Origin of the sequence: Virgibacillus tibetensis, assembly GCF_036026595.1 — a bacterium.
Classification (GTDB): domain Bacteria; phylum Bacillota; class Bacilli; order Bacillales; family Amphibacillaceae; genus Virgibacillus_P; species Virgibacillus_P tibetensis.
Genome location: NZ_JARZFX010000001.1, coordinates 57,672 through 115,342, shown reverse-complemented (window position 1 = coordinate 115,342; position 57,671 = coordinate 57,672). Strand labels below are relative to the sequence as shown.

The 57,671-nt window shown below is 36.7% G+C and carries 59 protein-coding genes, 1 riboswitch and 2 other annotated features (2 of these 62 cut by a window edge); of the genes, 12 read left to right on the top strand and 47 right to left on the bottom strand.

The annotated features are described in order from the left end of the window. A protein-coding gene (locus QGM71_RS00575; RefSeq protein ID WP_327605561.1) for a TrmH family RNA methyltransferase crosses the window boundary here: on the bottom strand, window positions 1-103 show its 5' portion. It extends 635 nt beyond the left edge of the window; the window shows 103 of its 738 coding nt (coding positions 1-103); its start codon is at window positions 101-103; its stop codon lies off the left edge, out of view. 102 nt (window positions 104-205) lie between these two features. On the opposite strand from QGM71_RS00575, the gene sspI reads away from it, so the two are divergent. The 6 genes from sspI to QGM71_RS00545 all read left to right on the top strand — a co-directional run bounded on the left by sspI (window position 206) and on the right by QGM71_RS00545 (window position 6,349). Further along, window positions 206-430: a small acid-soluble spore protein SspI gene (sspI, locus tag QGM71_RS00570; RefSeq protein ID WP_327605560.1), complete on the top strand. Its 225-nt coding sequence runs from the start codon at window positions 206-208 to the stop codon at window positions 428-430. A gap of 577 nt (window positions 431-1,007) precedes the next feature. Continuing rightward, entirely contained in the window at window positions 1,008-2,591 is a 1,584-nt protein-coding gene (locus QGM71_RS00565) for a DUF6583 family protein (RefSeq protein ID WP_327605559.1), read from the top strand. A gap of 48 nt (window positions 2,592-2,639) precedes the next feature. Beyond that, entirely contained in the window at window positions 2,640-3,863 is a 1,224-nt protein-coding gene (locus QGM71_RS00560; RefSeq protein WP_327605558.1) for an ABC transporter permease, read from the top strand. After that, window positions 3,860-4,990, top strand: a complete 1,131-nt coding sequence (locus QGM71_RS00555; protein ID WP_327605557.1) for an ABC transporter permease — start codon at window positions 3,860-3,862, stop codon at window positions 4,988-4,990. Before QGM71_RS00560 ends, QGM71_RS00555 begins: the two co-directional genes overlap by 4 nt. Further along, complete coding sequence (locus QGM71_RS00550) at window positions 4,983-5,654, top strand: ABC transporter ATP-binding protein (protein ID WP_327605556.1); 672 nt, start codon at window positions 4,983-4,985, stop codon at window positions 5,652-5,654. The genes QGM71_RS00555 and QGM71_RS00550 overlap by 8 nt, the downstream gene beginning before the upstream one ends. 65 nt (window positions 5,655-5,719) lie before the next feature. Further along, window positions 5,720-6,349, top strand: coding sequence for a lytic transglycosylase domain-containing protein (locus tag QGM71_RS00545; protein ID WP_327605555.1), 630 nt, complete (start codon window positions 5,720-5,722; stop codon window positions 6,347-6,349). Window positions 6,350-6,437: 88 nt separating this feature from the next. On the opposite strand, the gene QGM71_RS00540 is transcribed toward QGM71_RS00545, so the two are convergent. Further along, complete coding sequence (locus QGM71_RS00540; RefSeq protein ID WP_327605554.1) at window positions 6,438-7,523, bottom strand: M42 family metallopeptidase; 1,086 nt, start codon at window positions 7,521-7,523, stop codon at window positions 6,438-6,440. A gap of 86 nt (window positions 7,524-7,609) precedes the next feature. Beyond that, window positions 7,610-8,095, bottom strand: a complete 486-nt coding sequence (locus QGM71_RS00535; RefSeq protein WP_327605553.1) for a dUTP diphosphatase — start codon at window positions 8,093-8,095, stop codon at window positions 7,610-7,612. 121 nt (window positions 8,096-8,216) lie between these two features. Here QGM71_RS00535 and QGM71_RS00530 point away from each other — a divergent pair, with 121 nt between their 5' ends. Continuing rightward, window positions 8,217-8,609: a sigma-w pathway protein ysdB gene (locus QGM71_RS00530; protein ID WP_327606390.1), complete on the top strand. Its 393-nt coding sequence runs from the start codon at window positions 8,217-8,219 to the stop codon at window positions 8,607-8,609. A gap of 45 nt (window positions 8,610-8,654) precedes the next feature. Here QGM71_RS00530 and QGM71_RS00525 read toward each other — a convergent pair whose 3' ends face one another. From QGM71_RS00525 to citZ, 21 genes are all read right to left on the bottom strand, one after another. Next, the gene (locus QGM71_RS00525) at window positions 8,655-9,227 is read right to left on the bottom strand and encodes a TVP38/TMEM64 family protein (RefSeq protein ID WP_327605552.1); all 573 of its coding nucleotides are present in this window, start codon (window positions 9,225-9,227) and stop codon (window positions 8,655-8,657) included. A gap of 77 nt (window positions 9,228-9,304) precedes the next feature. Next, a complete protein-coding gene (locus QGM71_RS00520; RefSeq protein WP_327605551.1) occupies window positions 9,305-9,571 on the bottom strand; it encodes a DUF1294 domain-containing protein in 267 nt (88 codons plus the stop codon). 78 nt (window positions 9,572-9,649) lie between these two features. After that, window positions 9,650-10,006 carry a 50S ribosomal protein L20 gene (rplT, locus tag QGM71_RS00515; protein ID WP_327605550.1) on the bottom strand — a complete coding sequence of 119 codons (357 nt, stop codon included), beginning with the start codon at window positions 10,004-10,006 and terminating at the stop codon, window positions 9,650-9,652. A gap of 57 nt (window positions 10,007-10,063) precedes the next feature. Then, the gene (rpmI, locus tag QGM71_RS00510) at window positions 10,064-10,261 is read right to left on the bottom strand and encodes a 50S ribosomal protein L35 (protein WP_327605549.1); all 198 of its coding nucleotides are present in this window, start codon (window positions 10,259-10,261) and stop codon (window positions 10,064-10,066) included. Window positions 10,262-10,360: 99 nt separating this feature from the next. Then, entirely contained in the window at window positions 10,361-10,864 is a 504-nt protein-coding gene (infC, locus tag QGM71_RS00505) for a translation initiation factor IF-3 (protein ID WP_327605548.1), read from the bottom strand. A 73-nt stretch (window positions 10,865-10,937) separates the two neighbouring features. Next, window positions 10,938-11,064, bottom strand: a sequence feature (ribosomal protein L20 leader region). Window positions 11,065-11,257: 193 nt separating this feature from the next. Further along, window positions 11,258-13,201, bottom strand: a complete 1,944-nt coding sequence (thrS, locus tag QGM71_RS00500) for a threonine--tRNA ligase (protein WP_327605547.1) — start codon at window positions 13,199-13,201, stop codon at window positions 11,258-11,260. 51 nt (window positions 13,202-13,252) lie between these two features. After that, window positions 13,253-13,477 (bottom strand) — a binding site (T-box leader). Between the two features lie 56 nt (window positions 13,478-13,533). Further along, entirely contained in the window at window positions 13,534-14,391 is an 858-nt protein-coding gene (gene ytxC, locus QGM71_RS00495; RefSeq protein ID WP_327605546.1) for a putative sporulation protein YtxC, read from the bottom strand. A gap of 851 nt (window positions 14,392-15,242) precedes the next feature. Beyond that, the gene (gene dnaI, locus QGM71_RS00490; RefSeq protein WP_327605545.1) at window positions 15,243-16,172 is read right to left on the bottom strand and encodes a primosomal protein DnaI; all 930 of its coding nucleotides are present in this window, start codon (window positions 16,170-16,172) and stop codon (window positions 15,243-15,245) included. A 5-nt stretch (window positions 16,173-16,177) separates the two neighbouring features. Further along, the gene (locus tag QGM71_RS00485) at window positions 16,178-17,539 is read right to left on the bottom strand and encodes a replication initiation and membrane attachment family protein (protein ID WP_327605544.1); all 1,362 of its coding nucleotides are present in this window, start codon (window positions 17,537-17,539) and stop codon (window positions 16,178-16,180) included. 281 nt (window positions 17,540-17,820) lie between these two features. Beyond that, complete coding sequence (gene nrdR / locus QGM71_RS00480) at window positions 17,821-18,288, bottom strand: transcriptional regulator NrdR (RefSeq protein WP_327605543.1); 468 nt, start codon at window positions 18,286-18,288, stop codon at window positions 17,821-17,823. A 35-nt stretch (window positions 18,289-18,323) separates the two neighbouring features. After that, a complete protein-coding gene (locus QGM71_RS00475) occupies window positions 18,324-18,710 on the bottom strand; it encodes a cytosolic protein (RefSeq protein ID WP_327605542.1) in 387 nt (128 codons plus the stop codon). Between the two features lie 216 nt (window positions 18,711-18,926). Next, entirely contained in the window at window positions 18,927-19,955 is a 1,029-nt protein-coding gene (locus tag QGM71_RS00470) for a glyceraldehyde-3-phosphate dehydrogenase (RefSeq protein WP_327605541.1), read from the bottom strand. Between the two features lie 162 nt (window positions 19,956-20,117). Further along, window positions 20,118-20,717 carry a dephospho-CoA kinase gene (gene coaE / locus QGM71_RS00465; RefSeq protein ID WP_327606389.1) on the bottom strand — a complete coding sequence of 200 codons (600 nt, stop codon included), beginning with the start codon at window positions 20,715-20,717 and terminating at the stop codon, window positions 20,118-20,120. A 13-nt stretch (window positions 20,718-20,730) separates the two neighbouring features. Continuing rightward, the gene (gene mutM / locus QGM71_RS00460) at window positions 20,731-21,558 is read right to left on the bottom strand and encodes a DNA-formamidopyrimidine glycosylase (protein WP_327605540.1); all 828 of its coding nucleotides are present in this window, start codon (window positions 21,556-21,558) and stop codon (window positions 20,731-20,733) included. Between the two features lie 14 nt (window positions 21,559-21,572). After that, window positions 21,573-24,212 carry a DNA polymerase I gene (polA, locus tag QGM71_RS00455; protein ID WP_327605539.1) on the bottom strand — a complete coding sequence of 880 codons (2,640 nt, stop codon included), beginning with the start codon at window positions 24,210-24,212 and terminating at the stop codon, window positions 21,573-21,575. Between the two features lie 134 nt (window positions 24,213-24,346). Continuing rightward, window positions 24,347-25,723: a two-component system histidine kinase PnpS gene (gene pnpS, locus QGM71_RS00450; protein ID WP_327605538.1), complete on the bottom strand. Its 1,377-nt coding sequence runs from the start codon at window positions 25,721-25,723 to the stop codon at window positions 24,347-24,349. Continuing rightward, entirely contained in the window at window positions 25,704-26,414 is a 711-nt protein-coding gene (locus QGM71_RS00445; protein ID WP_327605537.1) for a response regulator transcription factor, read from the bottom strand. The genes pnpS and QGM71_RS00445 overlap by 20 nt, the downstream gene beginning before the upstream one ends. Window positions 26,415-26,589: 175 nt before the next feature. Beyond that, window positions 26,590-27,066, bottom strand: coding sequence for a MaoC/PaaZ C-terminal domain-containing protein (locus tag QGM71_RS00440; protein ID WP_327605536.1), 477 nt, complete (start codon window positions 27,064-27,066; stop codon window positions 26,590-26,592). A 236-nt stretch (window positions 27,067-27,302) separates the two neighbouring features. Next, window positions 27,303-28,241, bottom strand: a complete 939-nt coding sequence (mdh, locus tag QGM71_RS00435) for a malate dehydrogenase (protein WP_327605535.1) — start codon at window positions 28,239-28,241, stop codon at window positions 27,303-27,305. Between the two features lie 56 nt (window positions 28,242-28,297). Further along, the gene (icd, locus tag QGM71_RS00430; RefSeq protein ID WP_327605534.1) at window positions 28,298-29,563 is read right to left on the bottom strand and encodes an NADP-dependent isocitrate dehydrogenase; all 1,266 of its coding nucleotides are present in this window, start codon (window positions 29,561-29,563) and stop codon (window positions 28,298-28,300) included. Between the two features lie 177 nt (window positions 29,564-29,740). After that, a complete protein-coding gene (gene citZ / locus QGM71_RS00425; RefSeq protein ID WP_327605533.1) occupies window positions 29,741-30,859 on the bottom strand; it encodes a citrate synthase in 1,119 nt (372 codons plus the stop codon). Window positions 30,860-31,226: 367 nt separating this feature from the next. Between citZ and ytvI the strand changes: the two genes are divergently transcribed. Beyond that, entirely contained in the window at window positions 31,227-32,333 is a 1,107-nt protein-coding gene (gene ytvI / locus QGM71_RS00420) for a sporulation integral membrane protein YtvI (RefSeq protein WP_327605532.1), read from the top strand. Window positions 32,334-32,336: 3 nt separating this feature from the next. On the opposite strand, the gene QGM71_RS00415 is transcribed toward ytvI, so the two are convergent. The 8 genes from QGM71_RS00415 to dnaE form a co-directional block, all read right to left on the bottom strand. Continuing rightward, window positions 32,337-32,726, bottom strand: coding sequence for an FxsA family protein (locus QGM71_RS00415; RefSeq protein ID WP_327605531.1), 390 nt, complete (start codon window positions 32,724-32,726; stop codon window positions 32,337-32,339). Between the two features lie 92 nt (window positions 32,727-32,818). Beyond that, on the bottom strand, window positions 32,819-34,579 hold the full coding sequence (pyk, locus tag QGM71_RS00410) for a pyruvate kinase (protein WP_327605530.1): 1,761 nt from the start codon (window positions 34,577-34,579) through the stop codon (window positions 32,819-32,821). Between the two features lie 31 nt (window positions 34,580-34,610). Beyond that, window positions 34,611-35,570 (bottom strand): 6-phosphofructokinase, encoded by a 960-nt coding sequence (gene pfkA / locus QGM71_RS00405; protein ID WP_327605529.1) that lies wholly within the window; start codon window positions 35,568-35,570, stop codon window positions 34,611-34,613. A gap of 242 nt (window positions 35,571-35,812) precedes the next feature. After that, window positions 35,813-36,769, bottom strand: coding sequence for an acetyl-CoA carboxylase carboxyl transferase subunit alpha (accA, locus tag QGM71_RS00400; protein ID WP_327605528.1), 957 nt, complete (start codon window positions 36,767-36,769; stop codon window positions 35,813-35,815). After that, entirely contained in the window at window positions 36,766-37,626 is an 861-nt protein-coding gene (gene accD, locus QGM71_RS00395; RefSeq protein ID WP_327605527.1) for an acetyl-CoA carboxylase, carboxyltransferase subunit beta, read from the bottom strand. The genes accA and accD overlap by 4 nt, the downstream gene beginning before the upstream one ends. A 116-nt stretch (window positions 37,627-37,742) precedes the next feature. Further along, the gene (locus QGM71_RS00390) at window positions 37,743-38,378 is read right to left on the bottom strand and encodes a FadR/GntR family transcriptional regulator (RefSeq protein ID WP_327605526.1); all 636 of its coding nucleotides are present in this window, start codon (window positions 38,376-38,378) and stop codon (window positions 37,743-37,745) included. Then, window positions 38,378-39,616, bottom strand: a complete 1,239-nt coding sequence (locus QGM71_RS00385; RefSeq protein ID WP_327605525.1) for an NAD(P)-dependent malic enzyme — start codon at window positions 39,614-39,616, stop codon at window positions 38,378-38,380. The genes QGM71_RS00390 and QGM71_RS00385 overlap by 1 nt, the downstream gene beginning before the upstream one ends. A 139-nt stretch (window positions 39,617-39,755) precedes the next feature. Next, window positions 39,756-43,109, bottom strand: a complete 3,354-nt coding sequence (dnaE, locus tag QGM71_RS00380; protein ID WP_327605524.1) for a DNA polymerase III subunit alpha — start codon at window positions 43,107-43,109, stop codon at window positions 39,756-39,758. Between the two features lie 139 nt (window positions 43,110-43,248). Between dnaE and QGM71_RS00375 the strand changes: the two genes are divergently transcribed. After that, window positions 43,249-43,581 carry a YtrH family sporulation protein gene (locus tag QGM71_RS00375; protein ID WP_327605523.1) on the top strand — a complete coding sequence of 111 codons (333 nt, stop codon included), beginning with the start codon at window positions 43,249-43,251 and terminating at the stop codon, window positions 43,579-43,581. Continuing rightward, complete coding sequence (ytrI, locus tag QGM71_RS00370; RefSeq protein ID WP_327605522.1) at window positions 43,581-44,084, top strand: sporulation membrane protein YtrI; 504 nt, start codon at window positions 43,581-43,583, stop codon at window positions 44,082-44,084. The genes QGM71_RS00375 and ytrI overlap by 1 nt, the downstream gene beginning before the upstream one ends. A gap of 415 nt (window positions 44,085-44,499) precedes the next feature. On the opposite strand, the gene QGM71_RS00365 is transcribed toward ytrI, so the two are convergent. Further along, window positions 44,500-45,447 (bottom strand): DHH family phosphoesterase, encoded by a 948-nt coding sequence (locus QGM71_RS00365; protein ID WP_327605521.1) that lies wholly within the window; start codon window positions 45,445-45,447, stop codon window positions 44,500-44,502. Window positions 45,448-45,550: 103 nt separating this feature from the next. On the opposite strand from QGM71_RS00365, the gene QGM71_RS00360 reads away from it, so the two are divergent. Then, window positions 45,551-45,841 (top strand): YtpI family protein, encoded by a 291-nt coding sequence (locus tag QGM71_RS00360; RefSeq protein ID WP_327605520.1) that lies wholly within the window; start codon window positions 45,551-45,553, stop codon window positions 45,839-45,841. A 97-nt stretch (window positions 45,842-45,938) separates the two neighbouring features. Here the strand turns inward: QGM71_RS00360 and QGM71_RS00355 are convergent, their stop codons facing one another. From QGM71_RS00355 to QGM71_RS00300, 12 genes are all read right to left on the bottom strand, one after another. Then, window positions 45,939-47,246 carry a DRTGG domain-containing protein gene (locus QGM71_RS00355; RefSeq protein ID WP_327605519.1) on the bottom strand — a complete coding sequence of 436 codons (1,308 nt, stop codon included), beginning with the start codon at window positions 47,244-47,246 and terminating at the stop codon, window positions 45,939-45,941. Between the two features lie 71 nt (window positions 47,247-47,317). Beyond that, window positions 47,318-47,545, bottom strand: coding sequence for a hypothetical protein (locus tag QGM71_RS00350; RefSeq protein ID WP_327605518.1), 228 nt, complete (start codon window positions 47,543-47,545; stop codon window positions 47,318-47,320). A gap of 100 nt (window positions 47,546-47,645) precedes the next feature. Further along, on the bottom strand, window positions 47,646-48,191 hold the full coding sequence (locus tag QGM71_RS00345; RefSeq protein WP_327605517.1) for a hypothetical protein: 546 nt from the start codon (window positions 48,189-48,191) through the stop codon (window positions 47,646-47,648). Then, complete coding sequence (locus QGM71_RS00340) at window positions 48,184-48,726, bottom strand: hypothetical protein (protein ID WP_327605516.1); 543 nt, start codon at window positions 48,724-48,726, stop codon at window positions 48,184-48,186. The genes QGM71_RS00345 and QGM71_RS00340 overlap by 8 nt, the downstream gene beginning before the upstream one ends. Window positions 48,727-48,740: 14 nt before the next feature. Then, window positions 48,741-49,652: a type IV pilus biogenesis protein PilM gene (pilM, locus tag QGM71_RS00335; protein WP_327605515.1), complete on the bottom strand. Its 912-nt coding sequence runs from the start codon at window positions 49,650-49,652 to the stop codon at window positions 48,741-48,743. A gap of 12 nt (window positions 49,653-49,664) precedes the next feature. Then, entirely contained in the window at window positions 49,665-50,420 is a 756-nt protein-coding gene (locus tag QGM71_RS00330; protein WP_327605514.1) for a prepilin peptidase, read from the bottom strand. Window positions 50,421-50,515: 95 nt separating this feature from the next. Beyond that, on the bottom strand, window positions 50,516-50,869 hold the full coding sequence (locus tag QGM71_RS00325) for a prepilin-type N-terminal cleavage/methylation domain-containing protein (RefSeq protein ID WP_327605513.1): 354 nt from the start codon (window positions 50,867-50,869) through the stop codon (window positions 50,516-50,518). A gap of 30 nt (window positions 50,870-50,899) precedes the next feature. After that, window positions 50,900-50,983, bottom strand: a riboswitch (cyclic di-GMP riboswitch). Window positions 50,984-51,029: 46 nt separating this feature from the next. Then, entirely contained in the window at window positions 51,030-52,226 is a 1,197-nt protein-coding gene (locus QGM71_RS00320) for a type II secretion system F family protein (protein WP_327605512.1), read from the bottom strand. A 3-nt stretch (window positions 52,227-52,229) separates the two neighbouring features. Further along, the gene (locus tag QGM71_RS00315; protein ID WP_327605511.1) at window positions 52,230-53,270 is read right to left on the bottom strand and encodes a type IV pilus twitching motility protein PilT; all 1,041 of its coding nucleotides are present in this window, start codon (window positions 53,268-53,270) and stop codon (window positions 52,230-52,232) included. 11 nt (window positions 53,271-53,281) lie between these two features. Continuing rightward, window positions 53,282-54,904, bottom strand: coding sequence for a GspE/PulE family protein (locus QGM71_RS00310; RefSeq protein ID WP_327605510.1), 1,623 nt, complete (start codon window positions 54,902-54,904; stop codon window positions 53,282-53,284). Between the two features lie 36 nt (window positions 54,905-54,940). Further along, the gene (locus tag QGM71_RS00305; RefSeq protein ID WP_327605509.1) at window positions 54,941-55,351 is read right to left on the bottom strand and encodes a hypothetical protein; all 411 of its coding nucleotides are present in this window, start codon (window positions 55,349-55,351) and stop codon (window positions 54,941-54,943) included. Continuing rightward, entirely contained in the window at window positions 55,338-55,793 is a 456-nt protein-coding gene (locus tag QGM71_RS00300; RefSeq protein WP_327605508.1) for a type II secretion system protein, read from the bottom strand. Before QGM71_RS00300 ends, QGM71_RS00305 begins: the two co-directional genes overlap by 14 nt. Window positions 55,794-55,852: 59 nt before the next feature. Between QGM71_RS00300 and QGM71_RS00295 the strand changes: the two genes are divergently transcribed. Then, window positions 55,853-56,665 carry a type II secretion system protein gene (locus QGM71_RS00295; protein WP_327605507.1) on the top strand — a complete coding sequence of 271 codons (813 nt, stop codon included), beginning with the start codon at window positions 55,853-55,855 and terminating at the stop codon, window positions 56,663-56,665. 31 nt (window positions 56,666-56,696) lie between these two features. On the opposite strand, the gene QGM71_RS00290 is transcribed toward QGM71_RS00295, so the two are convergent. Both QGM71_RS00290 and QGM71_RS00285 read right to left on the bottom strand, forming a co-directional pair. After that, window positions 56,697-57,377 carry a metal-dependent hydrolase gene (locus QGM71_RS00290; protein ID WP_327605506.1) on the bottom strand — a complete coding sequence of 227 codons (681 nt, stop codon included), beginning with the start codon at window positions 57,375-57,377 and terminating at the stop codon, window positions 56,697-56,699. Between the two features lie 71 nt (window positions 57,378-57,448). Continuing rightward, window positions 57,449-57,671: the end of a PspA/IM30 family protein gene (locus QGM71_RS00285; protein ID WP_327605505.1), read on the bottom strand. It continues 446 nt past the right edge of the window; only the last 223 of its 669 coding nucleotides appear in the window; its start codon lies beyond the right edge, outside the window; it ends in the stop codon at window positions 57,449-57,451.

Here is a 57,671-nt window from a genome sequence, read left to right as displayed (position 1 = left end):
AATGAAACCCTTCAATTAAAAAAACTTCTGAGTCGGAACGATCTTTTCTATTATGCAGTTTTCGCAATGCCTTAACTTTTTCATTTTTTACAGAGGTAATCATCTTTTTCATCCTTATTTAATATTCTTAGTTATCATCATACATATTTTCACTTAACTAGGTCAAACTATCGTTAGCAAAAATTTTATAATTGAGGTGAGTTTAATGGATTTAAATTTAAGAAAAGCAATCTTGTCAAATATTGCAACAAATGATCAGCAACAGTTGGAAGCAACTATTGAGGACGCCATACAAAATGGAGAAGAAAAAATGCTGCCAGGTTTAGGAGTTCTCTTTGAATTAATCTGGAACCAATCGGATGAAGGGGAAAGGCAGGAAATGGTCGACGCGTTAGAGCAAGGTGTAAAGCAAACAGTTGAACCACAATAACATCAAGCTATATAAACCCGTTTAGAGATTGGGACAAAAGAGGAATTATTCAGGAAAATCCGAACATCAATGCCTGAGCAAATGTACCGCTTCGGCAAAATACTTCGCTTTCCGTGGGCACGGCTTCAGCTAACTGTGTGAAGAAGAGCACTTCACACAGTGGATCTTCAGCTCGTGCTGTTCCCACAGGAGTCTGCGTATTTTGCCTACGCTAAGTTCCAATTATTCGGATTCTCATTCTTCCCATTTAGTTATGTCTCAGCCTCTTCTTTATTTTAAATTATTTATTAAAATGGGTATTAATTCCTGCACCATATGTTTAAATCTATTAAAACAGGAGAATACTTTACTTATAATTCCATATATTACTAGTTACTTAGTTATAAAGACTCATATTTTATTCTTGAACTTAAGATACTTGAAGCCTTTTATAGTGTGTATTTTCAGATATGCACCTAGCACGATTTGACTATAAATTACTAATTGATATAAAATAATGCCGATGCCTTGTTGTTATGAGATACCATTATTCATAATACATATAATTAAAGAGCACAGAACAGAGAGGGGAAATAAAATGGAACAAACAAGTAACAATAGCGGGAAGAAAAAGGGATTTTCGAAGGGACTGATTGCTGTTATTATAGGAGCTGTACTAGTTATTGGGGGCAGTGCAGCAGCTTTTGTATTTTTAAATATTTCAGAGAAAGAAAAGTACTTTTTAGCTGAGAAAAACACCTTTGATTTTATCACAGATAAATTCGAAGAACGCTACCAGCCAGAATTAGATTGGTTGGAACAATCGGAGAAAAACCCTACTGAATCTGCTATCGAGTTATCAGCAGAGTACAATGATCCTAGTGGCATCACAGCGGGAGGATTGGGGATGGACCCATCTCAAATCATTAATAACTCCACAGTCACTTTAACAAGTGCAACAGATATGGAAAATAAACACATGGCAACTGAATTGAAGGCAAATTTCGGCGGCTTGGAAATTGATGGAATCAACCTCTATTTAACGGCCGATAAAATTATGGTAGGATTACCTTTTATCAATGAGTTACTGCAGCTTAAAGACGAGGACTTTGGTACGTTGCTGCATGAGCTTGATCCTCAATCATTTACTGGTGACGAATCACTAAATTTAGAGGAGATATTTGAAGGATCAACTGGATTCCTATCAGAAGATGATCTGGAATATTTTGAAGAAGAATATGTGGAAATGATTTATAATGAGTTACCAGAAAGTGCTTTTGAGAGTTCCGATGATACGATTCAGGTCAATGATGAATCACTCAATACAGAAAAGATTACAATGCACCTTACCGAACAGCAGCTAAAAGAGTTGGCAACAAAAGTATTTGATAAAATGCAAAAAGATGAAAAACTAAAAGAATTAATTCGAGATCAATTTGCATTTCCACAGTTTGGTGGAGGCCCTATGGAAAGTGAAATTGACCAAGTAATCAATGATTTTGAAGCAGCAATGGCTGAAGCAAAAGAAGAAGTCGATAATTTTCACATTCCTAATGGATTAACTTCTGCAATTTGGGTTTATGACGATTTAATTGCACAGCGTGAGTTCCATATCGAAATGGGCCCCTCAGCTGACGACCTGGTAAGCTTCTCTGTGGATGCAACACAATTACTAACAAACGGACATCAATTCTTCAATTATGACATAGGCTTCTCTGATAGCTACGATGAAGGCACACTAACCATCGCAGGCGATCTATCATGGGAAGATAATCAAGCTCAAGATTCTATTAAACTAACAGTAGAAGATATGGAGCTTTCCTATGGAGGTACAGAGTCACTAAATAATGGAACCCGTGATTTTGAAAGAGTTTTCACAATGAACGATACATTTGCTGCCGGTAGTCTGATCTGGAATGGTAATTTTTCTTATGATAAGGATCAAATGAGTTCTGAGCATAATTTGTCTGTTGAAAGCCCGGATATCGATCAGAACATGTTTGCTCTTTATATCATGGTAGATGGGAAAACAATATCTCAAGTGGATATGCCTGAGGAAGATAATGTAAAGGACTTAGGTAAGATGAATGTTAATGAATTAATGGAGTACATGGAGCTTGAAGTTACACCGCAATTCCAACAATGGATGTTTGGAATCCTGGCTGGAAGTGGAGGATTTTAGTACTCTAAGTAATGTTTATATACACCTCACATGAATGGAAGTGCTAAGATGCATTTCATAACAAAGATATTAATATTTATAAAAAGTAATTCTATGCAACTCCAGAGGAAGTGGCTCTCACTTCCTCTTCTTTTACTTTTTCCAATTATAATAGTTGGCCTGATTGTAACTATTCTCATTGCTCTCTTCTCACCTTCTGATAAGAATGTGATACAGGTAGGCTTAATTGATGCAGACCAAACAGCCGAGACACAAATGGTAGTTGATTTAATTAATGAATCAGCTCAAATGGGTACTTATATTCAAATACATAGCATGGAAGAAAGCAAAGCCAAAACAGCAATTCAAATGAATGAGTTAAGTTCATACATAGTCTTACCAGAAGGAATAACAGAGAGTTTATATCAAGGGCACTCTAGTGAGTTAGCTGTCATAGGAAACCCTAGCCAACCAATGCAAAGCCGGATAATAAAAGAACTAATTGATAGCGTAACCAGACATATTCGTGCATCTCAGGCAAATATTCTCACAATCAATCATTATGCCAAAGCACTATCAATTGAAAATGAGGCGCGAAACGATCTGTTATTTGAACAGTTTCAGGAATTTCTTTTTTATACAATTGGCAAAGATAGGGTTATCAATGAGCTTCAAATAACAAATCAAGTTACCTCATCGCCTATTGACTATTATGCTATGGCTAGCTGGTTTATTGTAATTAGTATATGGCTTCTTGCTGTCTATACTTTTTTATACAAAGAAAATGAATTGCGTATGAAACATAGAATGAAACTTTATGGAGTAACTGACATTCAACAAATCATTGCAAGAATAATTGTTACTTTGGTGGCTGTTTCTATTTTATCTGCAGGTTCCTTTGCTATCTTGCAGCATGTGTTGGATTGGGATTTATATAAGTATGATTTCACAAGAATTGGAGCTGTCATTTCACTTTACAGTATTTTATTGCTCCTATGCTTGGCTATTATTGAAACCCTTATCCCTTCCAAAAAATTACGTTTATTAGGTCAATCATTATTTACAGGAGGAGTACTGCTGATAAGTGGCGCATTTATTCCTGTTATATATTTCCCTTTAAAGCTACAGGAATTGCTGCTATATAGCTTTTCAAATGAAGGATTTCGCTGGTTACATGAAATTATCCTTAACAACCGTTTATATGCCGACTATACACCATTAGTACTAATGAACATGGTTGGTCTGTTGCTGCTCATTGGCCTTTCATTAGGGAAGGAGCGCTTAGAGGAATGATGAATAGTTTACTAACACGCTTTATTCACTGGAAGAAACAATGGATAACCATGCTTTTCTGGCTGATTCTTCCCATTTTTGGTACGGTCAGCATTATTAATGTGACGACGGCAATACAGGAGGACAGCAAAGTACCAGTAGGTATTGTTGTAGAAGATGAGACACTGCTTGCAGCTAATCTTGTTGAATCCATCAGACAAACACCATTAATAAGAGTCGATGAGACAACTGAGGAGGATGCACTGCACAAACTCGAAAAACACGAACTAGACAGTGTTTTTATAATTCGTAATGGATATGAAGAACAGGTTAAAAGAGGCAGCAGAAATCGCTTAATAACCAGCTATAAATCAGATTTATCCTTAGCATATACACCGGTGTCAGAAATGATTATTTCATTTGCTCAAAAGGATACCGGAAGATCTAAAGCAGCATTTACTGTAAAGAATTTAAGCGAGGAGTACAACCCTCATTTACAATGGACTTGGGATGAAGTTGTCGAAAAGAGCAGGCAAATTGAAGCCGAAGAAAACTTGCTGCGGACTACCTTTAATTTCTTACATACTGATTCAATTGATCAAGATGAGGTTACAGTGTGGAAAACATGGGGGCTTTATGCCGTCTTCAGTATTTTATCGACATTGTTATTATTTGATTGGTTTATTAAAGAAAGCAGATCGGGTCTACGTTCGCGCTTTATGTTCACACGCATTTCTTTTAAACGTTACAGCTTAGAAAACACATTGTTCTATACTGTTCTATTATTTTTATTCGACCTTTTAGCTGCAGGTGTTTTTGCATTTTATCTTGGTGAACCAGTTAACTTACAACTGATTGGAGCATTGCTGTCCCTACGACTCACACTAAATACAGGAGCTTTAATAGTAGCAATGCAATTTAACAATTTACAGTTATTTTACAGTGTGTCTTTTGCGCTCACTTTGCTGATTGCAATTTCCAGCGGAGCAATCCTTCCAGTTGATGGTATTACTAATAGGTTTACTTGGCTGGAGCTAGTTAATCCCATCCTTCCTTTCTTATCAGGTAAGATTAGCAATCTTTGGTTATACCTTTTTATTATGCTTATCTCAATATGGTTTGTAAGGAGAGACAAATCCGATGCTTAATGTAAGTTCACTATCAAAATTGTATGGAAAGAAAACTATTCTAAAGGACATTTCATTTTCGGTACAACCTGGAGAAATTATTGGGCTTGTCGGAGAAAACGGAGCAGGTAAATCAACCTTACTTCATATACTGGCAACTTTACAGAATCCTACAAAAGGCAGTATTAGCTTTGAAGAAAAAATGTATAGCAAAGATAAAAAATATATTCGTAAGAGAATTGGCTTTGTTCCTCAAGATATAGCAATCTGGGAAGAATTTACTGTGGAAGAGAATATGGTTTTCTTTGAGAAATTATCATGGAACAGACAAACTAAAGAGCAGCTGCATCAATTGTGCCTGGATATGAATCTAAAAAAATGGAAGGAACCAGTTAAGACTTTATCAGGAGGTATGAAACGTAAATTAAACTTAGCAATCAGTTTAATTCATAACCCTCAACTTTTATTATTAGATGAACCTACCGTTGGAATCGATCTGAAATCAAGAAAAGAAATTGGCTTGTATTTAAAAGAGCAAGCAGCCAGGAAAGACAAGATAATTATTTATACTTCTCATGATATGGATGAGATTATCAACTTGTGCAACAGAGTAGTATGCATAGGTGAGGATCCTTTCTATAATGAACTTTTAATATCATCTGGAAAAGAAGTCATTACATTTTAAGTTTATATTGCCTATTTACCAAAATAACAGTAAACTATTAATAAACGTACAAAGGGGGGTTTTAAATGGAAATCAGAGAACTGCAATATATGATACAGCAACAAGCAATGTCGATACTGACATCCAATAGTAATTCATTGTCAAGCCACTCCCCAATGGTTGATTTGGCGTTTAAACAATTACTTCAAGACAAAATAAATGCTGCTTCAGCTTTTAATATGACAAGTGAATCGACAAATACGTACAAAAATAATAGGAATGGTGTCAATTCTGCTGCTTTAAGTACATTTGCAGATTCAAACACTGGGACTGCACCTTCAACTAGCTTGGATGCCCATATAACAGAAGCAGCCAGTAAATACGGAATAAGTGAGAAGCTCATTCATTCTGTTATCAAGACCGAATCGAACTATAATGCACGTGCTAGAAGTAGTGCTGGTGCACAAGGATTAATGCAATTAATGCCTGCAACTGCCAAAGGTTTAGGGGTTACTGATCCCTATAATACGAAACAGAATATTGATGGTGGTTCAAAGTACTTAAGTCAAATGCTCAATCGGTATAACGGGAATATAGAACTTGCTTTAGCAGCTTATAATGCCGGTCCTGGAAACGTTGATAAGTATCAAGGTATTCCGCCATTTAATGAAACACAAAACTATGTAAAAAAAGTAATGGGTTCCTATTTAACATAAATAAATAAATAAAAAGGTTGTCTCGAGTGCTATGAGACAACCTTTTGTATTTTCCAAGTGTAAATAAAGCATAAGAGTGTTTTGTAGCTTAAGCCAATACAATCTCTTTTACTTTATCTGCATCCAACTTTTTAACCGCTTCTACAATTAACTTCACTGCGTTTTCGAAATCATCACGATGTAAAATCGCTGCATGTGAATGGATATAACGAGTCGCAACTGTAATGGATAATGACGGCACCCCATTTGCTGTTAGGTGAATTGATCCTGAGTCTGTTCCCCCACCAGCTATTGATGTGTACTGATATGGGATATTATTCTCGTCAGCGGTCTGTAAGATAAAATCACGTACACCCTTATGGGAAATCATGGAAGCATCATAAAGCACAATTTGTGGTCCTTTACCCAATTTACTATCCGCATCCTTATCAGACACACCTGGTGTATCCCCTGCAATCCCTACATCTACTCCAAAGCCGATGTCTGGTTGAATTGTATGTGCAGAGGTACGCGCACCTCTTAATCCTACCTCTTCCTGAACAGTTCCAACCCCATAGATGACGTTTGGATGGTCAACCCCTTTTAGCTTCTTTAATACCTCAATTGCAATCGCACAACCAATTCGATTGTCCCAAGCTTTAGCTAGTAGCATCTTCTCATTTACCATTTGTGTAAATTCAAAATAAGGGACGATGGAATTACCTGGTCGAATACCAAACTCACTCACATCTTCCTTACTGGAAGCACCAATATCAATAAACATATCTTTTATATCAACCGGTTTTTTACGTGCTTCTGCAGAGAGAATATGTGGTGGCTTTGAACCAATAACCCCCGTTATGTCGCCTTTACTTCCCATAATTGTAACACGTTGAGCCAGCATTACTTGATTCCACCAACCACCTACAGGCTGGAAATAAATAAAACCGTTATCATCTATTCTAGTCACCATAAATCCAACTTCATCGAGGTGACCTGCTACCATAATCTTAGGTCCATTTGCATTACCTGTTTTTTTAGCAATTAAACTACCGAGGTTATCGGTAAATACCTCGTCAGCGTGTGGTGCAATGTATTTCTCCATTACATCTCTGGCTTCTCTTTCGTTTCCAGGAATGCCTTTAGCATCCGTTAAGTCTTTTAACATTGTAAGTGTTTCATCTAATTTTTCCATATGTAGTAAAACCTCCTTTTTCTTTACATTACCAAGTATAACTGCTTTTTGCGAAATAACAAACTATTTAGATGAGCAACTCTTTTCTAATAACCTTGATTCTGACGCTCATAATTAACTTCATTTTTTTTCAGGTAAGCTTCTTGAATTTCTGTTTCTGTAAAGCCAAGTACATTTCCAAGTTGAATGTAGCTTTCAAAGAGCTTTTCGTAGTTCCTGTGATTTGGTTCTTTCTTAAACATAATACAACCTTCAAACACTTCATTAAATTGTTCTGTCTCCGTACAGTTTGTACTTTGTATGAATTTTGATACGTAATGATGTCCCTTTTCTATTCCTAATGATAAAATAAAATGAATACCATCGACGTATTCTTCCAGAATGACATGCTTTTCATTACGGGATTTAGAGCTCCAGAATTTAAAGCACCTTGTCTCATTAGCTAATTCACCTAGCTCGACAAGTAATGCCAGACATTTCTCCTGGAAGACGCTCTTACTATTTAAGTTATTCTTTGTTTCAATATACTTATCTAATTGTGCTTGCATGGTGTATAGTGTTGTCCAATCCAATTTATGTACCTCTTTCCTCTTTTTTTATAATTGTACCATGAATTAACCAAAAGAATGAAACCTATGCGTGCACTACTACGTAGAATAAGAAAATAAGCAGCAAGGAGACGGTTTGTGTATGATATTAGTAGTTATGTTCCGTATACTTATACTTATTGCGCTAGCTCTCCTCGTCTACACTTGGATTCAGTATTATCGAAACCCACAAAGACGCCTGCGGATTGCTAAAGCATCACACGAATTCTATTTTTTAGATGAGCCGAATAATAGTAAAAAGAATTTTCAGTTTGTATACAAAGGATGCCTATTTGAAGGGGAAAAATACCTTGGAGCAACTGAGAATTCATTTGAAGTAGTAAACATACATGTTGTAGTTACTGATCCTTTAGATTTACGTGGGCTTACCAGAGATGATTTATATTTTTTGGAAAATGAGATTCTTATTCGCTATCCACATGCAAAAATAGAATGGAAACACCCAATTAACCAACTATTATTAACAAGTATTGACTAAAGAAATCACTCATCCTTTTATAGAATGAGTGATTTCTTTAAGTATTTATGTGCTTACCTGGAAAAAATCCTGCCATTTTATAATTATTTCCTTTCGTCTTAATACATAAATAAGTGGAAGCAATGCAACTAATGTACCGAGGATATACAGGGGGGTTAAATTAGATATCCATCCGCCAATGGATGTGTAAACAAAAGCTAAGGGAATATTGGATAACAGAGATGATTTCGTATAATCTTTAAAGCTTGCAGAGATTTCAATCAAACATATGGATAACATATGAAAATGGATAAATGGCACTAATCGAAGTAAGGCTATTTGAGATGTGGTAAACTTGGAATGTTTACCGATCAGCTTCTTTTTCACCTGAATAAGTTTTTCAAAGGTTTTAGGCATCCATTTAATAATGAAGTAAAATAGTATACTCGATAACGTAATTCCTACAAGAGAATAGAGGGTCCCTGCCACAGCTCCAAACAATACACCTCCTGAAATACATATAAATACTACTGGTAAAAAGAATAAGGGCCTAAGTAAATGGAAACTAATGAACAATATGGGGGAAAATAGCCCGCCTGTTTCAATAAAAGTCATTAAATAGCTTCCAAACAGCTCCATAATCCACCTCCCTAACTAAAGCATAAGTATGTTTTAGTTTAACATCTCAGAACATGTATATGACAAGAGACGAGCCTTTATGACAGGAATATAAGCAAAATAAGATGAACGAATAGAATTGCTGGCATTCCAACTGTAAAAGAACGATGCTTGGTTTTATGACGATAGACTTTCATTCCTATCAATGCTCCAAGAGCACCACCTGCAATTGCCAGCAGCCAAAATGTGCGTTCAGGTATCCGGTATTTATGCTTCCTTGCTTTTTGTTTATCTACACCCATTAAGGTATATGTAATTATGTTAACACCTATTATATAAGGCAAGATTGTATTTAATTCATTCATAGAACGTATATACCTCCTTCATAATATAAAAGACCAAATCCCGGTATAAAATACGGGTTTTGGTCTTTTATACGCCAATTATTTTAAAGCGTCTTTTGCTTTAGATGCTAATTGAGTAAACGCATTTTCATCATTAATTGCAAGATCTGCTAGCATTTTACGATTAATATCGATTCCTGCTAATTTTAATCCATGCATTAATTTACTGTAAGACAAGTCATTTAAACGAGCAGCAGCATTTATACGGGAAATCCAAAGCTTGCGGAATTCACGTTTTTTATTTCTACGGTCACGATAAGCATATTGACCTGATTTCATTACTTGTTGTTTTGCTGTTTTAAATAGCGCTCTCTTCGAACCATAATAACCTTTGGCTAGTTTAAGGACGCGTTTACGACGTTTGCGTGTTACTGTTCCACCTTTTACACGTGGCATAATAATTCCCTCCTAATACATATGAAAATCAATTTTTAGTTTCGTTACGCTGCCTTTTTATTTATAAGGAAGCATTGTTTTAATGCGCTTGAAATCTCCTGCAGAGACGATTGTACCTTTACGTAGTTTACGTTTTTGTTTTTGTGATTTATTTGCGAACATATGACTTGTGTAAGCATGTGAACGTTTTAATTTACCAGTACCGGTTTTTTTAAATCTTTTTTGAGAACCTTTATGGCTTTTCATTTTAGGCATATTGATTTCCTCCTTGTAATGGTTGTTCTAAAAGGAAGTCGATTCGAACTAAATGCTCAAATGCATCGATTAGAACATGCTATTGTAAAATAGACCCGATTATTTTTCATTTATTGGAGAAAGCATCATAAACATGTTACGACCTTCCATTTTTGGTCTTGTTTCAACCGTTGCTATATCTTTAACTTCCTTAGATAAGCGATCCAATACCTCTTGACCAAGTTCTTTATGCGTGATTGCACGTCCGCGGAAACGAACTGCAGCTTTCACTTTATCGCCTTTTTCAAGAAATTTTCTAGCATTCTTTAATTTTGTATTAAAATCATGCTCACCAATTCCTGGTGTAAAGCGCACTTCTTTTACGTTGATGATTTTTTGATTCTTTCGAGCTTCCTTGTCTTTTTTTTGTTGCTCATAGCGAAATTTACCATAGTCCATAATACGACATACTGGTGGTTTCGCGTTTGGTGCAACCAATACTAAATCTTCATTTCTAGTCTGCGCAATCTCTAATGCTTCTTGGCGTGTTTTTACTCCAAGTTGATCCCCATTTGAATCGATAAGACGTACTTCCCTAGCACGAATTTTCTCATTTACATTCATATCTTTGCTAATAGCCAGCCACCTCCAAATTATTTTAAAGTGTTACTGATCTTTGTTGACAAGTGAATTTTTATTCAATAAAAAAGTGTGCGTACATTTATGCACCCACACAGCTCCATTAGTTTATTAAAAGAGTTCGAAACCAGTCAACAGCAATTATGCGTCGATCAGGTGAGAAGCGGGTGCTTCTACTTGTCTCAGATCATTTAGTTTTATTCAACCTATATAGAATACCATTTGAATAGGATATTGTCAAGTCATACTAAAAAACTAGTTTTATCAACTATCCTCATTATAACATGAATCGAGACAGTTAAAAAGACCAGGCATTCCATTACTAACTAGTTGATGCCTGGCTTTAAAATTTAAGCTGATCATTAAATACTGATTGTGCTATTGGTTACGTAATGTTTTTACGTTAATCTCTTCATTAATCAGTAATTCAAAATCATTATAGCTAAGCGTTTCTGATTCCTTCTCACCGTATCGGCGAACATTAACTGCATTTTCTTCAATTTCATTATCACCCAATACTAAAGCAAATGGTACCTTCTGCGTTTGAGCTTCACGAATTTTATAACCGATTTTCTCGTCTCGTTCATCTACAACTACACGTATTCCCTGAAGTTTTAGTTTATCTGAAACCTCTTTTGCATAGTCTAAATGCACTCGTGGAGAAACCGGGATCACTTTTACTTGAACTGGAGCTAACCAAGTCGGGAATGCACCTTTATACTCTTCGATCAGAAAAGCAACAAAACGTTCCATAGTAGATACAACACCACGGTGAATTACTACAGGCCGGTGTTCTTTGCCATCCTCACCAATGTACGTTAATTCAAAGCGTTCAGGCAGATGGAAATCGAGTTGTACCGTAGACAACGTTTCATCTTTACCGAGAGCTGTCTTCACCTGTACATCAAGCTTGGGACCATAAAAGGCTGCTTCCCCTTCTGCTTCAATATACTTTACATTCATTTCTTCCATAGTCTCTTTAAGCATGGCTTGTGCTTTATCCCACATAGCATCATTATCCACATACTTCTCCTTATCCTCTGGATCTCGGTAGGAAAGACGGAAGTAATAATCTTTTATTCCAAAGTCTTCATAAACTTTCTGTACAAGCTCTACCACTCTAATAAATTCATCCTTTAATTGATCTGGACGTGCAAAGATATGTGCATCATTTAATGTCATTGCTCGTACACGCTGCAATCCAGCTAATGCGCCTGACATTTCATAACGGTGCATCGTACCAAGTTCGGCAATTCGAACAGGTAAATTACGATAGCTGTATAGTTGGTTTTTATAAACCATCATGTGATGCGGACAATTCATTGGACGTAATACCAGTTCTTCATTATCCATTTTCATTTCCGGAAACATATCGTCCTGATAGTGGTCCCAGTGCCCACTTGTCTTATACAATTCCACACTACCAAGTACTGGCGTATACACATGGTCGTAACCTAAACGTTCTTCTAATTCAACAATATAGTTCTCAATAATACGGCGGATTTTAGCTCCTTTTGGAAGCCATAATGGTAATCCTTGTCCTACTTTTTGAGAAACTGTGAATAATTCCAGTTCTTTTCCTAATTTACGATGATCGCGTTCTTTTCGTTCCTCTAAAATACGTAAATGTTCGTCAACCTGACCTTGTTTTTCAAACGCCGTACCATAAATTCGTTGAAGCTGCTGATTATTACTATCTCCACGCCAATAAGCCCCTGAGATACTTAGTAATTTAAATGCCTTAATTTTATTTGTTGATGGCACATGAATACCTCTACAAAGATCAGAAAATTCACCCTGTTTGTAAATAGTTACCTGTTCATCTTCAGGTATTGCGTCAATTAACTCCTGCTTTAAGTCATCCTCTTTGAACATTTCTTTAGCTTCTTCACGAGATACTTCCAGACGCTCAATCACAAGACTCTCATCAACAATTCGTTTCATTTCTTTTTCTATTTTAGGAAGATCCTCTGGTGTAATGGAATGCTCCATTTCCATATCGTAGTAGAAGCCTTCTTCAATCACAGGACCAACACCAAACTTAACATCTTTATAAATACGTTTGATTGCCTGTGCCATTAAGTGGGCTGTGGAGTGACGCATTACTTCAATACCTTCCTGGTTTTTGTACGTAATGATTTCAATCTTCCCACCATTGTATAACTCACGCTTTAGATCAACTAATTCTCCGTTCAGCTTAATTGCTACGGCCTGTTTCTTTAACCCTGACGATATAGCACCTGCAATTTCTTCACCAGTTGTACCTGCTGAGAATTGCTTCTCTGCTCCATCAGGAAAAATGATAGAAATTTCTTTTGCCATCCTAATCACTCCCATAAAAAATTAAAAAACGCCCATCCCTCTGCACAACTGCAAAGGGACGAACGTTGGATACGTCGTGGTTCCACCCTGATTTCCATAGTAATACTACGGCTTCATTGATCTTTAACGCAGATGATACGCCGCTATTTACTAATGCTTCAATAGCAGGGTTCAAAGGTGGTAATTATTTGTTGTATAGAGGAAGCTTGCAGCCTATGACTTCCTTCTCTATTCAATACTAAGACCAAATAATATTATCCTTATCGTTACCTTTATCTTAAGTAAAATGTATATAAAATGTATTATAGCGTGTTAGAATTATAAAATCAAGTTTAATTAGGATGGTTGTCTATATAATATGGAAATGGAAATTTATTATACGGTTGGAAGTCTACCTTCTCCTGAAAAATATTTATAACAGTTAGTGTTTTCGGTTCTGATGGATAGTCACCATAGATTTTAATTTTTTTCGGTGACATTGCAACCAATGGTGACAAATTTAACTCGTCTGAGTCTAAACCAACCATATATAATGGTTCATTTTGCATAATCTTACGCAGTTCCATTTTAGTAAAACGCTTCCCATTTTGTTTATAAAATGAGAAGTTGCTCCCTTGTAATATGTGCACAATATTAAAGCTTGGTTCTTTTTTAACAACATATTCACGCAGCATATTAACAAATTCCTGATGGTCTTCTTCCCTTTTAAATTCATCAATTGCTAAACCAATAAGATATATAAGTTTGTCCTTAAATACCTTTAGCCTAAATTTTACGATGGAATCAAAATGAATGGTGGTTGTATTTTTTATATTTGTGATAAATAAAGAAAACAGAACCTGCTTCGGATCCTTGTTGTTTCTGATCTGTATGCTATCCTCATCTTCCCCTGAAAATATCCAATGGGTTAATTCCATGATGCGTTCTATTTCATCTGAATTTGTATAATAATAATATTCTCTTATTACTTTTTCAATCATTGTCCCAAGACGATGCGAAACAAAAACATCAACCATGGATTGTGATATTGCTTCCACAAGATCATTATTCGGTATGTGGTCTCTAAACTGTAGATGATTCCCCCAATCTTCGTGTGTCTTCCAATTCAATTCAATTTGTTTGTTATAACGGAACAACATCTCACAAAAATGAATTACTTCCTTATCAGATTCAAAATATACCTCCAGCAATAAACATCACCCTCATCCAGAACCAAACTGTTACATTATATGGACAAACATCAGAAAAAATGAGTAATCGAATGAAACTAGTAAGTATATTAAAAACAAAGGCTCTTTTCGCGTAGTTTGTTTGCTATTGATATAAAGGACTACGTAACTGCTATGTTGATTTCCACTCCTCCGGACAGCCGCTTTCACCACTCCGAGTACAAGTGCAACATGGGCTCAGCTTCACTATGTTCGCTTTACAATGTTTTCTTTGCCGCGGGAACAGCTTCAGCCTCGGGCTAACAGGAAGTTAGTCATGAAAGCGTTGCGACAGGACGTCGCGTTTTTAGCCTTCCATCCCCACAAATCACCGCTGCGGGGTCTTCAGACACGTGCTGTTTTGAGCAGGAGTCGACTGCCCTCCGTTCCAACCAACAATCATAAATAGCGAGTTTTTATTCACTATAGCAATAGATAATGCTATAACAAAGCACAACACCAGCACAGGAAATACACGGAGACTCCAGCAGGCATGAAAACCGTCAATCTGGTCTGCAAGTGATTCAACCGTTTTGGCATGACCGCTACCCCTCCCTTCATTCAGCGATCGCTCCACTTTTTCCAGCGGTCGGCTTGCTTAATCCCGCGGCCGGACCAATTTATCCAGCGCTTTTTCAGCTTTATCCCGCGTTCAACCCGGTTCATTCAGCGACCAACCCTTTTGGCGAAGTGTATTTCCGTAGCGGTTAGCTATGACAGTAACGAGTTACGTCGTCTTTTATAGATTTAGTGTCAAAAGCAACAATCTCTAGAAAAGACCGAAAACAAAAAACTAGTACAAAAGAAAATACTCTTCCATACTAGTTCCAGTTTTATATTTCACGTCGGTTTTTACCATAAATCTCAACTTCTTTACTTACTTGCTTAATTCGTTCAACTATTCTACCAGCCTTAACCGTTTCAATTCCCCCTCGTGTAGAGGCGAGCTGGGTTTCTAATTGTTCCAGACTATAGTTGGATGTAAAGAAAACAGGTAACCTCTCCATCATGCGATATTGCAGAATAGAACCAAGTATTTCATCCCTAAACCAGGCTGATTGCATTTCAGCACCTATGTCATCCAGCATTAATACATCTGCCTTCTTGAAAAAATCTATCTTTTCATTAATGGAGTCATCTTTCATTGATGCTTTTATTTCCCTTACTAATTCAGGCATGTAAATTAGAGTTGATGATATATGCATTTCTTTTAACTTATTTGCCAATGCACCTAAAAAATAAGTCTTTCCTACACCGAAGGGCCCACTAAAGTAAATCCCCTTTTTAGGAATGCCAGACTTTGTCTCTTCTACGAAACGTAATAACTCCCTTACTCCGTTACTTCTAGTGGGGTCACTGTCAATATCACTAATTGTTGCTTCCAGAATTTCCTTAGGCATATACAAGCTTTGAACTAGTTTCTGCTGTTCTTTTTGCTTTTCGTGGTAGATCCTGCTGTGACATTTCTCATAGGACAAATGCAATTCATTGTTTTCTACATATAATATAGGTGAATAACCTTGAAGCATATTCTTACAATTACTAAATGATGAACAAGATTCGCATTGCTTGGATTGGGTTTTATATTCGTATAGTTTTATTAAGTTTTTTTCTATTTCTTTCTTACTTAGCTGTGGATGATAAGATAAAAATGTTTTGATCTCAGGATCATTTAAAACTTCGTGTTTTATTTTTATATAGTTTTCCTGAAAATTTTCATTTTCTTTCATCCACTTTTTTAATGTTGATTGTACTGGCTTCATATCAATCATCCTTGCAAATGACTATTTTTTTTGCTGCTGGAATACTGACGCAGCAGAGCTTCAATTTCTTCTTGTTCCTTTGCTGTATCCTGTTTTTTCATAGTTGCTGCCGGCTCTTGTCTTTTATTCTTTCGTTCCTTAAACCAATCGGGGACTATTTCAGTTGATACTGGCTTTTTATTATAGTTAGATCTTCCGGCTTTTCTTTGCTGAAAACTTTCTTTTTCTGTTTTTGCAAAAGCCATTGCCTCTTTGGCAGTTTTTAAATTGGCCCGTGACCAATGACTAGCAATTTTCTCCATATAAGCTTTAGATAGCTTCATATTCGATTGCAACAGTACATAATGGATTAGCACATTCATTACTGGAGAAGGTAACCCTTGTGAGGTCATAACTTCTCTAATTATTTTCATATCTTGGGTAGAAGCTTGATTTCCACTTGATAGATCTTCCAATAACTGCTTTGGCGAGATTGTTTCCAACGCTTGTATGAGTTGTTCTTCCTTTGTTGTCGGCTTGTAATCAATTTGATGCTGTGGACTTGTTTTATTTGTTAATTGGATCGGTGTTTCATAATGTTTGGATTTAAACAAATCATGACATGCAGTCTTAAATTCCTCAGGGTTTAATAAATTATCTTCTGTTAGTGCCCATAATACTGACTTTTCTACCTCATAGGTTGCTAAGTCATATAATACCATCATTTGAGAAATTAATTTTCGGTTATCTCCCGTTAATACTTTACCTACTGGAATCATTCTCTGTTTTAACATATGCTCCATCCAAGTAAAGTCCGCATTTTCCTTCACCGGGGATCTGTCATCCTGCGTTTCAGCTGACTCGGCGTTTTCTGTGAATGCTGGTTTAAATGTCTGAAAAACATCACTAAAAGAAACAGTTATATTTTCACCAAGCTCCTCTGTCGATTGTTTAAAATAATGACTTTTTAAGGTAGTAAACTTATCTTCCCCGATGTGATGATAAAGGAGTTGGGTAAGCATGGCATCCTTAAAGAAACCTCTTGGTGAAAAAGGACTTTGTAGCTCATAGGTATAAAAATTATTAGTCACCGAACTTTTTTCATATGTTTTTAGTAAGCCAATCCCTTCAAGCTTTAACCTAGCTTGGTAAATTTCATCCAGTGGCAAATTCAGATAATTCATTAACGTATGGTGTGTTTGCGGTACAGACGACTGTTGCAGCTCTATCTCATGTAGTAGCGTTTGGTATAAGGTAACCGCTTGAATACCAAGGAGTGGTTGGTATAAATGGGTTAATGACTTAGCATAATCTACCGGCAAGTATTCCTTTAATAAAACACAATACCCCTCGACAGGCAGTATTTTTCCTATAAACTTCATATTCATGCCCTTTCATTTCCTTATATTTACTACTCGTCTTGATCTTGCACAAAAGCGCAGGGCGACCGTTTATCACCGTATGTCCTGGACGGAACCGTATGAGATAAAGGAAACACGATGAGCGTATGCGAATCGATGTTGACTTATCGTAAGGAGGCTTCCGCCAAGGACAATAGGTGATGGGCGCTTGCGCTGGATGTGGCTGTTTAAGTGTAAGAATTAATTGCAGCCAAAATTTTTACTTTCTTACCTTTTAAAAAACCGAGTAGCGTTTACGCTTTAATTCATCAAGTATCTCTTTTGTCCGCTTTAATTAAATCTTTTAATTCATCCAGAAATACACTAATGTCTTTAAATTGACGATATACGGAAGCAAAGCGAACATAAGCAACTTCATCCACATCAGATAGTCGGTCCATTACCATTTCGCCAATTTCTTTACTGTCTATTTCTGAAACTCCAGTATTTCGTAGTTCTTTTTCTACATCAAGTGCTAGTGCTTCTATTTTTTCAAGGGGGACCGGGCGTTTTTCACATGCTTTAATTAAGCCTCGAATAAGTTTCTCCCGGCTGTATTCCTGTCTTGCTCCCTCTTTCTTCACGACTATTAACGGAACTTCTTCTATACGTTCAAATGTGGTGAATCGAAAGCCGCACTCTTCACACTCTCTTCTTCTGCGAATAGATTGACCTTCTTCAATTGGACGTGAATCAAGGACCTTCGTACTTTTATAGTGGCAATTTGAACATCTCAACTCGTTCAACCCCATTCATTGTTTCTATCAAGGTGTTATTTATTAGGAATTAAAGTCAGTTCTTTAGTGACCTGTCCATATAAATTCTGGATTACTTTCGTACTGTATCCAAAATCAAAAGGAAGGGCAGATTCTGTTGTAACTGAAAAATCAATTGCGGTCTGATATGGTTTGACCATTATTACAGTAGCAACAATAAAAGCTTTCTTCCCTTTTTTTATGTAAGCACTAATCTCCCCATGTTCTTGGGAAATTGAGTTCACAGCATAAACCTGTGGGTTACTGAACATATTTTCTAGCATGCGCATTGCCTTATCTTTAGATGTCTTGTAGTAATGTGTTTGAAGGGATGAATCCCAATGTTTTTCACTTGATTCCGCATGATTGTTAAAGTATTTGGATAGCGTATTGCGAATAGCCATTTTATGACACCCCGTCAGTAATATTCAATTACATATGTATAATATATCTATTTTAACACGTTTCGACTAAATCCTCTATGTTGAATTCCTTCCCAATCTAAATTTCTAACTAATTTTTGTGGAAAGGGATTCCAATAGATAAGAAAAAAAGCACCGAATTAGATCCTGTTTCATCTCAAATTCGGTGCCATTTATCTATTTAATTCTTTTAAATTCTTAAAGTTGAACTTGCTTTTGGTTTATCTTACTTCCTACGTACTTTGTCAAATCAACAACTCGCTTAGAATAACCCCATTCATTATCATACCATGCAAGAACTTTCACCTTATTATCACCCATAACCATTGTAGATAGACCGTCAATAATTGCTGAGTAATCAGTTGTTGTGTAATCAATGCTTACCAGTGGATCCTCACTGAACTTTAAAATACCCTGCAACTCTTGAGAAGCTGCTGCTCTGAATGCATTATTTATATCCTCTATTGTTACGTTACTTTCAACGTCCACAACCAAATCTACTAAAGATACATTAGGTGTCGGAACTCTTAAAGCCATACCGTGAAGCTTACCACTTAGGTGTGGTAACACTTCACCCAGTGCTTTAGCAGCTCCTGTGGAGGTTGGAATTATAGATTGCGTACAGCCACGGGCCCTGCGTAAGTCCTTATGTGGATTATCCAGATTCTTTTGATCATTTGTGAATGCATGAACGGTGGTCATTAAACCATTCACAATTCCAAAGTTATCGTCCAGCACCTTAACCACCGGCGCTAAGCAATTTGTTGTACAAGAAGCATTGGATATCACATTATCTTCTTCTGGCTGATACGTTTCTTCATTAACACCCATTACAATAGTTTTATCAACTTGTTTACCTGGTGCTGTTATAACAACCTTCTTCGCACCGGCTACAATATGCAGACCAGCACTTTCCTTCGTTTTAAACTTCCCTGTTGCTTCAACCACAACATCTATATCATACTCTTTCCATGGTAACAGTTCGGGTTCCCGCGAATTTACCAACATGACTTCTTTATTATTTATTTCTAAACTATTATTAAGCGCTTTCACTTCTCCATTGAAAATACCATGTACACTGTCATACTTTATTAAGTGCGCAAGCGTTTCTGAAGGGTAGCTTGCGTTAATTGCAACAACCTCTAACTGATCATCTTCAATAGCCTGGCGGAAAACCATTCGTCCGATACGGCCAAATCCATTAATAGCAATGCGAGTTTTATTCATTTGAAATCCTCCTATATATGTTACACTTATTGGGTTTTTATATTAAATAGTATAACATATTAAGCAAGAAATGTGTTTTTTATTTCGGTTTTTCTATATGTTTCAACTTTCAATATAATAGAAAAGGCCGAATGAGACATATCTTTCATCCGGCTTCTGCATTTAAATTATTTTCCACTCCCTTAACAACTTTTCCAGCTGAATATAGGATTCATATTTGGTTCCGTTATTATCAATAATAGCGTTTGCTTTTTTTGCCTTTTCATCAATTGAAATCTGAGACTTAATGCGTTGCCAGGCCTCAACTTCTGTATAATCATCGCGTTCCATCAAACGCTTCAATTGCACCCCTTCATCTACAAAAACGACCAATGTTTTATCAACAAAATGTGTAAGTTTACTTTCAAATAGTAAAGGTATGTCAAGAACAACGCATGTTTCACCGGCTTCAATAAATGAATCCCTTCGAAAAATCATCCTTTCCCTTACTGCAGGGTGTACAATGCTATTGAGTTGCTTGCGTTTGTCTTCATCAGCAAATATAATTCCACCTAATTTCTTACGGTCCAAAGTTTGATCATCCCGTAATATTTCGTGGCCGAATGTGTTGACTATTTTGTCATACGCCTTTTCACCAGGCTTTACAACTTCTCTTGAAAGCTTATCAGCATCAACTACTGGTATATTGAATTCATCAAACATTAATGAAACGGTACTCTTTCCACTGGCAATACTGCCAGTAAGCCCTATAACTAGTGTCATCATGCTTCACCTCTTAGTTTTTTTGACAGGTTTTGCAAACATGTGTACCGCGTCCGCCTATTTTCATCTTCGTGATTGGTTTTCCACACTTCTTGCAGGGCTTGTTTTCCTGTCCATACACAAACAGATTTTGTTGAAACATCCCCATCTCCCCTTGTCCATTAACATATGAACGTATCGTAGTACCACCCTGCTTTACTGCTTCCTCTAATGTTTCAATTGCCTGGCATTGAATAGACCTTATTTCTTTTTTATTTAGCTTACTTGATCTTTTCAATGGATGGACGTTAGCTCTGAATAAGGTTTCATCAACATATATATTTCCTAGCCCTGCCACTATGGTTTGATCCAATAAAGCCGTTTTTATTACTCGCTCAGTCTTTTTCAATTTTTGATAAAAGTAGTCAAATGTAAACCCCTCATCGAAAGGGTCAGGACCTAGTTGACTTAAAGGCTTTTGGGACATCTCATCTCCTTTTGTGTAAACATGCATCGTACCAAACTTACGAACGTCGTTATAACGAAGCTCTTGTCCATCAGTAAATGCAAATACAACATGAGTATGTTTTTTTATTGGTTCTATTGTTTTATGAACACTGTACTTTCCTTCCATTCTTAAATGAGAAATAAGAACATAATCATCTAATTGAAATAGCAGGAATTTCCCTTTACGGGTAATATCTCGAATGGTTTGTCCAGGCAGTATCAGTTTGAATTGCTCGGCGTCATCTGGATGTTTTATAATATTAGGCCAGTAAACAGATACTTCCTTAATCGTTTTGTTTATCACATAATGCTTTAATGTATTCTTAATCGTTTCAACTTCAGGTAATTCTGGCATGTGATTAATTCTCCTTATTTTGCGTCGAACCAGCTTTCTCCATATGCATAATCGACCTTTAAAGGCACAATTAAGTCTACTGTGTTTTCCATCATAGCTGGTACTATATCTTTTAATTGCTCTATTTCTTCTCTTGGTGCCTCAATGATTAGTTCATCATGCACCTGTAACAGCATGCGCGCACTTAGTTTCTCTTCCAATAGTTTTCCATGTAAATCAATCATTGCTTTTTTAATTATATCGGCTGCAGTTCCCTGTATCGGTGTGTTCATCGCTGTACGCTCAGCGAAACTGCGTAAATTAAAGTTTCTGCTTGTTATTTCGGGTAAATACCTTCTTCTTTTCATTAATGTGCTTACATAGCCTTTATGTTTTGCATCCTGCACAATTTCGTTCATGTATTTTTTAACACCGGGATAACTCTCAAAGTAGCGCTCAATAAATTGTTTTGCTTCTTTGCGAGTAATTCCTAGGTTTTGGGACAAGCCAAAATCGCTGATTCCATAGACAATTCCAAAGTTAACTGCCTTCGCTTGTCGACGCATGTTAGCTGTTATCTCTTCTCTATCAACATGAAAAACGTCCATTGCTGTTTGTGTATGGATGTCCAAATCATTTTTAAAGGCGGCAACTAATTTTTCATCCTTAGCTATATGTGCCAGGACACGCAATTCTATTTGCGAATAGTCAGCTGCAAATATGATCCAGTCCTTTTTCGAAGGAACAAATGCTTGACGTATCTTTCGCCCTTCTTCCAATCGAATAGGAATATTTTGTAAGTTAGGCTCAATCGAACTCAATCTGCCAGTTTGTGTCAATGCTTGATTAAATCGCGTATGAATTTTATTCGTATTGCTATCTACTACTTTTAAGAGACCCTCAATATAGGTTGATTGCAGTTTACCCAACTGTCTGTATAAGAGAAGCTTAGGTATGATTTCATGCTCATTTGCTAATTGTTCCAATACATCTGCTGCAGTTGAATAGCCGGTCTTTGTTTTCTTGATCACTGGTAACTTTAGTTTTTCAAATAGTATCGGACCTAATTGTTTCGGTGAATTTAAGTTAAATGATTCACCAGCAAGTTCGTATACCTCATTTTCCAGATCACTTAATCGTTGTTTTAAATCCACTCTCATTACGTCGAGTTGCTCGGTATCAACATGTACCCCTGTGTATTCCATTTCTCCTAAAATTAAAGCAAGCGGCATTTCAAGTTCTTTACATAAAACATATAGCTCGGTCATTTTAAGCTGTTCTTCCATTTCCTTTTTCAATGCGAACAAAGTAGCTGTTTTCCTTACAATATGATCACTCAGTGCAGGCAGATCCGGCATTTTAAGTTTGGCACCCTTACCATAAACTTCCTCATCAAATAAAACGTTTTTGTGACCCATGCGATTACCGACAGCAGGGATATCATGGTGATTTTCTGATGGATTAAGAAGATAGGATGTTAGAAACATATCAAATGAAATACCTTTAATATGAATACCATGATTTAATAAAGCTACTAACGTTTTCTTCGAATCAAAGACATATTTTATTTTACTGCTGTCCTCTGCCCATATTTTAAATTCCTCAGACTTCCATGCTACATCGGCAGGGATAAAATAGTTATTCTGCTCATTTACAATACCAAATCCTTCGATGGTAGCCTGGTGGTAATTTTCCTCCAGCATTTCTACGACGAATGCTTCTTTGCCGGTAAACATCTCTTCCGTAATTTCACTTACTATAGTGTATTCTATATCCTTTAGTTCGTCTTTTCCATCAGCCTCTTCATCTGACTCATCACCTAGTTTGTTCAGTAATGATTGGAATCCGAATTCTTTAAATATGCCACTTACATTACTAGGCTGATACTCCTCATAGCTAATATCGTCAAGCGTTACAGATATTGGGGTGTTCAGATTGATCGTTACTAATTCCTTACTCATATAAGCATCATCTTTATGGGTAAGGAGTTTCTCTTTTAACTTCTTGCCACTAATATCTTCAACATGCTTGTATACCTCATCCAGAGTTTCAAATTGCTTTAACAATTTGGTTGCCGTTTTTTGTCCTACCCCTGGAACGCCAGGAATATTATCAGAACTGTCACCCATCAGAGCCTTCAGATCAATAATTTGATCTTGTGTTATTTCCATTTTTTCTTTTAAGAAAGCTGGCGTATACCGTTCCACTTCACTGATTCCTTTTTTGGTTAAGCTCACTGTTACCCTGTCAGATACAAGCTGCAACAAGTCCTTATCCCCAGATATGACGGTAACATCCCATTCCTCATTTCTGCCTCGTGCCGAAAGTGTACCTATAATATCGTCAGCCTCATAATTTTCAAGTTGATAATGAGAGATCTGAAACGCATCTAGTAACTCTTTAACCAGTGGAAATTGTTCTGATAACTCAGGAGGTGTCTTTTGGCGGCCACCTTTATATTCTTTATAGGTCGCATGACGAAATGTGGTTTTACCGGCGTCAAATGCTACGAGCATATGAGTTGGTTTTTCTTCTTCCAGGATTTTTAAAAGCATTGTAGTAAATCCGTACACTGCATTTGTATATACACCTTTATCATTGTTTAGTAATGGCAATGCAAAAAAAGCACGGTAAACAATACTGTTTCCATCTATTAATACAAGTTTGTTTGGCATATGTATGTTTCCTCCATTCGTAATAATCACTACTTGTATTTTACCATTCCGTCTGCGTAAAGGAAAAAATAATGACAGTACATTCCCTGTTAAAAAATAAAAAGCATCCCCTGGTTGAGAGGATACCATTTATATTAGTCCTGTTTTTGCTTTGGTAAATAAACGTAAACTGTTGTACCTTGATTTACTTCACTTTCAATCTTAATGTCGCCTTCATGAACTTCTACTATATGCTTTACAATTGCAAGTCCTAGCCCTGTACCACCTGTATTTCTGCTTCGTGCCTTGTCGACCCGATAAAACCTTTCAAAAATACGAGATAATGCTTCCTGCTCTATACCTATGCCAGAATCTTTTACCATTATTTCAATAAAATCGCCGGCTGTGCTGACTACTAACGAAATCTTCCCTTTTTCAGGTGTGTAGTTGATTGCATTATCCAGCAGATTAATAAAGATTTGCTTCACACGTTCACTATCAGCCATTAGTATACTGTTTTCATCAACGTGGATGGACAGCTCTAACTTCCTCTGCTCTGCCTTGTGTACAATTACCGGCTTTAGTTCTGATACTAAAGACGACATATCCACTTCAGTTAAAATAAGATGGAAATCTTCCTTTTCCAGTCTTGATAGAGTTAATAAATCCTCAATCAGTAACTGAAGGCGGTGACTTTCATTATATATAATTCCCAAAAATTCACGAATTGCTATTTCATCACTCATTGAACCATCCAATAAGGTTTCTGAAAAACCTTTTATGGAGGTGATTGGAGTTTTAAGTTCATGTGATACATTAGCAACAAAGTCCTTACGCATTAATTCAAGCTTCTTCAATTCTGTAATATCATAGAGGACCAACACTGCTCCTTTCAACATATTTCTCTCATTAAATATAGGCGCACCTACTATTTCCAAATAGTACTTATCAACACCTTCAAAATGTGTAAAAGCTTCTTTTACATTTTTTTCGTATAAAAATGTCTTTTGAACAGTTTGATGGATGATCTCATTATCTAGTACATCATAATATAGATACCCTTTATATTCCTTTTGCGACTTCCCAAACATAGATACAAACTTCCGATTTACAAGGTGAATATAGCCTTTTTCATCAATCAGCACCAAACCACTTTCTGTATTATCAAAGACAGTGGATAGCTGTTCAGATTGCATTTGCTCATTCATGGAAAGTTCACTTAAGTTACGTGCCAATGTGTTAATTTTATGAGTTAATTCTCCAACATTACTGTTACCTGTATGATGAATTCTGGCACGATAATTACCTTTAACTATCTTATCGACAGTCTTCGTAACCTTCTTAATTGGTTTTATATATTTATCAAAAATACTTAACAGTAAAAGCATTAAAATAATATACTCTATTAATAACACAGCAATAAGTACAATATAGTTTTCGATTACTTGACTTAATACAATACCAGTACTGATTATAAGTAATAAAATGCCTATGACATATGGAAATATAGGTTTAGTAAATAGTGTTTTCATCAATCGGCTCCTCCAATTTGTAGCCAAGCCCTCTAATTGTTTTAATATACACTGGCCTTCTTGTATTTGGTTCAATCTTTTCTCTTAGATGCGAAATATGCACATCAACAATCCTGGTATCCCCAACAAAATCATAGTCCCAAACACCACTAAGTAATTGGTCCCTTGATATTACTTTCCCTTTATTATTTAGAAGGTAGATTAATAATTCGAATTCTTTTCTCGTAAATGCAATCACTTTGTTACCTTTTTCCGCTTCATAACGCTCGGGGTAAACAGTCAACTCTCCAATTTTTATTGACGAATTTTGATATGGTACTTGTTTGTTTGTTCTTCTTAATATAGCTTTTATTCTTGCGATAACTTCCTTTGGACTAAAAGGCTTTGTCAGGTAGTCATCCGCCCCCAGTTCTAAGCCCAGCACCTTATCAAACTCTTCGTCTTTGGCTGTCAGCATTAAAATAGGTGTATCAATCTTATTATTCCTTAAGTATTTGCAGACTTCCATTCCATCCATTTCAGGTAGCATTAAATCCAGTACAATGAGATTAAACTGTTCATGCATTGCTTTTTTAATAGCTTCTCTTCCATCATAGGCTATATCAGTCTGGAATCCTGCTTTTTCAATATTAAACTTAAGCAAGGTAACAATAGATCTTTCATCATCTACAATAAGGATTTTTTGTTTCATCCCCTCACCCCATTTCTATTCACACCATATAAAAACCAGAAGTGTTTCTTTAATCTTACAATGAATGATGAATAAAGTGAACCGAAGAAGCTGTTTGTAAATAATATTTTACAATGCAGGAGAAATAAATACAAAATACTATCCCCTTTATAGAGAATAGTATGTATTTTTACTTCTAAAAGAAATTTTCTAAAGAGCTTGCTGTTAGAGAGTTTAGTTTATAGGATGGACAAACATAAAGCTTTCCATTTACAATTTCATCACCCTCATAGTCAAAACCAATGACAGATAGAGTCACTTGGTGGTTCGGTTTGTCTATAGCTATAATCTCAATGGTAAACTTCACCTCAGAACTATGATAAACCGGCTTAGGAAAAGACATTTCATGCTGTGTAATATGGCTTCCAGGTCCAGGTAAGTGCATGGAAACGATGGATGAAATCATCCCAAACAGCATAACTGATGGAACAATTGGCTTTTCATATGGTGTTTGGGATGCATAATCATGCTGAATATATAATGGGTTTGCATCATCTGTTAAACCTAAGTACAGCAGTAAGTCTTTGTCCTCAATAACCTTTGCTGAAGTATATGTATCTCCTACTTTTAAATCATTAATTTCTTTACCCAGCTTTCTTTTTTTACCTATCAATTAAAACCACCTCCAAATATGTAAGCGTTTTCTATTATACCAAAGATTAATGCTAAGTGCTAATGGCTAATTTGAACAAAAGCGCGGGGCTCGTCCCACCGAAAACAGTTGTCCGTCGGAGCTGGACATTTGCTGTTTAAGTGTAAGAATTAATTGCAGCCAAAAATCTATACTTTCTTACCTTTTAAAAAGAGCCTCTGTTCAGTAGTAACTGTGAACAGAGGCACTTCTATAGATTATTCTAATACATCCAGTACATTTTTAACAGATTCTGCTGACTTATCTAATTCAGCTCTTTCGTCGTCTGTTAAATCTAATTCAATAATTTCTTCAATACCCTTACCACCTAAGACTGTTGGAACTCCCAGGTAAATATTAGAATAACCGTATTCACCTTCTAAATAGGCGATGGAAGGAAGTACCCGGCGTTGATCTTTAATGATTGCTTCGGCCATAACGGTTAACGAGGCAGCAGGAGCATAATAAGCACTACCGTTACCCAGTAGACCGACAATTTCTCCTCCACCTTTACGAGTACGTTCAACAATTGCATCAAGACGATCTTTAGGTATTAGTTTTTCCAGTGGAATTCCACCTGCGTATGAATAACGAATTAACGGAACCATATCATCACCGTGCCCACCTAGAACAAAACCTGTAACATCCTTAACTGACAGGTTAAGTTCTTCTGCTACGAATGTACGGAATCGAGCTGTATCAAGTACACCTGATTGTCCTATAACACGTTCTTTTGGCAAGCCTGATTCTTTAAATACAGTATATGTCATCGCATCAACTGGGTTTGTTAATACAACGATAAATGTTTCTGGTGAAAACTTTACAATCTCTTTAGCAACTGACTTCATAATTTTAGCGTTTGTGTTAACCAGATCATCGCGGCTCATACCAGGTTTACGAGCAATACCTGCTGTAATGATTACCAGGTCAGAATCTTTTGTATCTTCATAGTTTGATGTTCCCGTAATTTTAGCATCAAAACCTTGAACTGGGCTGGCTTCAAGCATATCAAGCGCTTTACCTTTTGTCGGATCCTCCATTGCTGGAATATCTACAAGTACAACATCCCCAAGTTCTTTTTGGGCCAGCATCAATGCAGTTGTTGCACCCGTAAAGCCAGAACCGATTACTGATATTTTAGCTCTTCTTATTGCCATTTTAAATCCTCCCATCGTTATTACACTACTACTATTTGAAACAGACTATTGCAGAATTAACCCATGTTTTTTATTAATTCATTACCGAAATCAGAACATTTTACCTCAGTAGCACCATCCATTAGACGAGCAAAATCATATGTTACCACTTTTGAAGCAATTGTTTTGTCCATAGCTTTTGTAATCAAATCAGCAGCCTCTCTCCATTCGAGATGTTCTAGCATCAATACGCCAGAGAGAATTACAGAAGATGGGTTTACTTTATCTAATCCAGCATATTTAGGTGCTGTACCATGTGTTGCTTCAAAAATGGCATGACCTGTATCGTAATTAATGTTCGCGCCTGGCGCTATTCCTATACCACCAACCTGTGCAGCTAATGCATCAGAGATATAGTCACCATTCAGGTTCATTGTAGCAACAACGTCAAACTCTTTTGGACGAGTCAGAATTTGTTGAAGGAAAATATCAGCAATTGAATCTTTTACGAGAATTCTCCCTGAAGCAATAGCTTCGTCCTGTGCTTTGTTTGCTGCTTCTTTACCATCTTTTTCAACGATGCGGTCATACTCAGCCCATGTAAATACCTTATCGCCATATTCTTCTTCAGCAACTTCATAACCCCAGGCTTTAAATGCACCTTCAGTGAATTTCATGATGTTACCTTTATGTACTAAAGTAACACTTTTGCGACCTTCATTTAATGCGTATTCTATACTTGAACGTACTAAACGTTTCGTACCCTCTTCAGATACTGGTTTTACTCCAATCCCAGATGTTTCAGGGAAGCGAATATTTTTAACGTTCATTTCATTCTTCAGGAATTCAATAACTTTCTTAACTTCATCAGAACCCTTTTGCCATTCGATTCCTGCATAAATGTCTTCCGTATTTTCACGGAAGATAACCATGTCAACATCTTCAGGACGTTTAACTGGAGAAGGAACACCTTCAAAGTATCTTACAGGACGTAAGCATGTGAACAAGTCAAGTTCTTGACGTAATGCAACATTTAAAGAACGGATTCCGCCTCCAATTGGTGTAGTTAGAGGTCCTTTAATTGCAATTTTATATTCATTAATTTTATCAAGTGTATCCTGTGGCAACCATTCTGATGTCTGGTCATACGCCTTTTGTCCTGCAAAGACTTCCATCCATTCAATCTTTTTCGTGCCATTATATGCTTTTTCTACTGCTGCTTCGATTACTCTGCTTGCCGACGCCCAGATATCCGGGCCTGTTCCATCCCCTTCAATAAAAGGAATGATTGGATTGTTAGGTACATTCATTTTTCCATTTTCAACGCTGATCTTTTGTGTCATAATAAATTTCCTCCTAGTCATCTTCATACATAATTATAGTAACATAAAGTAAAACTTCATTCAGTAGAGTTGCTCTACCTGCAATAGCTTACTCAGAATTCCAGCTTATATTACGTGGCAATTAGCTGGTCTCTCACTCCACAATAATAGCCGGAGACTCCGGCGGGTGTGGTTAACTTAACGGTTTTCAATTGCTACATATTCAGGTGCCTTAGGTCCAATATATTCTGCACGTGGACGAATTAAACGATTATTATCATACTGCTCAAGAATATGAGCTAACCATCCAGACACACGGCTAACAGCAAATATTGGAGTGAACAAATCATGGTCAATTCCTAAACTGTGATAAACAGATGCAGAATAAAAGTCCACATTAGCTGGCAGTCCTTTATTATCTTTTATATAATCTTCTATTTTTACCGACATATTATACCATTTAGATTGACCGGTAAGTTCAGTCAGTTGCTTAGACATTTCTTTTAGGAACTTAGCACGCGGATCACCATTTTTATATACTCGGTGTCCCATTCCCATAATCTTTTCTTTGTTTGCTAGTTTCTCCTTGATATACGGAATCGCATTATCTTCCTCACCAATCTCAGAAAGCATTTTCATAACATTTTCATTTGCACCGCCATGCAATGGTCCTTTTAGGGCTCCAATGGCTGAGGTAACTCCAGAATAAATATCTGATAGAGTTGCAACACACACTCTTGCAGTAAAGGTAGATGCATTAAGTTCATGATCAGCATGAAGTACCAACGCCTTATTTACTGCTTCCACTTCAATGTCCTCTGGGTCTTTGCCATTAAGCATGAAGAGGAAGTTTTCTGCATAGCCAAATTCTTTTTTCGGTTGAACAGGATCCTTCCCTTGGCGAATTCTAGCGAACGCGGTTACAATAGTTGAGATCTTGGCTTGCAAACGAACTGCCTTGCGTTTATTGGCCTCTTCTTCCATCACATCAGCTTCGTTATCGAACAGACCTAAAAGTGAAACAGCTGTACGCAATGCTGCCATTGGATGAACTGTTGATAGGTCATAGGAGCGTAAATGATCAATAATGGCTTCAGGTAATTCCATATTTGCAGCAAGTTCTGCTTTAAAATTATCTAATTCCATTTTATTTGGAAGCTTTTTATTCCATAATAAAAAAACTACTTCCTCAAAACTAGAATTTTCAGCTAAATCGTCAATTTTATAACCAACGTAAGTTAATTGATCATCAATAATCGAACTGATTGACGATTGAGTTGCTACAACCCCTTCGAGTCCCTTTGTTGTTGCTGTCATAACAAACCCTCTCCTTTTTCTATAAATTGTTCTTACCTTTTAAGAATATCATTCATTAATATCCATAAACGACAAGATGTCCAGATTACACATTGTCATCCCCATTGCTAATTATAAAGTATTATGATTATAAAGTGAATTGAAACCGTCTAAAATCATTAATATATTTACAGAAAAAGCTATTTATTACAAAAGACAAGCTAAAAAGCACACTATTTTCATTAATCTTCTTCTTGGATTCTAATTTTTCCTATGCGGGCAGCGGACAACCTTTTCATAACCTGGTAAAGTCCCATTCTATTTTCACCCCTACTATCATATGTAAAATAATACAAGCTTTAAATAAAGTAATAAATGGGGTAGGACTATGTACAAACAACTGAGTTATCAGGTATTGAGAATGTTTATAGTTATTTTAATAATCATCAGTTGCTTTTTCTTTATTAAATATGCATTTATTTATCTTTATCCTATCTTCTTCGCAATAATTTTATCGTTCTTTTTAAACCCATTTGTCTCCTTCTTAGAAATGAAACTAAAATTTCCCAGACCACTTGCTACTATTGCAGTTATTGCAACGATATTAGTATTCATTATTGGTGTTCTTTTTTTTATTGTTACTGAGATTGTTCAAGGGACTGAATATCTAGCAGAAAAGGTGCCGGTTCATTTTCATACTTTTACTGCCTTAGTTGATGTGTTCATTAATAATCAGGTGCTGCCTTTATATCATAAGCTTACTTCTTTATTCCATACATTGGACTCATCTCAGCAATTAGCTATTAGTGAAAATATAAGACAGCTTATAAATCAGATTTCCACATCAGGAGCAGCCTTATTTCAAGGTTTTTTATTAAATATACCTAACGTTCTAAGCGTTTTGCCAAATTCGTTTACCATTTTTATATTTATTTTGCTGGCAACTTTTTTTATTACAAATGACTGGATATCCTTAAAACATTCCCTCAACAAGTTCGTACCAGAAGTTATCAATCAATCAATTAAACATATTATTGAACAACTAAAAAAAGCGCTGTACGGCTTCGTTAAAGCACAGCTGATATTAATCTCTATAACCGCAGCCTTACTATTAACAGGTTTATTGATCTTAAACATAGAACATGCTCTTACCATCGCATTACTAGCTGCAGCCATTGACTTATTACCTTATATTGGAACCGGTTTTATCTTCTTACCTTGGATTACTTATTTGTTTTTTACAGGACATTACTCAATGACTATTAGTTTAACAGTATTATACATGGTAGTTGTGGTAACGCGCCAAGTACTTGAGCCAAAGATTCTTTCATCCAGTATTGGCATTAATCCACTCGCAGCACTTGTTACACTGTTCTTAAGCATACAAATATGGGGACTGCCAGGATTGCTGGTCGCCCCCATATTATTAATTTTTTTAAATGCTTTATACCGAGCAGGGATATTTAGACGTGTATTGTTATTTATTAGAGGATAGAAGTTACCATTTACGGTAAACAATAGTATTTTTATCCACCATTCGCTTTATAAATCTTTGAATACTGCTTTTGAGAGGAACTCGTGTCATCGGTATAACTAAAACAAACCCAGCAATATCTGTTATGAATCCGGGTGTGAACAAAAAGACAGCACCAGTAAATATGCAAATGCCATCAATTATATATTCAGTTGGAGCTTGCCCATTACTGATGGAAAACTGAGCTCGTTTCCACGTTTCCAGTCCTTGTTGTTTAGCCAGCATGACACCTATAATACCTGTCATCATTATAATGAGAACAACCCACCATGGACCAATGATGCCTCCTATCCAAATAAAAACACCTATTTCCAATGCAGATAGAATTAACATTGTAAGGAGTAACCATCTCATACAACTTCCTCCTTTTGCCTATTAAAAAAAGAAGGAGACCCCTTCTTTTTTTATTCAACTACTTTGGTTGTACAATAATTCTTCGGTTTAGCTTAAAGAACGCTTGTATGACCTTTATATATATCACCTTTCGTACCATCTATCGTGATGTCCTGACCATCAACAAGCAAATCAAAGACATCTTTAACTCCAACAATAACAGGTATACCAAGACTCAAACCTACAACTGCAGCATGGGATGTGAGACCGCCTTCTTCTGTTATGATTCCACCGGCCTTTTCAATCGCAGGCATCATATCCCTTTCTGTACCATAAGTTACAAGTATATCTTCTTCTCTAATCTTCTCGATAGCCTCAGCAGCTGTTTTTGCAATTACAGCTCTGCCATAAGCACTTCTGCGGCCAATACCTTGACCTTTTGCAATAACATCTCCAATAACATGAACCTTTAAAAGGTTAGTTGTTCCACTTTCACCAACAGGGACCCCCGCAGTAATTATAACCCTGCTGCCACGTTCAAACAGTCCCGTACTTAATCCACGGTCAACTGCAACGTCCAGCATTTCATCCGTTGTTTGAGTTTTTCCACCCATAACAGCATGGATACCCCAAACCAGAGAAAGCTGTCGGTTAACCCTGTCAGAAAACGTTACAGCAATAATTGGTGCTTTTGGTCTGTATTTTGATATCATCCTAGCTGTATGCCCGCTCTCAGTAGGAGTAATTATAGCACTGACTTCTAAATTCATAGCTGTATGTGTTACAGATTGACTTATTGCGTCTGTTATCGTCATATCAACTGTTTTCGAACGATCCTTTAGTATGGATGCATGATTCAAGGCAGTTTCCGCTTTTAGTGCAATATTACTCATTGTTTGTACGGACTCTACAGGGTATAAACCTGCTGCTGTTTCACCAGAGAGCATGATCGCATCTGATCCATCAAAAATAGCATTCGCAATATCAGAGGCCTCTGCTCTTGTTGGTCGTGGGTTACGTTGCATAGAATCAAGCATTTGTGTTGCAGTAATAACCGGTTTTCCTGCTATGTTACATTTTTTAATTAATTGTTTTTGAACCAATGGTACATCTTCAGGAGGGATTTCTACGCCCAAGTCACCACGAGCAACCATTAATCCATCACTTACTTCTAAAATTCGATCAATATTATCTACGCCTTCTTGATTTTCGATTTTCGGTATGAGTTGGATATTAGCAGCGCCATTTGTTTCCAATAGCTCTTTTATCTCCAGGATATCAGACGCGCGGCGTACAAAAGATGCCGCAATAAAATCAACACCTTGTTCCACACCGAACTTAATATCTGCAGCATCTTTTTCTGTAATTCCTGGTAAGTTTACAGACACATTGGGTACATTTACACCTTTTTTATTTTTAATAATCCCAGAGTTCAGCGCTACTGTCTCCAGCTCCATATTTTCTTTATCAACAGCCACTACTTCTAACTCTATAAGTCCATCGTCAAGCAAAATTTTAGAGCCTTGGTGTACATCATTAATCAGTTCATCATATGTGATGGAGAATCGTTCTGCAGTACCTTCAACATCCTTCATTGTGATATATACGGTTCTGCCTTGTACCAATTCGGCTTGTCCGTCTTTAAAGTTTCTTGTTCTGATTTCAGGTCCCTTTGTATCTAATAAAATAGCTATTGTTTTCCCAGTATTTTCAGCTGCTTTCCGTATATTTTTAATACGGGCTCCATGCTCTTCAAAATCTCCATGGGAAAAATTTAAGCGGGCAACATTCATTCCCGACTCAATTAATTTTTCAAGTGTTTCAACAGTTTCAGATGCAGGGCCAATTGTACAAACAATTTTAGTGTTTCTCATAACATATCCTCCTACAATATTCCATTGTAATTTATATGGAAAGTTCTTTTGATAATACATACATTTCATTATTTATTACATGCTTTTCTGACAATATTTCCATGAAATCATGATCAACTAATTTATTATGCTGAATACCAACCATTTTGCCAGCTTTACCACCTAATAATAAATCTACTGCTTTAGCTCCCAGTCTACTGGCCAAAACACGGTCAGATGCTGTTGGTGATCCACCGCGCTGGATATACCCCAACACTGTAACTCGTGTTTCGAGTTCTGTCGCATCCTGAATACGCTGCCCATATTCGAAGCCACTGCCAACTCCTTCAGCAACAATAATAATACTGTGCTTCTTTCCACGCTCATGTCCTCGTTTAAGTCTATCAATCACATCATTGAAATCATCTTTTTTCTCCGGAATTAATATACTTTCAGCCCCATCAGCAAGTCCTGACCATAACGCTAAATCACCGGCATCTCTTCCCATAACCTCAATTACATATGTTCTTTCATGAGATGTTGCAGTATCACGTATTTTATCAATTGCTTCAATTATTGTGTTAAGCGCAGTATCGAATCCAATGGTAAAATCAGTACCTGCAATATCGTTATCAATTGTACCAGGCACTCCTATACATGGGTATCCTTTTTCAGTGAGCTTTTGGGCGCCACGAAAGCTGCCATCTCCGCCAATTATAATTAAACCCTCTATTTCATGTTTTTTTAATTGCTCGATTCCTTTCTTTTGTCCGGCATCCGTTTTGAATTCCTCACTACGTGCTGAGTAAAGTATCGTACCGCCACGTTGGATAATATCACCAACAGAGCCTATTCCCATTTTATTAATATTACCGTCCATAAGTCCTTGAAATCCATTTTTTATTCCAAATACCTCTATTTCGTGGTATATTGCTTTTCTGACTACAGCACGTATTGCTGCATTCATTCCAGGGGCGTCTCCGCCACTTGTCAAAACACCAATTTTCTTCATAGTCATATTCACCTCTATATATACATTTTATTACCATTAATAACGTTCCTTATTATTCAAAGATAATGCGAATTAGATAAAATAGCAATTAATTACCTTATGTATAAAGTGATTTTTGAATAAAGAGGACACCACTAAAAAGTAAATAACCATTTATTATATTCGCGTGACTACTCTATCTATAAACAGTCAGAGGTTGACTATTTGTCAACCTCTCTGAATGTGTATTTAGTTAAACCTCGCTACAGTGTTTTATATTCACCAATCTGTTTGTATTTTTCCCATCTTTTCTCAAGTAATTCATCAGGCGTGTAGGCATTTAAAATGCTTAAAGACTTTGCTATAACATGATCAACGTTCTCTGCCTGCTGAACCAGATCACGATGCGCTCCGCCTTTAGGCTCCGGTATAATCGTATCAATTACATTTAATTTTTTTAAATCATAGGAAGTGATCTTCATGGATTCAGCAGCCTTTTGGGCTAAACCCGAATCTTTCCAAAGTAAAGCTGCAGCTCCTTCTGGTGAGATAACTGAATAGGTGGAGTTCTCTAGCATATGTATGTGATCGCCTACGCCTAGCGCCAGTGCACCACCACTGCCACCTTCTCCAATTACAATACATATAATCGGCACAGTAAGTCCGGCCATTTCCATTAAGTTACGTGCAATAGCTTCACTTTGTCCACGTTCCTCTGCTGCTTTTCCCGGGTAGGCCCCCTTTGTATCAATAAAACAAATTATTGGTCGATTGAACTTATCTGCCTGTTTCATATGTCGCAGTGCTTTTCTATACCCTTCAGGATGCGGCATACCGAAATTCCGGCGAATATTCTCTTTTGTGCCTTTTCCCCGCTGATGTCCAATAACTGTTACGGGTTTTTCTTTATAATAGGCAATTCCGGCTACTATAGCTTCATCATCACCAAAATATCGATCCCCGTGAAATTCAATAAAATCAGTAAACAGCAGTTCAATATAATCCAATGTTGTTGGACGCTCTTGATGTCGTGCCATTTGAACACGGTCCCACGGTTTTAGGTTCCCATAGATATCATCTTCAAGAACAGTTAAACGCTCTTCCAATGTATTAATTTCTTCTGATAAATCAATCTCACTATCCTGTGTAAACCGTTTTAGTTCAGTTATTTTTTCTTTAAGGTTTACGATCGGTTTCTCAAATTCCAGTATTTGCTTCATGAGACATCCCCACCATTCTGATGCATATTAAGTAATGTTTTTAGAAGTTTTTTCATCTCATGTCGATGAACCACTTTATCGAGCTGCCCATGTTTCAGCTGGAACTCAGCTGTTTGGAAATCTTCGGGTAACTTTTCTCGTATCGTCTGTTCTATAATTCTTCTGCCAGCAAATCCGATCAAAGCACCTGGTTCAGCGATATTATAATCACCTAACGAAGCGAAGCTGGCTGATACACCACCTGTAGTTGGATGTGTCATGACAGAAATCATTAGTCCACCAGCATCACTAAACCGCTTAATTGCGACGGAAGTCTTCGTCATTTGCATTAGACTTAAAACCCCTTCTTGCATTCTAGCTCCACCCGAAGCAGTAAATATAATAAATGGTAAGGATTCATTTTTAGCATTTTCAATAGCGCGTGCGATTTTTTCTCCCATTACCGACCCCATACTTCCCATTCGAAAGGTCGAATCCATTACAGCAAAAGCAGTTACATTCCCTTCCAGTGTCCCTTTACCAGTCACTACACCTTCGTTCAAACCTGTTTTCAAGCGATCTTTTTCCATTTTTTCATCGTAGTCAGGAAAGTTAAGAGGATTGCTTGTAATGAGCTGCTCGTCCCACTCTTGAAAAGAACCTTCCTCAAATAAGCATTCGATTCTTTCCCATGCTGTTAGCGGATGGTGATAATCACAATTTGGGCATACATTCAGTTTTTTCTTCATTTCTTTACGGTAATATATTTTATTGCATCCAATGCATTTTTGCATTAAACCCTCAGGAACATCTGATTTTGCTTGATCACTGGGGATGGACGCATATTTCTTACGCTTGCCAAATAGATCCTTAAGCAAGATAACTCCTCCTTTATCCACAAACCTTGGAACATGTTGTATAGCACACCTTCTATTTTTAACACTATAGCGAATTCAGTTTAAAAAAGGTGTCAAAAATGGTCGATTATAAGATATTATTTTCTACCATCCGTTTCTGAGGTCGTATAATGTTCGAATAATGCTTCAATGGATAGATAACTTCTTGTGATATATAATTGAATGAGTTCACGGTAAAACGAATCCTTATAATAAATATTTATCATTGCCCGAGAAAAATCCTCCATTAACTGCCAGATTTTTACTAGTAATAAGTTCTCGGTTCTTTCAAATACATAAGTGAAGAATGCAACATGTTTCTCACTTTGTTTCCATTCAGAATTAGCTAATATTAACTTTAAATCCTTAACTTCTTCCTCATTTATTCGGCTGAAGGCAAGTTTCGCTGCCTCTTTTTCCAGAACTTTTTTAGTCAGCATTAAATCATTTTTCGTACTGTTTTCCTGCAAGATAAAAGAAGATAACAGCTCAACTGTTTGGTAAGGACGATAATTACTTAAAAATGTACCTTCTCCCTGCTTCGTTACAATCAATCCCAATAGTTCCATTGCACGCAAAGCTTCTCTTACAGAAGATCGGCCTGCCTGCAAAGTGTCAGCCAGATCACGTTCTGATGGTAATTTATCTCCAGGTAGTAGGTTGTTCTTTTCTATGAATTCCCGTATTTCTTGTAATACGCCGTGGTAGACTTTACGTTTCGGTGATGTTGGCACTATTTATCATCTAATTGCGTCAATTTTCTTGTTTTCTCTGCAACCTCTTCCGGATCAACCTGGATTCTTGCGACACCAGACTCCATTGCTGCTTTTGCAACGCTTTTAGCAACCATAGGAGCGACACGTGAATCAAACGGGGCTGGAATTACATAGTCCTCATGCAGCTCATCATCTAAAATCAATGAAGCTATAGCATGTGCTGCCGCAACCTTCATTTTTTCGTTTATTCTTGTAGCTCTTACATCAAGCGCTCCCCGAAAAATCCCCGGGAAAGCCAACACATTATTTACTTGGTTGGGGAAATCTGACCTCCCTGTACCTATAACTTTAGCGCCGGCTGCTTTTGCATATTCTGGCATTATTTCAGGATCCGGATTTGCCATCGCAAATATAATAGAATCATCATTCATTTTTTCTACCATTTTTTCCGTTAGCGCACCACCTACTGAAACTCCGATAAATACGTCCGCACCTTCCAGTATTTCCTCAAGCGTACCTTCTATCTTTGCTTGATTTGTAAAGGTAGCCACTTTTTCTTTCACTTCGTTCATTCCATAGGATCGACCTTCAAATATAGCACCCTTCGAGTCACACATTATCATTTCACGTACACCAAAACTATATAACAACTTTATAATAGCAATTCCAGCTGCACCTGCTCCATTAGCTACAACCTTTATGTCAGAAAAAGATTTCCCAACAAGCTTAAGGGCATTTATTAATCCGGCAACGGTTACTATAGCTGTACCATGCTGATCATCATGAAAAATAGGTATATTTGTTTCTTTTTTTAAGCGCTCCTCTATAATGAAGCAATTCGGAGCAGCTATGTCCTCTAAATTCACACCACCAAAAGTAGGCTCCATCAGTTTGACGGTTTGAACAATCTCTTCTACATCATGGGTTGCCAAACAAATAGGAAATGAATCTACTCCTGCAAAAGTTTTGAACAACACGGATTTCCCTTCCATAACTGGCAATGCTGCTTCTGGACCGATATTCCCCAAACCTAATACCGCAGAGCCGTCACTCACTACTGCAACCATATTCCCTTTCATGGTGTAATCATAGACGGTTTCTTTGCGGTCATATATTTCCTTGCATGGCTCAGCAACACCAGGAGAATATGCTAAACTTAAATCTTTCGCATTACGTACGGGTACCTTTGATTGGATTGTCAACTTCCCTTTGTTCACTTTGTGCATGTGCAATGCTTCATCTCTTAAGCTTGCCATATTTGTTATTCGCTCCTTTTCACAGTAAGAATTGTATACTTAGATAATAAGTAAGTAATATAATAGCGTTCTATAGTGGTCAGACCACCTTTAACTCCTTAATTATAACAGATGGTTTTTCTCTGTAAAGCAAGGTTAACTATTTTTCCAGTACAACGCTCCTTTTGCCAAAATAATCAGTCAAAGCCTCTAAACAATCGTAACTTGGATTAAGATAATAATCATTTGCCAGTTGATAGGTCTTCCTCTGCTCTTCGTGAAAAATTATAATCGGTGTACTTCCGGGATAATCACTTGCTATTGTTTTTAGTTGATTTAATGCTTGTTCGCTATTTTCTTCAGTCAACTTTATAAATAGCCTCTGGTTTTTTTTATTTGTTTTTAATTGTAGCTTGTCGAATTGGCTAACTTCTGAAAACAACCATTGCGTCCGATTATTTCTCTGCTCTATTTTACCATTGAACATTATGATCATTTCTTCAGTAAGCCACCTGTTAACCTCGCGATATAATTCCGGGAAAAGTACTGCTTCCATATCACCTGTTTCATCCCCAATTGTAATAAAGGCCATTGGGTCTCCCCGTTTTGTTCGAATTGTTTTAATAGCTTGAACAACACCAGTACTTTTAATATTCCGTTTACCAATTAACGACTCCGCATTTTTCAATGAAATATAACCGTTCTCCCTCAAAATTTGCCGGTGTTTTTTTAAGGGATGGCTTGATATATATGTGCCTAAAAGCTCCTTTTCATCCGAAAGCTTTTTAATCTGACTGAAGTCTTCTATTTCGACATAGTTTGCTTCAAGTTCAATTTTACGTTGAAATAAGCTTGATTGATCGTTGAATTCCCGGAATAAGTCACCTTGTTCAATGGCCTGGTCTATAGATGCCAGCAAGCTTGCTCTGTTGGCATAAGTTTCATCAAATGCTCCCGCTAAAACTAGAAGTTCCAACGCTTTCCTATTAACTATTTTTAAAGAAACGCGTAAACAAAAATCAAACAGGTTTTTAAAAGGGCCTTCCCTGCGTACTCTACTAATTTCTTTAATCACCTGATTCGCTATTCCTTTAATCATTAAAAGACCCATTCGTATCTGATTACCTTCAACAGTAAATTTACCGTAACTTTTATTGATGGACGGTGGAGCTATTGTTATGTCTAATTCTTTTATTTCCTTACTATACAACTGAATCTTATCTTGTTGATTAACAGCAGAACTCAGCAATTCCGCATAGAAGTTTGCTGGATAGTGTGCTTTTAAGTAAGCAAGCTGGTATGAGATTTTACTGTACGCGACAGAGTGGCTTCTATTAAAACCGTAATTTGAAAATTTGACAATCCAGTCAAAAATCTCCTCAGCTATCCCTTCCTTATACCCATTTTGTAAACACCCACTAACAAACGCTTCCTTTTGCTCTTCCATAACCATTTGCTGTTTTTTGCTGACAGCCTTTCGTAAAATATCCGCTTGACCAAGTGTGTATCCAGCAATTTTATGGGCAATTTGCATAATTTGTTCCTGATATACCAAAACTCCGTATGTTTTTTCTAATATTGGAGCCAGGTCCGGATGCGGATACGTGATTTTTTCCCGGCTATTTTTTCTTTCAATATAAGTCGGAATAAATTCCATCGGCCCTGGTCTGTACAAGGCATTTACAGCTACAATATCCTCAAAAGAGGAAGGGCGCAATCGTGTAAGCACTCGTTTCATTCCTTGGGATTCCAGCTGGAATACTCCATTGGTTTTTCCTTTTTGTAATAGTTCATACGTTAGAGCATCATTATCCGGAATAGTATGCAAAGTTAGTTGTTTATTTTTTGTAAAGTTAATGGATTGAATTACCCTTTCAAGTAAAGTCAGGTTTTTAAGTCCCAATAAATCAATCTTTAAGAGACCTATAGATTCCAAATCAGTCATCGGAAACTGAGTTAAACTGATGTCATTTGCGCCAACTGTTAAGGGTATATGCTCTATTAATGGTTTTTCACTGATAACCAAGCCTGCAGCATGGGTGGAAATATGTCTTGGTAGACCTTCCAGTTTCGAAGCAAATGTAAATAACAATTTAAGTTTTTTGGACTGCTTAATATATTCCTTTAATTCATCTGAGTCATTCACCAGCTCAACAAGGCTTTTCTTCGCTTGAACTGGTATTTCATTTAAGACAAAATATGAATCCTGCTGATCGACCTCAAGCGTTTTAATTAGTTCTCTAATTAGCGAACGCGCAGCATATGTTCCAAAGGTAATAATCTGCGCTACATGAGCTTGTCCGTATTTATTTTTTACATATTCAATAACCTCATCACGTCTTGTATCTGAAAAATCGATGTCAATATCCGGCATGGTCAATCGTTCTGGATTTAGAAATCGTTCAAATAAGAGATCATATTCTATCGGATCAACATCGGTAATCCCTAACACGTAAGCTACAAGTGATCCTGCCGCAGATCCTCGACCAGGCCCTACATAAATTGACTTTTCTTTTGCATAAGCAATAAAATCACTAACAATCAGAAAGTAATCACTGAATTGCATGGATTGAATAACCTCGAGTTCATAATCGAGACGTTCTGAGATAGTTTTAGTAACTACTTTATATCTTTGTTCCACATTTGACCAGCAAAGCTTTTCTAGATAAGTATCCGCATCATAATTGCCTGGGACTGGATAGGATGGCAGCATGCGTTGTTCAAAATCGAACGTGACATTACATTTATCTTTTATTACTTCTGTTTCCTGCCATGCTTCTGGCCAGGATTGGAATAATTCTTTCATTTCCGTAGATGATCTCAAATGGCGTTGCTTCATTACAGGATCAGCAACTTCCAAACCCCATTTATCCCCATTTTTCATTGCCTGTAGACAGTCATATACACGATCATCTTTTTCATTAAGATAACGGACATCATTTAGTGCCACTACAGGTAGTGGATAGATTGCCTGAAATGCTTTTAGTGATTTATGCAGCATCTTCTCACTATCTGAACCATGATCTTGAACACCTAAATAAAAATCATCAGTTACAAAGACATTCTGCCAACTACTGATGTAATGAGAAACTTTTTCATATGGTTCAGTCTCTAACATTCCCCGTAATTTGGCACTCTGAGCTGGTAGTATACAAATTAAATTATTAGCATAAGCACGAATTTCTTCTAATTCAATACTCGACTTTTGGTGTTGTTGAATATAAGTACTAATTTTAGCGAGTGACTGATAACCGGCATTGTTTTTTGCTAGTAAAATACATTGTTCGATGTCGTCTTCTTCATTCATTACGTAAGTGGTCATTCCGATAATTGGCTTTATACCAACTTTTTTGCACGCTTTATAGAAGGGAATAACCCCATATAAGACATTTTCATCTGTTAGCGCTAATGCTTTGAATTGAAGTTTTTCAGCTTGCTTAACTAGTTTCTCTATAGTTATCGTGCTGTGCATCAAACTATATCCACTTCTAACTTGTAAATGTGTGTACGACATTATATCCCGCCTTTTACTTCTCTTTTTTCATTATAACAAGCTTTGCAGAACATGCATACGGTTTAGTTGTTTAGTATCATAACTAGTCCTTCCACGTCATAAAATAAGAACAACATGCCTTTTAAGGAGTGCGGACTATATGGAAGAACGTTTTTTTGCCGCTTTTATTCACTGCTACTTCATCGCTTTTGGTGTAGTCATTGGTGGAGCAATTATTGGAAGTATCGGGGAATTTGCAACGGGGGACGCACCTTTATCATCCATTGGCACAATAGCAAGAAAGTTACGTATTTGGGCTATTGCTGCTGCAATTGGCGGTACCTTTGATGCATTTACTAATTTTGAAAAGGGTTTATTTGATGGTTCAACTATGGATATGTTTAAACAAGCTCTACTTATCGTAGCAGCTATGGGCGGAGTTAAAACAGCAATGGTATTAATTGAGTGGCTTATCCAGGAGGATGTTACGTAATGCATATCCCACCCTATCATAAAAAAGAAACTTGGCAGCGCTTTTATGCAGGAGCTTTAATTGGTGGTATTATAGCATACTTTATCCTTATATACATGTATGGATCCATGTATGAAAAGCAGCTTGAAGAAAATCGGGAGCTGCAGGCAAACGTAATTGACTTAAAGAATCAGAATAAAGCTCTTTTACAGGACAAGGAAGATATGGACGAAGAATCCAAGAAGCCGTTATTAGTTGAGTCCATTGAAATCACTATTACGAATACACAGGAACTTCGGTTAGATCGCTTAATAGTTCATGATCTGGAAGAAATGCTGAAAAAGGAGATAAACCACATTATCGGTCAGGATATTTCGATAATTGGAAATAGTGACACGCTATTAATCTCAACCATAGAAAATAAAGCGTTTTCAATAGATGATTTAACGTATTATTTCCGAGTCAAACTTCTAACAATTTCTCAAACAGTTAAGATTACGGCTGAAGCAAAACTCGGTAATTAATGTGAACATTTCATGTAATTTTTAGAAAACGGATAGCATAACAGATAAAATTTTTATATAATATATATATAGACATAGTCATTTCCTGAATATCTTTCATATACTAATTTCATTGGAAGGAGTGATTTTCATGATGATTATGAATCACAGGCGCATGCGCGATGAGAAAATTGCGCAAATAAAAGAAGGTCGGTCCGCTTACGCAGAATCACATGAGCTCATACGGTTAATAAAACGTGATATTGACAAAGAACACTTACATGTACATTACGACAACACGAATACAGGCTGTTGGTTTATACCAGTGACCGATAGAATAAGTAGCTAAGAATAAAAAACTTAAGGCGTAAGAATCAGTTTTTTTAAATGAAAATGTGCCGATTTCATAAAAGAAATTATGAAGCCGGCACATTTTTTATTTGTTATACTCCAGGCATTTCCTCTCCAGATCCTGAATAACAAGTTCTGTTTCCTCCCAGGTTTTTACGGACGCTCCTGCAGCCATAGGATGTCCGCCACCATTATATTTAGCTGCAATTTCGTTAATAACAGGTCCCTTTGAACGGAGACGAACACGAATAAGATCTTCTTCTTCAATAAATATTGACCATGCTTTGATCCCGTCAACATCACCAAGAACTCCAACAAGTTGACCCGTTTCCATTGGATCGATGCCAAATTCATCTAATATATCTTTTGTCAGCTTAATGGAGCTCATTCCAGATGGTCTCAAAACAAAGTGCTGTAATATATAGCCTCTCAATCTGGCAATAGTATCTTTCATACTATATATCCCGTCGTATAGGGCAGTACGATCAAACTGATAAGTTACAAGCTCCGCTGCAAATTGGAATGTTTTTTTGGTTGTACTAGGAAACAGAAATCTTCCTGTATCTCCAATTATCCCTGCATATATCAGGCGTGCAGCCCCGTCATTTATAGAAAACCCTTGCTCTTTTGCATGTAAGTATAGCTCATAAATCATCTCGCTCGTCGAACTCGCAGTTGGCTCCACCCACTGAATATCACCATATTGATCAACATTTGGGTGGTGATCTATTTTTATAAGTTTTTGGCCCAAGCTATAACGATCATCACAGATTCGAGCAGCATTCGCTGTATCACATACGATGACTAAAGCATCCTGGTACACCGAATTATTAATTTGATCCATTCGTACTAAGAAGTTAAAGGATGGGTCTTCTTTTCCAACAACAAATACATTTTTGTTTGGAAACGAATGCTTGATCATTTCTTTTAAGCCTGCCTGGGAACCAAGTGCATCTGGATCTGGCCTAACATGCCTATGTATAATTATCGTATCATGTTCTATAATTTCATTTATAATGTCATTAATTTTCATATTTTTACCCCTATCACATAATTTGTCATATCTCTTTATAGCTAAAATATCTAAAACAAGTTACACTATAATAGTATTTTTATTTGAAATTAGGAGAGATTAGATGTTTATTTTCTCAATTATTATTGCTATTTCAATTGTGCTATATGTGTATTATAAAGTTGCCATCATAAAAAGTGAAGATAAGCTTACACAAGCATATTTTAACGCAAAATCTCGTATATGTCTCGGAAGTTTCGTTTTCTTCTTTGGTGCCAATCAGTACCTACTATACCAGACTCAAATTTCGTTATTTATCGGTATTATTTTCCTTCTATTAGGTGGCATTCAAATTTACAGGGGTTTAAAAGAAGTTAAACATTACCGGAAAGAATGGAAACGATTGAATCCATAAACAAAAGATCTAACATCAATCCTATCCCCCAAGTGACTTCCCACTTGGGGGTTTACTCACTCTAGACATAACACAATAAGCGTCATGCGCCTTTGGTTTATCTGTCAATCAGTTGTGCCATGATTAATCCTTTTCCTACAAGCTTCCGTTCACTATGAACTTCCACATCAATTTTTGCATACATACGCCCTGCTTCCAATAACTTGGGTTTAATAGTTAAGTTACTATCAATCTGTACTGGTTTAATGAAGTATATTGTTAAGTTTTCTACAACAAGGTCGCCTTTTTTATAATGCAGTAACAATCTGCTGCTCGCTTCTGTTAGCAACGAAGTAAAAACCCCATTCGATAATGTGCCCAATTGGTTTGTCATTTGAGGTGTTACCTTTGATTCGTATACAGTTTCGTCATCATTTGTTTCTATTAGATTGCGTGAGACTATGTCATCAATCGTCTCCCCAACTTGCGGTTGGCGCTGAATCTGCTGCAATGCTTTTAATACATCCTGTCTTGATATCACACCTTGTAACCGATATGCCTGGTCAACTACAGGAACAACTTCAATTCCCTCCCACACCATCATATGGGCAACTGAAGCCAGTGATGTCTTAGTTTGTACTACTTGAGGATTTCTGCTCATTAACTTTTCGATCAATACATCATCCTCTTTACTAACTATATCCTTTGATGTTACCATGCCGATCACACGGGTCTTATCATCTACCACTGGAAATCTTGTATGTGTTGATTGATTATTAAGTTCGTACCATCGCTTCACTGTATCTTTCGTATGCAAATAGAAGGATTCATCATATGGTGTGAAAATATCTCCCACAAAGACAATTTCTTTCTTAATTAACTGGTCATAAATTGCACGATTAATCATTGCAGCTACTGTAAAGGTATCATAACTCGTTGATATGATTGGCAGTTGTTTTTCGTCAGCAAGACGTTTAATGTGATCTTCAGTGTCAAAGCCCCCAGTAATTAATACCGCAGCGCCTTCATTCAATGCTAATTCATGTGCTTTAATACGATTGCCCACGATTAACAAAGAGTCTGCCTCTGTATAACGCATCATTGCATCAAGCTGCATCGCACCGATAACAAACTTGTTCAGCGTTTTATGCAATCCCGCTCTGCCACCTAGGACCTGTCCATCAATTATGTTAACAACTTCTGCAAACGTCAGCCGTTCAAAGTTCTCCTTTTTCTTGCGTTCGATTCGAATAGTCCCAACACGTTCTATCGTACTGACAAGGCCTTGGTTTTCTGCTTCCTTGATTGCCCGATATGCTGTTCCATCACTAACACCTAATTCTTTGGCTATTTGTCTTACTGATATTTTATGACCCACGCTCAACGATATAATATGTTGGATTATCTGTTCGTGTTTAGTCACCATAATTATTCACCAGCTTTCAACTGTACTAGTACATTAGATAATATTTATTATACAGTTGAATAGCTAGAAACTCAATGATTATAAGTTTGACGTTGCTTAATTTCATCCTGTTCCATAATTGGTGGTCGTGTCATTTGTAAAAGTGTTGATAAATTAGCACCAATAACAAGCAAGAAAAAAATAAGCCATCCTCCCCAAAAAGTTAACTCCAGAAATGTTGAAGCATGTGGTATAACCGGCCATGCGAAATACAAAAAGAAACATGCTAATAATAACCTTAAAATTGCGTAATGACGCATATCTATCGCCTCCCTCATAGTAACTTATGATAGATACTAGTCATTAAGAACGATTGTTACCTTGAAGAGCCCAAAAAAAAGAATAACTCTCAACTGAAAGCTATCCTGCATAAAATGTTGTAAATGTAATACTTAGAAATACTTGTTCTTCTGACTGCTGAATGTTCATTGTGTCAATTACTATCATTCGTTCACTGTTCAACATTTTAATGAGAAAGGTAGTTGCTTCATCCAGGTTGGCAGCAGTAACGTCTAATGAGTACATACTCTCTTTTATTACTGATAACGAATCTTCATCTTCTTGCTGGTCCTCATCCACCCCTTGAACAATGGATTCAATATATTCAATTGTAACATTTGCAGAATTTGCTAGTTTTTGCAAGTTAACTAATACGTTATCAGGAGATTTCTCATTTGGTACATTTAATGCAGCATCCTCCAATGACTTGTCTTCAACCTCGTTAGCGGATTCACCAGTAACCTTGTTGTATTGCCCTTCATACATGTCAGCCTCTTTACTTAATGCTTTCGCTTCATCTTGCATTGGTTTAACAATATTAAAGTAGGAGATACCATAGATTAACAATACAGTGATAATAATTCCACCTGAAATCAATAGGTATTTTTTATTCCATTGTTTAATCATTTATACCAAGCTCCTCTACGACATCTTCACTTTCTATATAGATTGTCAACGTTGCTTGATAGGCCGACTCCATATTAACAACACTGTTAAGTAGTGCATCAGATACATAGCCAAGTTCCAATAATGCAGCCACATACTCTGCTACTTTTTCAATGGCTTCAAATTCTGCCTCGATAACGAATTGGTCTGTAGTTGTTAAGTCATAATCGATCATTTGTCCCGGCGTTGGTAATAAGCCAATAACTTCACTGTACAATGCTACAGTAGGAAAGCTGGATTCTTCGATAATTGTCATGGCAGCTTGTACTTCTTTTAGATGTTGTTCTTCGGCATTCTTACTTTGATAATCTAATAGTAGACTTTCCATTTCAGCTATGGTTTCTTGTTCCATAGCAATTGACTTTATTGCGTTATTTTTTTGTACCATCAGGACACCGACAGCAGAAGCAAGCAGTAAGGCGAACACAATCCCGAATAGGAGTGGAGCTATATACTTATTTGGCTGTTTTTCAAGAAAATTAATTTCCGTATTCATGGTTGCTCCCCTTTTTACGATTCCTGTTTCAGTGCCAGACCAAGGACATCTATATATTTTATTGGCTGTTCTTCAGCTTGAAAGTGATACACTGGTATAGTTACTGCATCTGACAAACGCTTTTTGGCAGTCTCTAAAAATGGAGTATCTCCTGATAACAGCAATTGATTTATCTGCGCCTCACCTTTAGTAATAGAATAGTGATAAAAATCGATGATTCTATTGATTTCTATAATATATTCATCCACTATCCTGATCCTCAAGTCTTCACCTGTGTTTTCTTCTTCTGGTGAATCAATTTTCATATACCGGGAAAAAATTGCTTTATCTCGTTGAAAAGCAGTTAGCACTAGTGCATCCTGATTCCAGTGAATAAGCAAGACATGGTCTTTATCTTCCTTCTTCGATACGTAATAATAACGGTAGACAGATAATGACGTTAAATCAGCAGCTATAGGTTTAAGTCCTGCCGCTTCAAAAACCGCTTCAAAAGCCGTCAGTTTCTCTTTTGGATAAGCAAATATGAGAATATTTCTACTAGTTTCATCTGATTCCAAAAACTCAATCGCTATTGCTGGGTTGGCAAACGGTAAATAAAAGCTGTTACCAATCTGTGTTTTAATGTAGCCATCGGCTTCATCTTTGGATAAGGATACAGGGATTTTTAATTTCCTAATAACAACTGTATCGTCAGGAACACAGAAATAAAGTTTTTTTCGTTTCCACTTATATTTTTGAACAAGCTTGTTTAGAATTTCCAAAAGAATTGACCTGTTCTCAATCGTTCCATCCTTTATTACACCTGGCGGTAATACTACCTCACCATGTGTTACCACCCCATCTACCGAAGTATTCTTATGGTAGGTATAACGTAAAACTTTATTTGTAATTACAATGTTTACTCGTCCTTTATTAATAAGACCCATGCTGTCACCTGCTTATATTAGTAAATTAAAATACCAGATTAATAGAAAATCCCCGTAGAAATATGTAAGTAATGTTGCAACGACAATATATGGACCGAATGGAACAGGCTGCTTACGATCAATTACTTTAAATAGAAGTAATACTATACCAATTAGTGCTCCTATCATACAGGATAAGAAAAAAGCTAATAACAGCTTTTCCATTCCTAAAACAATACCCAGAATACCAAATAACTTCATATCACCTGCTCCCATTCCACCACGACTTACAAGAATGATTACCGCAATAATCAAGAGTCCTGTCAACGCTGCTGTTATTGATGACCACCAGGGATCTAATGGATTAATTACTCTTGCGGCTACTAATAATGGCAGGAAAAATAAAAGCACCTTATTTGGAATAAGCATATACATAATGTCTGAAACTAAAATAACCATGAGCATGGAAACAAGTAATAATGCTGTGAGTAATTCAAGATTCCAGCCTACTACAGAATAGCTTAAAGCAAACAGAAATCCTGTAAATAATTCAATCGCCGGATATATGTACGAAATATTCCCCTTACAATGGCGACATTTTGCTCCCTGGATGAGAAAAGACAGAAGGGGTATATTCTCATACCAAGTTAGTTGGTGCTTGCATTGTGGACAAATGGAACGATCATTAGCGAAGGCTATGTTTTTAGGCAGGCGCAACCCGACCACGTTGAAGAATGAACCGAAGATTAGGCCTAATAAGAAGAAAAGTATTATAAGTGAGATGTTCATTATTGTGGCTCCTTGTCTAGATCTATGAAACTATGTTATTGAAGAAAACGCCCTGCACATTATGTTGCAAGGGCGTTTAAATTTATTATTAAAACTTAATTTCCAGGTGTACGTCGATCTTCATATACAAATGATCCACCATTGTTTTCCACATAAACTATTTCTGTACCCGCAAATCCATCAGGGATAGAATCTAAAAATCCTTTCTCTTCTAATTCATTTAAAGTATATGTATCCTCTTGATTACCAGACACATAAGCCAATCTTGCTGCATTCTCAAACAAATCCATATTTGCTTCGTGAGCTTTACCTTCTGAATTACTAATTACTTTACCAATACTAGGTATAGCAATAGCCAAAATTATCCCCAAAATAGCAATTACTGCCAACAACTCAACCAACGTAAATCCTTTTTCCTTCTTCAAGATCATTTTCATGCGTTTTAACATAATTTCCCCGCCTCTCATAAACTATGTTTATTCTAAGTTAGTCGGTTGCACTACTTACTCCTGACCACCCAAGTGCCCACTTAAAGATAGTCATTCATCATATCCTACTTTATTCCTATTTAAATTATAACGTATTGCCAGACAAATATCTACAAAAATTCTACATATTTTCAAATAAAGAAAACATTGGAATAACTACCGCAGCAATGATGCTGCCAACGATCACCGTTAGAATAATAATCATAATTGGTTCTATTAATGTCTTAATTCTATTAGAGAGCTGCTCTACCTCTTCTTCATAGAATTCAGCAGCCTTCAACAGCATATGGTCTAAAGTCCCGGTTTTTTCACCGATTTGCATCATCTGTATTACCAACGCAGGAAAGGCCCAATGCCCCTTCATTGGTATTGTAATAGATTCCCCTTCCTCCAGCGACTTCCTGGATTGCAGTAAAACTTCTTGAATGACACGGTTTCCAACAACCTTTTCCGTAATCGCAACAGACTGTAAGATAGGTACAGAACTGTTTACTAATGTACTTAATGTTTGTGTCATACGAACTAGTGCCCCTTTATGAATAAGAACACCAAGAAATGGGAACTTCATTTTTATGCTATCTATTCTATAAACAAATGCTTCTTTCTGTAATAAGTACTTATAAATCATATAACCAAACAGTCCAACTATAAATAGAAGCCACCAGAAAGTACCAACCCAATTACTTAAATTCATAATAATTTGTGTATATGTCGGTATTTCCTCACCAAATGAGTTAAACATACCCACAAATTGTGGCACGATAAACACTAATAAAAACATACTGAGTAGTAAGGTTATAACTCCGACTACACTTGGATAAAGTAATGCGGAAACTACCTTTTGTTTATTTCGGTATTCCTTTTCGTAGTAATCAGCCATCTGATTCAGAATATCATCCAGCTTACCACTGGCCTCACCTGCGTTAATCATATTAACCAGCAGCGAAGGGAAAACCTTTGGATGACGCTCGGTAGCCTTTGATAGGGCTTGTCCCTGATCCAGCTGTTTATCAATATCTGTAAGGGCATTACGCAATGCATAGTTGTCGGTTTGCTGCGTCATTGTTTTTGTAGCATCAGAGATTGCTATCCCTGCATGAATCAATGTTGCATATTGCCTTAGAAATAGAACGAAGTCTTTATTTTTAACTTTTTTATTAAGGATAATATCTTTATTCCAGGGCTTTGTTTCATCAATATCAAAAATAATCAGCCCTTTTTTTTCAAGTTGCAACAATGCTGCCTTTTTTGAGTCTGCCTCTATTTTCCCTTTAATTTTTTGACCGGAAATTCGTTTCCCGCTGTATTGGTAATCCACTGGTTACGAACTCCCTTCCTGCATGAAAGGTGCAGCAGTTTCAAACTTGATTACATCTTCTTGAATCAATCGTTTTAGGTCCATTTCCATTGAATGCATTCCTTGATCCTTTGATGTTTGCAGCACGTTTTGGATTTGATGCAGCTTTTCATTACGAATTAGATTTTTAACGGCTGATGTATTAACAAGAACCTCTGTTGCTACGCGTCTTTCAAAATTGTCGTTCGTAATAAGCAGTCGTTGAGAGATAACTGCTTTTAAAATAGTAGATAACTGAATACGTATTTGTGCTTGCTGTTCTGCAGGAAATACATCAATAATCCGCTCGATCGTGGAAACTGCATCTGACGTATGAAGTGTTGCTAACACTAAATGGCCCGTCTCCGCAGCTGTGACTGCTGTTGCTATTGTTGCTAAATCACGCATTTCCCCAACTAAGATAACATCAGGATCTTGCCGCAAGCTTGCCCTGAGCCCATTCGCAAAACTATTCGTATCAAAACCGATTTCCCGCTGGTCAATAACCGATTGCTTATGGGCATGCATGTATTCAATTGGATCTTCTAATGTAATGATATGTTTCTGCATCGTCTGGTTCATATAATTAATCATTGAGGCTAGTGTCGTACTTTTTCCACTTCCTGTTGGCCCTGTAATAAGCACTAATCCCTGTGTATGTTGGACGATTTCCTTTGTTATCTTTGGTAAATGCAATGATTCTATTGTTGGGATTTCTGTTGGGATAATTCGAATCGCCAGTGATAGCTCGCCTCGTTGATAGAATATATTAATGCGGAATCTGGATACTCCAGCTATCCCATACGAGAAATCTAATTCCCGATTTTCACCCAGCTTTTCCCATAGTTCAGTTGAAATTATTTCCTTGACTATATGCTTTGTGTCAGATGGCTCTATTTTTGCCATATCTTGTTCAATTAAGTTTCCATTCACCCGGAATATAGGGGCTTTTCCGATTGTTAAATGTACATCAGATGCTTTACTGTGAAATGCTGCTATCAACCATTTGTCAAATTTCCTTCTCATAATGACACCCCCTACAATCTGATTGAAACTTGCATGATCTCTTCCATTGAAGTTAATCCAGCTTTTATCTTCGCTAACCCATCCTGAATCAGAAAAGCCATTCCTTGTTCTTTTGCATGCATCCGAATTTCTGAAATAGACTTATTATTCAGAAGCATGCTTTTTATCATGTCATCAACTACCAATACTTCCTGTACTGCAATTCTTCCTCGATAACCTTGCTGATGACAAACACTACATCCTTTTCCATAGTATACAAAGTCGACTTCTACTCCATTACTTTCAAATATCTCTTTTTCCATAGTCGTTGCTTCTCTCTCTGTAATACAGTCACGGCACAATTTCCTGACTAGTCGTTGTGCCACGATCCCAGACAACGACGATGCAACTAGGTATGGCTCAATCCCCATATCAATTAACCGGGGTATTGTATCAATTGCACTATTTGTATGTAATGTACTAAATACCAAGTGGCCGGTTAAGGATGCACGAATAGCAATTTCAGCAGTATCCTGATCACGGATTTCACCAACCATGATGATATTCGGGTCTTGCCTTAAAATAGATCGCAATCCATTTGCAAATGTAAGGCCAACTGCACTGTTCACCTGCACTTGGTTAATTCCTTCCATCTGAAATTCTACAGGATCTTCCACTGTAATAATATTCACGTTTTCAGCGTTTAATTGATTAACAGATGCATACAGGGTTGAGGTTTTCCCTGATCCTGTGGGACCTGTCAGTAAGACCAAGCCAGATGGCTGTGCAATCAGCTGATTGTATTTTTTTCGGTTTTCTTCTGAGAAATTTAAGTCGCTCAAATGCATAAGTGTGTTACTTAAATCAAGAATACGGATAACGATTTTCTCCCCATTTACCGTTGGGAGACAAGAAATCCGCAAGTCAACAGGTGTAACCCCCACTGTGGTTTTTATACGTCCGTCCTGAGGCAGTCTTGACTGCGTAATATTCAAATCTGCCAATATCTTAATCCGGGCAATTAACGAATTCTGCATTTGTTTTGGGATAATATTCTCAGTCTGTAATCTACCATCTATACGGTAACGAACATTAACATTTGTTTCCTGTGGGTCAATATGGATATCACTGGCCTTTAATTGGATTCCTGTATTTAATAACTGGTCCAGCATACGAATGACTGGTGCCTCGTCATCAGTAGAACCTTCTACTGTCATCTCTGTTTCGTTTTTAAAATAATACTTATTAATTGCATATAAAATGTCATCTTTTGCAGCAATAACTGGTGATATACTATAACCTGTTGCCATTTCCAGATCATCAATAATGAAATAATCCATTGGATCATTCATGGCAATAATAAGTGCTTTATCCTGAATTTTTAAAGGAATGATAAGATTTTGCTGTGCCATCTCCTTGGAAACATAACCAAGAACATTTTCATCAATTGGATAGCGGTATAAAGAAACATGAGGAATACCTAATTGGAACTCCAAAACTTCAATCAACTGACGTTCAGTTATGAAACCATGTTCGAGCAGTGCATCTCCAAGTTTTTGATTTTCTTTTTTATTTTGAAGAGCTTCACCTATTTGCTCTTCAGAAACAAGACCAGCTTCCTGGAGCAGATCCCCTAGACGTTTACGTGTAATCATTGTGATCCCTCTTTTTCATTAAAATAATTCGCCTTGTTATTCCCAATTGATAGTAATTTGGCTCTCTATTACTACATGTGCTCCAAATGCTTTTCCTATGCTCTTATAAGAAATAGATTCAGGGCGGTCATCCACTATAAATTCCTCAAAGCTAATTTCATAAGTTCTATCAGTCGAACCTATTTCTACAGGCCCTTCAGGAATTTCATTTTGTAAATATTCATTGAGAGGTAATTCACTTCTGGAAAACTCATTCAGTATAACTTCGACATAATCAATGCCCATACCCGCAATTAACCGGGCATCTATATTTTCTTCCATCGTTGTCACTTGTCTTGTTGTATTTATAATCTGGGTAAACTGAGCCATTATAAAAACAAGAAATAATGTGATTATCATCATGGTGAGCACTAGAGCTGCGCCTTTCTCGTTTCTATAGATCTTCATTTTCTTCACCTTTTATGTAAGTATACGATTCACTAATCAGCTTATCTTGCGAAAGGATTTGTATATTAGCACGGTATAATTCTATGTCATTAAAGCTAATCTCGCCACCCGCTATACCTTCTTTACATACATTTAAATCAACAGAATAAACGTTATCATTCAGTGGATATGATGACACATCATATAATGCTAGTGTGTTATTAGATGAACACATTGGTATAGAGCCCAAACTGTTACGAATAGTAGAAATGGTTATGTCATTGGCTGCCTGTTCTAATAGATTACTAGCACCCAACTCATCATCAACCTTCTTCGACCAGTTCATAACTTGAGGGAAAATTGGTAATAATACAGCAATAACCATTCCTAAAATGGCAATAGATGCTATAATTTCTACAATTGTAAAACCCTTACTATTTATTTTTTTGAATATAGTATACAATAGAATTCACACCTAACCGTGACTTTTATCCTATTATAACATTTATTGGATGTGTAAACATGAAATTCCAACAATATTCAAACGAAAAAGGAATGACTTTAATAGAGTTACTAGCAGCATTAAGCTTATTTGCTGTGGTTATTGCTCTTTCTTCTACAGTTATTGTTCAGTTGATAAGCAGCGAGGACAAAACGGCTGAAAATATAAAAACAAAACAGCATATGAATGTTTTGGTTAATGAATTAAGGTATCAATTCTATGATGATAATACACAACCTCTCTGTATAACTTCAGAAGAAGAAAGATTTTCTTTTAGTGAAGTAACCAATGGTGTATTAGAGGGTAAATGTATCGAGCTTGAAAATAGAGATTACCCTCTCTCATTCAAATTAAATTCTAAAGAAACTTCGATTAAGACTACTTTTAATAAGGCAGCACAATACGTGTTAGATATTAATAACGACCAAGATGGACCAGAAGAGAACCCTGAAGAATTTGAAGAATCCGAGAATAATATTGCATGTATATACAATGAAAATGTTAAATTTTTAGAGTTATTAAGAATCAAAAACAAGCAAAATGAAGACTGCGCAAATAACTATATCTTTCAAGAGAGTGCTGCCTTCCTAAATAGTGCTATTTTTCACAATAAGGTGTATGTAACTATCAAGAAAAATCTATATGTGCGGGGTGATATAAATTTTAATGGTAGTAAAGGAACAATTTGTGTACTGGGAAATGTTTTTTTTGAAGAAGAACAAGATAGTGGCAACTTTCAAATTGCAGTAGATAACATAACTATTGTCAGTGAGTGTCCCTCACCAAGCAATGACAACTCTGAACACATTTATGTTGTCAAAAACGAAGACTAATCCCGTAAGCTAAATAGCCTACGGGATTTAATTACAACTCTATCTCTTCTCCAACCTTCATCGCTCGACCTTCACCAGTTTTTACCTTCTCAGCAAATGCGTCCGCATCCTGCTCAATCACTGGAAATGTATTATAGTGTACAGGCACTACGATTTTGGCATTAATCCAGTCAGCAGCTATCAGAGCGTCTTCTGGGCCCATCGTAAAATTATCACCAATAGGAATAAATGCCACATCGATCTTATTCATTTCCCCGTACATTTTTAAATCTGTAAAAAGTGCTGTATCGCCAACATGATAAATTGTTTTATCTTCTATGGTCAATAAGATTCCACCAGGCATACCGCAGTAAATAAACGTGCCATCCTCTTCTGTATAAGACGAACCATGAAAGGCCTGCGTGAATTTCACACGTCCGAAATCAAATTCATGTGCCCCACCTATATGCATCGGATGTGTGTTCAATCCTTTACTTCCCAAATAAACAGCCAGCTCGTTTGGGGCAATGACAAGAGCATCATTCCGTTTAGCAATGTCAAATGTATCACCGACATGGTCATTATGTCCGTGCGTCAACAATATAACATCTGCTTCAACCGTCTGAGCGTCTAAGTCACACGCTTCATTACCCGAAATAAACGGATCAATTAAAATTTTATGTTTTGCTGTTTCAACTCTTACTACTGAGTGTCCATGATACGATACTTTCACGTAAACCTCTCCTTACCTTTGTTACTATTTGCTCAATAAAAGAGCATCCTTAGATCACATACCCGGTTTGATTATTTCTTATTCATTTTCTTTTTTAAAGCGGCCAACTCTTTATCTACATTACTCTCTTCCAGTTTTTCGAACTCATCATCCAGCGTACGCGCCGATTGTGATAGATCTTCTGATGTTTCTGATTCTGCCTCATATTGCATAACTTTCTCTTCCATACGTTCAAAGCCATGACGTGATTCGTTGCTACCAATAGAGGACATGGTACGATTCATTTTTGTTTTT

Bases quoted from the DNA above. Each gene is read 5' to 3' on its own strand.
- sspI (WP_327605560.1), top strand. From the start codon at position 206: ATGGATTTAAATTTAAGAAAAGCAATCTTGTCAAATATTGCAACAAAT.
- QGM71_RS00565 (WP_327605559.1), top strand. From the start codon at position 1,008: ATGGAACAAACAAGTAACAATAGCGGGAAGAAAAAGGGATTTTCGAAG.
- QGM71_RS00560 (WP_327605558.1), top strand. From the start codon at position 2,640: ATGCATTTCATAACAAAGATATTAATATTTATAAAAAGTAATTCTATG.
- QGM71_RS00555 (WP_327605557.1), top strand. From the start codon at position 3,860: ATGATGAATAGTTTACTAACACGCTTTATTCACTGGAAGAAACAATGG.
- QGM71_RS00550 (WP_327605556.1), top strand. From the start codon at position 4,983: ATGCTTAATGTAAGTTCACTATCAAAATTGTATGGAAAGAAAACTATT.
- QGM71_RS00545 (WP_327605555.1), top strand. From the start codon at position 5,720: ATGGAAATCAGAGAACTGCAATATATGATACAGCAACAAGCAATGTCG.
- QGM71_RS00540 (WP_327605554.1), bottom strand. From the start codon at position 7,523: ATGGAAAAATTAGATGAAACACTTACAATGTTAAAAGACTTAACGGAT.
- QGM71_RS00525 (WP_327605552.1), bottom strand. From the start codon at position 9,227: ATGGAGCTGTTTGGAAGCTATTTAATGACTTTTATTGAAACAGGCGGG.
- QGM71_RS00520 (WP_327605551.1), bottom strand. From the start codon at position 9,571: ATGAATGAATTAAATACAATCTTGCCTTATATAATAGGTGTTAACATA.
- rplT (WP_327605550.1), bottom strand. From the start codon at position 10,006: ATGCCACGTGTAAAAGGTGGAACAGTAACACGCAAACGTCGTAAACGC.
- rpmI (WP_327605549.1), bottom strand. From the start codon at position 10,261: ATGCCTAAAATGAAAAGCCATAAAGGTTCTCAAAAAAGATTTAAAAAA.
- infC (WP_327605548.1), bottom strand. From the start codon at position 10,864: ATGAATGTAAATGAGAAAATTCGTGCTAGGGAAGTACGTCTTATCGAT.
- thrS (WP_327605547.1), bottom strand. From the start codon at position 13,201: ATGGCAAAAGAAATTTCTATCATTTTTCCTGATGGAGCAGAGAAGCAA.
- dnaI (WP_327605545.1), bottom strand. From the start codon at position 16,172: ATGAAGCCAGTACAATCAACATTAAAAAAGTGGATGAAAGAAAATGAA.
- QGM71_RS00485 (WP_327605544.1), bottom strand. From the start codon at position 17,539: ATGAATATGAAGTTTATAGGAAAAATACTGCCTGTCGAGGGGTATTGT.
- QGM71_RS00475 (WP_327605542.1), bottom strand. From the start codon at position 18,710: ATGGCTATTCGCAATACGCTATCCAAATACTTTAACAATCATGCGGAA.
- QGM71_RS00470 (WP_327605541.1), bottom strand. From the start codon at position 19,955: ATGAATAAAACTCGCATTGCTATTAATGGATTTGGCCGTATCGGACGA.
- coaE (WP_327606389.1), bottom strand. From the start codon at position 20,717: ATGACACTAGTTATAGGGCTTACTGGCAGTATTGCCAGTGGAAAGAGT.
- mutM (WP_327605540.1), bottom strand. From the start codon at position 21,558: ATGCCAGAATTACCTGAAGTTGAAACGATTAAGAATACATTAAAGCAT.
- polA (WP_327605539.1), bottom strand. From the start codon at position 24,212: ATGCCAAACAAACTTGTATTAATAGATGGAAACAGTATTGTTTACCGT.
- pnpS (WP_327605538.1), bottom strand. From the start codon at position 25,723: ATGAAAACACTATTTACTAAACCTATATTTCCATATGTCATAGGCATT.
- QGM71_RS00445 (WP_327605537.1), bottom strand. From the start codon at position 26,414: ATGAAACAAAAAATCCTTATTGTAGATGATGAAAGATCTATTGTTACC.
- mdh (WP_327605535.1), bottom strand. From the start codon at position 28,241: ATGGCAATAAGAAGAGCTAAAATATCAGTAATCGGTTCTGGCTTTACG.
- icd (WP_327605534.1), bottom strand. From the start codon at position 29,563: ATGACACAAAAGATCAGCGTTGAAAATGGAAAAATGAATGTACCTAAC.
- citZ (WP_327605533.1), bottom strand. From the start codon at position 30,859: ATGACAGCAACAACAAAGGGACTCGAAGGGGTTGTAGCAACTCAATCG.
- ytvI (WP_327605532.1), top strand. From the start codon at position 31,227: ATGTACAAACAACTGAGTTATCAGGTATTGAGAATGTTTATAGTTATT.
- QGM71_RS00415 (WP_327605531.1), bottom strand. From the start codon at position 32,726: ATGAGATGGTTACTCCTTACAATGTTAATTCTATCTGCATTGGAAATA.
- pyk (WP_327605530.1), bottom strand. From the start codon at position 34,579: ATGAGAAACACTAAAATTGTTTGTACAATTGGCCCTGCATCTGAAACT.
- pfkA (WP_327605529.1), bottom strand. From the start codon at position 35,570: ATGAAGAAAATTGGTGTTTTGACAAGTGGCGGAGACGCCCCTGGAATG.
- accA (WP_327605528.1), bottom strand. From the start codon at position 36,769: ATGAAGCAAATACTGGAATTTGAGAAACCGATCGTAAACCTTAAAGAA.
- QGM71_RS00385 (WP_327605525.1), bottom strand. From the start codon at position 39,616: ATGGCAAGCTTAAGAGATGAAGCATTGCACATGCACAAAGTGAACAAA.
- dnaE (WP_327605524.1), bottom strand. From the start codon at position 43,109: ATGTCGTACACACATTTACAAGTTAGAAGTGGATATAGTTTGATGCAC.
- QGM71_RS00375 (WP_327605523.1), top strand. From the start codon at position 43,249: ATGGAAGAACGTTTTTTTGCCGCTTTTATTCACTGCTACTTCATCGCT.
- ytrI (WP_327605522.1), top strand. From the start codon at position 43,581: ATGCATATCCCACCCTATCATAAAAAAGAAACTTGGCAGCGCTTTTAT.
- QGM71_RS00365 (WP_327605521.1), bottom strand. From the start codon at position 45,447: ATGAAAATTAATGACATTATAAATGAAATTATAGAACATGATACGATA.
- QGM71_RS00360 (WP_327605520.1), top strand. From the start codon at position 45,551: ATGTTTATTTTCTCAATTATTATTGCTATTTCAATTGTGCTATATGTG.
- QGM71_RS00355 (WP_327605519.1), bottom strand. From the start codon at position 47,246: ATGGTGACTAAACACGAACAGATAATCCAACATATTATATCGTTGAGC.
- QGM71_RS00350 (WP_327605518.1), bottom strand. From the start codon at position 47,545: ATGCGTCATTACGCAATTTTAAGGTTATTATTAGCATGTTTCTTTTTG.
- QGM71_RS00345 (WP_327605517.1), bottom strand. From the start codon at position 48,191: ATGATTAAACAATGGAATAAAAAATACCTATTGATTTCAGGTGGAATT.
- QGM71_RS00340 (WP_327605516.1), bottom strand. From the start codon at position 48,726: ATGAATACGGAAATTAATTTTCTTGAAAAACAGCCAAATAAGTATATA.
- pilM (WP_327605515.1), bottom strand. From the start codon at position 49,652: ATGGGTCTTATTAATAAAGGACGAGTAAACATTGTAATTACAAATAAA.
- QGM71_RS00330 (WP_327605514.1), bottom strand. From the start codon at position 50,420: ATGAACATCTCACTTATAATACTTTTCTTCTTATTAGGCCTAATCTTC.
- QGM71_RS00325 (WP_327605513.1), bottom strand. From the start codon at position 50,869: ATGTTAAAACGCATGAAAATGATCTTGAAGAAGGAAAAAGGATTTACG.
- QGM71_RS00315 (WP_327605511.1), bottom strand. From the start codon at position 53,270: ATGAGAAGGAAATTTGACAAATGGTTGATAGCAGCATTTCACAGTAAA.
- QGM71_RS00310 (WP_327605510.1), bottom strand. From the start codon at position 54,904: ATGATTACACGTAAACGTCTAGGGGATCTGCTCCAGGAAGCTGGTCTT.
- QGM71_RS00305 (WP_327605509.1), bottom strand. From the start codon at position 55,351: ATGAAGATCTATAGAAACGAGAAAGGCGCAGCTCTAGTGCTCACCATG.
- QGM71_RS00295 (WP_327605507.1), top strand. From the start codon at position 55,853: ATGAAATTCCAACAATATTCAAACGAAAAAGGAATGACTTTAATAGAG.